Below are 57671 nucleotides of genomic sequence, written 5' to 3' on the forward strand. Positions count from 1 at the left end.
AACAAAAGGTCTTTCGGTGGCACCTACGTATATTTGTCGTGGACGACCGATAGGCTCTCCTCCTTGGCGCATTTCCTTCCATTGGGCAATCCAACCAGGGAGACGACCGATAGCAAAAAGCACGGTGAACATCTCTAAGTGCATACCCAAGGCTTTGTAGATGATACCTGAATAGAAATCTACATTGGGGTAGAGGTTGCGCGATTTGAAGTAGTCATCTTCCAAAGCTACTTTTTCGAGATGTTTGGCAATGCCAAAAATAGGGTCGTCGATGCCTAAGGCATTGAGCACATCATCGGCAGCCACTTTGATGATTTTAGCCCGTGGGTCGAAGTTTTTGTACACACGGTGACCAAAGCCCATTAGGCGGAAAGGGTCGTTTTTGTCCTTTGCTTTGTTGATGAACTTATCTACCCCACCCCCATCGGCGTGAATTTCTTCGAGCATCTCAATCACCGCTTGGTTTGCCCCGCCGTGGAGGCGACCCCAAAGGGCAGAAACCCCTGAAGATATACTGGCAAACAGACCCGCCTCTGAAGACCCTACCAAGCGCACGGTAGAAGTAGAACAGTTCTGTTCGTGGTCGCCGTGGAGGATGAGCAACTTGTTGAGAGCACTCACAATGGTAGGGTTGATTTTGTATTCCTCAGTAGGAATTTCAAAGAAGAGTCGCAAAATATTCTCGATATAACCTTTCTTGTTGTCGTAGTAATTCAGCGGTAAACCTTCACGTTTGCGGTATACCCAAGTAGCGATAATGGTTACTTTGGCAATAGCTTTGCAGACCGCTTGATAGACGTGTTTAGGGCAATGTACATTCACTGGTACAGGGTTGAAAGCGGTGAGCGCACTAGTAGCCGATGCCAATACCCCCATAGGGTGCGCCGAGCGCGGAAAACCGTCCATAATGTGACGCATATCCTCGTGTACAAGGGTATACTTGTGAATTGTTTTTTTGAAATCGTCGTACTCTTCGGCAGTGGGAAGTTCGCCAAAGATAAGAAGATAGGCTACTTCGAGGAACTCGGCTTTAGCAGCCAATTCTTCGATATTATAGCCACGATAGCGCAAAATACCTTTTTCACCGTCGAGGAAAGTAATAGCGCTTTTGCAAGAACCAGTGTTCTTGTAACCTGAATCTAAGGTTACCAATCCAGTCAGGGCTCGCAATTTTTCAATATTGATTGCTTTTTCATTTTCAGTCCCTACTACAATAGGAAATTCATACTCTTTTCCTTCAAAAATCAATTTTGCTGTGTTTTCCATATCAATTTGTTTTTAGTGTTTTTAAATGCTTCTTAAATGTTAAAAAAAGATAAAACTTTGTAGCTCTATTTTCGATTTTATCATCTTTTGCGTGGTAAAGGTAAGAAAAAACAACTGAAAGCAACCTAATGAAAATTGTATTTTAACAAAACTTTAACGTATTTTTATTGAAAATCAGCGTTTTATGTAAAGAACAGAGGTTCTAAGCAGTTAAAGTGTTAAAATTTTGAAGATATCACAAAAAAGGAAGAGTCGTATTATTGATTTGATAATTTGGGTAGGGAGAAATTGAGGATTTCGCAAAAAAGAAGGTAGATTAGCTGAATATGTGAATACTAAATTAAAAATGAAAATTCAATTGTATAAACCCTATTTTAGCCAAGCGACTTTCAAACCATTCAGCTTGTGCTTCAGGATCAAAACTCCGACGGTCGCGACGGATATTATATTTTACAAAAAAACCAGGTTCGGTAGCTACTGAAAAATTTTTACTAAAGCGAAAAAGTATACCTAGAAAAGGATTTATAGCGATATTAGTGTAATGTTGTTTTCGTTCGCCATAGTGCAGATAACGCCCCCAAAGGTCAATACCATAGTAAAATTGCCATTTGTTGTAGTTTTTTAGCAATCTATCAATCCCTATTTTTAGGGCTATTTCATAACTGCTATCTTTAGAGCTTTCTGCACGATAATCACCTCCTATACGATAAGCAACAGTTGGTGTTTTCTGGTAGCGATATTCTAACAAAAAAGCATTGCTATCACTTGGAAAAGCAGCATTTACAAATTTAGAAAGCCCTATACCTATTTGATGTTTACAAGTAGTAGGAGAGGTTGTAAGGCTATCAGTAGAAGTAAAAAGAGCATTGCTCTCTTGAGCGAGAGCAATGCTGCTAATTATTATAAATATGAAAAATAAATTCTTTTTCATCAGTTTTATTCATTAAAAAAGCGTTTAAAAATGTTTTTTACTTTTTCTTGGAAGTCAGAAACATATTCTTCTGCTTTCACTTTTGAACCATCTGAATAAATGAAGTAAATTATATCGTCATCACCTTCAACTGCATATTTCACATCAGCAATCTTTCCTCCATTTACTTTAAAGAGTTCTGCCTTAACATAAGTGTTTACTTCTTCTGTAGTGAGATCTCCAATTTTTTTACCTGCTTTATGAATAGCTTTTACATCTACCTTAGCCACCAATTGCAAATCATTTTGGATAGCTATTAAGTTAATATTATCAAATGCTTCTTCTACTGAAGTAAAACTATTATAGTTGCTTGAAGTTAGTTTTGCATTAGCTCTAAGCACTGTTGTACAACCTTTTGGTGAACTGAGAGAAAAATCAAAAAGAAATTCTTCAGCAGTACGTTTTGTAAGTTTCACAGTAGTAGTGAATGGTTCAGTGTAAATAGTAAGATCAATATGGTTAGGGAAAAGAAAATTGGTATTTTCTTCAAAAGTAACATTATTAAGTTTCATTTCAGCTACTTTTTTATTGTCTACCGTGATGATAATATGTCCTTTCACAGGAAATCTTTCACGATCACTTTCTACAGTGATAACTTTATCTTGATAGTTCTCTAGTACTGCACGACCATTGAGGTTAGTACCATTAGCAGTAGCAGGGAAAATCCAAGTGATATTACTGCTAGAACCAGTCTTACTCCACTCTTTAGTAACAACATTCCAAGTGTAAATACCTTTCAACTCTTGGAAATTAAAACCTCCATTTTTTTGAGTATCATATTGGTCATAGAATTTTTCACCTAAATATTCAGCCCAAGTATTATCTCCTGATTTTTTATTCACTTGGAACAAAAAATCAGCAAAACTGCCATCATTAGCTTTTTTAAAGCAGTCATAAACACTTTCCATAGTGTTTTTTACTATGGTTTTACCATCTTCAGGACTATAAACGGGTTCATTATTGTCCTTACTACCACACCCTACAAGGGTAGCTGTTGCCAAAAGGCTTAATAAAAATTTCTTCATATTACTGAATTACTATAATTTAACGGCGCAAAAGTATAGGTTTTAGAGAAATAAAATTGTTAAAGAATTGTTAATCTTTCAACTCCGCTAATCTTTTTATTCCCATTTCATAACCGTATTCAAAAGCGTGATCGAGCATTTTGGTATCCAGCACCCCTATATTGCTGAGGTTGTGTAACAATAGCAAATCGCATTTTTTGAATTTACGACTGTAGTTGCCGTCCATCGCGATGTTGTAGATACGCTGCATAAATTGGAAAGAGTTACTGAGGTCTTTTTCGGTAATTGATCCTAAGGGATTTATAAAGCTACCTATGATTTTATCACATTGTTTTCTAATAGGCTCAATAGGGAAATTGTCTAGCACTCCACCGTCGCAATAGAGGCTTTCACCTATTCTCACGGGTGAAAAATAGGGTGGTAAAGCGGCTGAGGCTATTAGCGGCTGTATGAGTTCACCTTTGCTAAAATACTGTAGTTTGCCGTTTAGCAAATTAGTAGCAGTAACGATTAAGGGTAGTTGGAGTTCTTCAAAAGTGTGGTATTGAAGTTCTTTTTTGAAGAATTTAGCGTATTTAGCACTATCCACCAAGCCTACTTTCCTAAAGGTAATCATCGACCATTTGAACAAAGGTGTTTCCTTAAAAAAGCGCATCATATCATCGGGTTTTACCCCACAAGCATAGAGTGCCCCAATGAGTGCGCCTCCACTAGTACCTGAAATGATTGATGGTCGCAAGCCTTTTTCTTCTAAGGCTTTGAGCAATCCGGCATGTGCCAAAGCACGTACCCCGCCTCCTGAAAATACTAAACCTAACTCCATAAGTTATCAATTATCGCTTTTACGGATTGTCCTCTTTCGGGATTGTCGGCAATTGCCGAGTAAGTGAGTCGGGGGCAATCTGCTAATTTGCTAATTATCTAATTAAAATAAACGCCAACATCGCACTTATATAAGCAATGCCCGTCATAAACAAAAACTGTAGGGCTGTCCATTTCCAGCTATTGGTTTCTTTGCGTACCACGGCAACCGTGCTAAGGCATTGCATTGCAAAAGCGTAGTAGAGCAAGAGTGAAATCCCTGTGCCAAGGGTATATACGGGGGTGCCATCGGGGTGTACTTCCGAGCGCATTTTTGCTAAAATCGTGCGTTCTCCTTCTTCTCCCTCGGTATCGAGGTCTTTTCCTAAACTATAAACCGTTGATAATGTGCTGACAAAAACCTCACGAGCCGCAAATGAAGCGACTACTCCTATGCTTATCTTCCAATCGTAACCCAGCGGACGAAATACGGGTTCTATCCCCTTGCCTATATAGCCTAAAAATGAGTATTCTAAACTTTCGGATTGGATGTAATTCGCTTTTTGTTCTTCTGTCCATTGGTGGGTTTGCGCTAATTGTTCGGCGGTAGCCTCAATGCTGTTGTACTTTTCGCCCATTCCGTGAGAGCCTAAGAACCACAACAATACCGAAATTGTCAAAATAAACTTACCCGCTCCCATTACAAAACCTTTGGTTTTCTCGTATACTGTAAGACATACATTGCGCAGTAGCGGAATTTTATAGTCGGGAATTTCGGCAATAAAAAAACTGCTATTCTTTTGCATTTTCAGCACTTTATCTAAGATAAAAGCCGAAAGTAATGCCATTGCAAAGCCTAAAAAATACATCGCAAAGAACGTCCACGCTTTGTAGCTAACCCACAGAAAATCACCTTCGGGGATCACCAAATTGATGATGATGAGATACACGGGCAAACGCGCCGAGCAGGTCATAAACGGAGTAACGAGTATAGTGATAAGGCGTTCTTTCCAGCTCTCTATATTGCGAGCAATCATCACAGCTGGCACAGCACAAGCAGCCCCCGAAATCAAGGGCACTACACTCTTGCCACTAAGCCCAAAGCGTCGCATCACATTGTCCATCAAAAAAACAACCCTACTCATATAGCCACTTTCTTCTAAGAGGGCTATCAGGGTGAAAAGTACCGCTATTTGTGGGATAAACACGGTGATACCTGCTATACCAGGGAGTACACCATCGATGAGTAAATTAGTAAGTGCGCCTGCAGGCAATTTTGCAGCGAGCCATTCGCCTAAAAAGCTAAAACCGCCTTCTATCCACTCCATTGGGTAGCTTGACCAAGTGAAAACTGCTTGGAAAATGAGCAATAGTACGGCGGCAAATATCACATAACCAAAGAATGGATGTATGAGAAAACGGTCGAGGCGGGCGCGCAGGGTTTGTGCCTTGTGCTGATCTACCGTATAAGTTTCTTTTAGCGTTTCGTTGATAAACTGATAGCGGATAATCGTCTCTTTCTGCTGTTTGCGGCGTTGTTCACTTTCCGAAGAACCAAAGGGTATAGCCTCCAAGCGCGACATATCCACACAAGGGGCAACCCATAATTCTTTGAAGTTTACAATAGCTTGTTTCAATGCTAAAAGCCCTTCACCTTTGCGAGTGCTGGTTAGGATAACTCGGGTGTGTAACAAGCGTTCTAATTGGGGGATATCTATGCTAATGCCTTTGCGCTGCATCTGGTCAGCCATATTGATAACCAGAATAGTAGGCAGCTGGAGGTCTTTCACTTGGGTGAAGAGCAGCAGGTTTTGCTTGAGGTTGCTCACCTCGCTCACCACCACCACCACATCGGGGAAGTATGTTCCTTGGCGGTTGATGAGGGTATCCACAGCCACTTGTTCGTCTTCCGAACTTGGGTTGAGACTATAAGTGCCTGGCAAGTCGATGATTTCGGCTTGCTGGTCATTAGGGAGTTTGCAATGCCCTATTTTCTTTTCTACAGTAATACCAGGGTAGTTGCCCACTTGTTGGTTTAAGCCTGTAAGCGCATTGAAAAGAGATGTTTTTCCTGTATTAGGGTTGCCCACAAGGGCGATTTTAAGATGTGCCAATGTTTAAGAATCTGCTAATTGAATTGTTTTTGCCATATCTTTTCTAATAGAAAGATATACATCGTTCATACGAATGTAAATAGGATCGCCAAAAGTCGCTTTTTGGAGTACTTCCACTTCACTGCCTACAAAACAGCCTAATTCAATGAGTTTAAGAGGAATTTTACAGCAGTCAAACTCCTGAATGATACCTTTTTCACCTTTTTCAAGGTCGGCAATGGTATGAGGGTGAGAAGGTACTTTTTTCATAGCGATTGTTATTTAGAATTGTTTTAGACGGCAAAAGTAAGAATAATTTATTAAATAGCAAGAAATAGTGAACAGAAGTTAGTCATCCTCTCTCGTTTGAGCTGCTTACAAATTAGCTAATTGTCAAATTGGAAAATTGGTAAATTCTACAAATTGTTGTTTGTTACTTGTTAGTTGTTAATTATTTTGTATTTTTGCGTCTCGAAAAAGACTAAAAGACCTTTCTCTACTCTTATGATGATTGATAAAATAAAAGAGCATATAGCTAAAATTGAGGATTTTAAAGCGAAAACGAAAGACGAACTCGAACAATTCCGCATTCAGTACCTTGGTAAAAAAGGGTTACTAAACGATTTTTTTGCAGCTTTCAAAGAAGTTCCCAATGAAGAAAAAAAGACCTTTGGGCAGGTAGTGAATGAACTTAAACAAAAGGCTGAAGCGAAAGTACAAGAGTGGCGTGACCGCCTCGAAGAGCGCAACGAGAGCAAAGGTATTTATGGTGATTTAAGCCGCCCTGCTACTCCAGCCCCTATTGGGGCTCGCCACCCTATTTCATTGGTGAAAAACGAAATTGTAAAAATCTTTGCAAACATAGGATTTGATGTTTCCGATGGTCCCGAAATGGAAGACGATTGGCATAACTTCACTGCCCTCAATCTCCCCGAATACCACCCTGCACGCGATATGCAGGATACTTTCTTTATACAAACTAACCCCGATATCCTCTTGCGTACTCACACTAGTTCAGTACAGATACGCTATATGGAAAACTACCAGCCGCCTATCCGCACTATCTCTCCAGGACGTGTGTTCCGCAATGAGGCTATTTCTGCTCGTTCTCACTGCTTGTTCCACCAAGTAGAAGGCTTGTATATAGACAAAAACGTATCGTTTGCCGACCTCAAACAAACACTTTTGTACTTCACTAAAGAAATGTTTGGCAAATCCCGTATCCGCTTACGCCCATCCTACTTCCCTTTCACTGAGCCTAGTGCCGAAGTAGATATCTATTGGGGGCTTAACAACGAGGTAGATTATCGCATTACCAAAGGTACCGGTTGGCTCGAAATTATGGGGTGTGGTATGACCGACCCTAATGTGCTTAAAAACTGCGGTATCGATAGTGAACAGTATAGTGGTTTTGCTTTTGGCATGGGGGTAGAACGCATAGCAATGTTGCTCTACCAAATCGGTGATATTCGTATGTTCTACGAAAATGATGCTCGCTTCTTAGAACAATTTAAAAGCGCTCTTTAATTAAATTAACAGAGTAACAAATGTGTTACAACTTTTCTTACCTGTTACTTATTACTTGTTACTTAAAAAATGCTTTTCCTTAAAAATATATCTTTTGCCTACGAAGGCCAACCTGAATTACTGAAAAATATCTCTTTTGAGCTTTCACAAGGCGAACATCTTTCCTTGATGGGAGAAAGTGGCTGCGGCAAGAGTACTCTCCTCAAAGTGATCTATGGACTCATAGATGTGCAAGAAGGCACCATTCATTTTCATAATGAGCGCGTTTGGGGTCCCTCGCGTCAGTTAGTGCCAGGTTTCAAAACGATGAAATACCTCGCACAAGATTTTGGTTTAGGGCCTTATCACACCGTTGCTGAGAACGTTGGTAAGTTCATTTCCAATCTTGATTTAACCTACAAAAAGGAACGTGTAATGGAACTCCTCACCCTAGTAGGTATGGAGCGATTTGCTCCCCTAAAAGCTCTAAACCTCAGTGGTGGCGAAAAACAACGTGTAGCATTGGCAATGGCATTAGCTCAAGAACCTCAATTGTTGTTGCTCGATGAGCCTTTTAGTCAGGTAGATAATTTTAGGAAAAACGATTTACAGCGCACCCTTTTTGCTTATTTAAAAGAGAAGAATATCAGTTGTATAGTAGCAACCCACGACGGTAAAGATGCCCTTTCTTATTCCGATAAAACAGCGATAATGTGCGCAGGAGAATTGTTGCATTTTGGCAACACTCTCAACATCTACGCTCAAGATACCGATGCTTATACTGCTTCTCTCTTTGGCGAAGTAACTGCCTATCAAGGTAAACTCTTCAAACCTCATCAAATAGCGCTTGCCCCTCAACCCACCGATTGGCAAGTTACTGTGCAACATAACTACTTTCAAGGCTCACATTATCTTATAGAAGCTACGACTCCCGAAACAAAAGTCTATTTCTATAACCCCATCCCTTTAACTAAAAACGCTACAGTTTATTTAGAAATTGAGAAATAGCCCGTGTGGCTCGCACCAAATTGCCAAATGTATTTTCATCACTACAATATCGTAACACCTTTAGGGCTCGACCTCCCTACAACAGCACGCTTGGTGCTTAGAGAACAATCAGGGATTGCGCGCTACCCTCTCTATGGGCAACTCCCTAATGTTTGTCTTTCTAAAATAGGCGATGGTGCCTTAGAAAGCAAATTTCAGCAACATATAGGGCGTGAGGGATTTTCGAGATTAGAGAAAATGCTCCTTTTGGCAATCTTTCCTATTTTCAATTACATTAAGATTACTCCTCGTACTGCCTTTATACTTTCCACAACCAAAGGTAATATTTCGGCACTTGCCAAAGGTGATACTACACCTTTGCTTTCGGCTACTGCCCAAAAAATAGCCGATGTAATAGGTATTACCACAACTCCTATTGTTGTTTCTAATGCTTGTGTATCAGGAGCTATGGCTCTCTCGGTAGCTGATAGTTTGCTAAAAACAGATAGTTACGACAGTGCTGTGGTATTGGCTGGCGACGAGATAAGTGAGTTTGTACTCTCGGGATTCCAGTCTTTTCAAGCAATGAGTCCTAAACCCTGTAAGCCTTACGACGCTACTCGAGATGGCATTACCTTAGGCGAGGCAGCAGCAGTTGTGTATGTAAGTAAGGAAGCGCAAGGAGCTAAGGCGCAACTATTGGGCAGCAGCTCTATCAATGATGCCAATCATATTTCAGGACCTTCACGCACAGGCGAAGGACTTTATTTGAGTGTCCAAAACGCTCTCGATGAGGCAAAGATAGATCCCAAGCAAATAGACCTTATCAATGCCCACGGTACCGGAACTCTCTATAATGACGAAATGGAAAGTATCGCCTTTATGCGTGCTAATCTCCTCTCAGCTCCTCTCAATAGTTACAAAGGCTACTTTGGTCATACATTAGGTACTTCTGGTCTGCTCGAAACCCTACTTACCATTGAATTAGCTCATTACAAAACCCTTCTAAAAAGTCTTAATTTTGAAACTCTCGGTGTTTCTCATCCTATTAATGTGTTGAGAGAAACCCAGCATAAAGAAGTGAATTACATCCTCAAAACAGCCTCAGGCTTTGGGGGTAGCAACACCGCGCTTGTAATCAAACAACTATAACCCTCTAATATATAATTACTAACATCTGAATATTATTTTTTTATGTTAAAAAAAAGTGAAGAAAAATTTGCTTATTAAGAAAATATTCGTAACTTTGAGCCCAATTTTAACACTATAAAGTAATAAAAAGATGAGAAAGATAATTTTGTTGATGAGCGTTTTTGCTGCGCATTTACTTATGGCTCAGCAACAAACCTCTCCTGATGGCAATGTGATACTCTCTTTTTCACTGAAAAATGACGGAACACCTTCGTATAAGGTGTCTTACAAAAATAAACCAGTGATAAACGAAAGTACTTTAGGCTTTACTCTTAAAAAAGCTGAGCCTTTAACCAATAACTTTAAAGTAGTAGATACTAAAAAATCTACTTTCAGAGAAACTTGGAAACCTGTATGGGGGGAAGAAAGCGAAATTCTTAACCACTACAATGAACTACTTGTTTCTTTAGAGCAAAACAACACCAAACGCAAAATGAACATTCGTTTTCGCGTGTATAATGAAGGTGTCGGTTTCCGTTATGAGTTCCCTTCTCAAAAAGAACTTACCTATTTTGTAGTAGAGGAAGAACTTTCTCAGTTTGCAATGACTGGCGACCACACCGCTTGGTGGATTCCTGGGGATTACGATACCCAAGAGTACGATTATATGGAAAGCAAACTTTCTGAAATTCGCGGATTGATGAAAGAAGCTGTTACCGAAAACGTATCGCAGTTCGCTTTTTCACCTACCGGCGTACAAACTTCTCTAATGATGAAAACCAAAGACGGCTTGTATATCAATCTTCACGAAGCTGCCTTGGTAGACTACTCGTTGATGAACCTCAATCTCGACGACAAAACTTTCGTCTTCCAATCTTGGCTCACCCCCGATGCTAAAGGTGATAAAGGTTACCTAATGGCTCCTTGCCATAGCCCTTGGCGTACGATTATGGTGAGCGACGATGCTCGTAAAATCTTAGCTTCTCGCTTGATTCTCAATCTCAACGAACCTTGTGCTATTGCCGATACTTCTTGGATTAAACCTGTGAAATACGTGGGTGTTTGGTGGGAAATGATCACTGGTAAAAGCTCTTGGAGTTATACGAACGACCTCCCTACTATCGACCTCAATACCGTAGATTACACCAAAACTAAACCCAATGGTACACACGGCGCTACCAACGAGAACGTGCGTAAATACATCGATTTTGCAGCTAAACACGGCTTCGACCAAGTGTTGGTAGAAGGTTGGAACGTGGGTTGGGAAGATTGGTTTGGTCACAAAAAAGATTATGTGTTCGATTTTGTAACTCCTTACCCCGACTTCGACCTCAAAGCGCTTAACGAGTACGCTCATTCTAAAGGTGTGAAACTGATGATGCACCACGAAACTTCTGGCTCTACGCGCAACTACGAGCGCCATATGAAAGCCGCTTACGAGTTGATGAACAAATATGGTTATAACTCAGTGAAAAGTGGATATGTAGGCGATATTCTTCCAGTAGGCGAACACCACTATAGCCAATCTACTATCAACCACTACCTCTATGCAATAAAAGAAGCAGCCAAATATAAAATAATGGTGAATGCTCACGAGGCGGTACGCCCTACAGGTCTCTGCCGTACTTACCCGAATATGATAGGCAATGAATCAGCTAGAGGTACTGAGTATGAGGCTTTTGGAGGCAACAAAGTATTCCATACCACTATCTTGCCTTTCACTCGTTTGCAAGGTGGTCCTATGGATTATACCCCTGGTATCTTCGAAACCGAAATGAAGTATGTAAATCCTAACAACAACAGTCAGATACGCACTACTTTGGCACGCCAATTAGCGTTGTATGTAACAATGTACAGTCCGTTACAAATGGCAGCCGACTTGCCTGAAAACTACGAAAAATTTATGGATGCTTTCCAATTCATCAAAGATGTACCCGTAGATTGGCAAAAAAGCGTATATCTTGAAGCTGAACCAGGACGTTACATCACCATTGCTCGTAAAGATAAACACAGCAACGATTGGTACGTAGGTTGTACCGCTCACGAAGGCGGACACACTTCAGAGCTTTTGCTCAACTTCCTCGATAAAGGCAAGAAGTATGAGGCTACCATCTATGCCGATGCGAAAGATGCCAATTGGAAAACCAATCCTAAGGCATATACAATCACCAAACAAAAAGTAAATGCTAAAACCAAATTGAAACTCACAGCAGCTCAAGGTGGTGGCTATGCTGTTAGCATTAAAGAAATTAAATAATGAATCAATAAGTCAATTGGCAAATCGACAAATTGACAAATTTCCCAATTTTATTCGTATGAAAGTAAAAATGAACAAACTACTTTATACAGTAGTATTTTTCTTGTGTGTAGCTTTCGGTTATGCACAGCAAATCACTGTAAAAGGAACAGTGAAAGATGGCACAGGTGAACCTCTAATGGGTGCTAGTGTCCTTGTTAAAGGTACTTCTCATGGTGCTGCCGCCGATTTCGATGGTAATTTTGAACTAAAAGTAGAGAAAGGAGCTACGCTTGTATTCTCATCTGTAGGTTTCAAATCTCAAGAAGTAGCAGCTAAAGCAGGAACTATGAACATCGTTCTTCAAGAAGATGTACAACAACTCGGCGACGTGGTTGTTATCGGCTATGGAGCTGTGAGAAAAAAGGACTTAACAGGCTCTGTAAACTTAGTAACCGATAAGGACTTTAACAAAGCTCCTGCTGTAAATGCCGACCAGCTTATCCAAGGTAAAATAGCTGGGGTACAAATGACCTCTGCAAGTGGAGCTCCTGGTGAAGGACAAACCATTCGCGTACGTGGTAATGGCTCTTTATCCTTGACTTCTAACCCACTAATTGTAATCGATGGTGTCCCAATGAATGATGGCGGTGTGGGCGGTTCTCGTAGTATCTTCAACTCTATCAACCCCGAAGATATCGAAAGTATGACTGTATTGAAAGACGCTTCATCTACCGCTATCTTCGGTTCTCGTGCTGCCAATGGGGTGATTATGATTACCACCAAAAAAGGAAAAGCAAACCAAGATATGAAGATTAGCTTCAACACCAGCATAGCCCTACAAGACGTAAACAAATATGTTGATGTAATGAGTGCCGATCAATACCGCCAAACTGTAAAAGGATTGAATAACCCTGCTGCCGAGGCGCTCTTGGGCAATGCTAATACCAATTGGCAAAAAGAAATCTACCAAGTAGCCCCTATGAGTAATAGTACTTTAGTGCTATCTGGCGCTTACAAATCTTTGCCTTACCGTGTATCAATAGGACATTCGTATGCCGATGGGGTGTTGCGCACCGATAATTTCAAACGTACCAATGCCAAAATTAGCTTGAACCCTACTTTCTTTGATAAATCATTGAAATTAGAATTCAATGCCAATGGTACTTATATGCAAAACCGCTTCGCCGAAAAAGGAGCTATAAGTTCAGCGGTACTTTATGACCCTACCCAGTCAGTCTTTGGAGGTCCTGCTAAATACGGAGGATATCACGCTTGGATTGATCCGGCTACAGGAAATCGTTCTAACTTAGCAGCTACCAACCCTATGGCGTTATTGAACTTTACCGACGATAGTTCTAAAGTGTTTCGCTTTATTGGTAATGTAAAAGTAGATTATACCTTGCCTTTCTTTAAAGATATTACCGCTACCGTAAATGCTGGTTTAGACTATAGCAATGGTAAAGGCGATAAAATTATAGATCCTAAAATGCCTACTGCCACTACTGGTTTTGCAGGAAGTACTAATACCTATAATAATAAAGCTACTAATAAGTTGTTTGATGCTTATGTAAACTATATGAAGGACATCAAAGATACACATAGTATTGGGCTAATGCTAGGACACTCTTATCAATCTTTTGAATTTGATGATAATAGTACACAACACGATTACTTTGTAAATCCTAGTGATAACAAACACATCCCTAATATCAACAAAAGTAAAAACGTGTTAATGTCATTCTTTGGCCGTGCTAACTATGGATACAAAGATCGTTACCTCCTTACCGCTACCCTCCGTGCCGATGCTTCTTCTAAACTAAACCCAGACGACCGTTGGGGCTACTTCCCTTCAGTTGCCTTGGCTTGGAATGTGAGCAACGAGAATTTCCTTAAAGATAACAAAACTCTTAACGAACTCAAATTGCGTTTTGGTTATGGTGAAGTAGGGAACGTAAATGGTTTGGGCGACTACCTATTCCTTACCAATTATACCCGTAGCCAAGATGGCGCTTCTTACCAATTAGGTAATAGCTTCTATCAAACCTACCGCCCTAGTGTTACCAACAAAAACCTACGTTGGGAAATTGGAAATACCCTCAATGCTGGTATTGATTTTGCCTTGTGGAATAACCTTATTACTGGTACCCTCGATGTATATCGCAAACAAACTAAAGACCTAATTGCCGAAACCACTATCGACCCTTTCACCAACTTCAAAAACCGTGTGAATGCTAACGTGGGAGATATGGAAAACAAAGGAGTTGAATTTGGTTTGACTGTTACTCCTATACGCAATACCGAAAAAAACATCCGTTGGAGCCTAAATTATAATATTGCTTACAATGATAATAAAATTACCCGTATGCCCGACGATCAACCTACTGGAGGTATAGAAGGTGGTACAGGTAACCGTGTACAATTACACCGACAAGGAGAAACACCTTATTCTTTTTATGTCTATCAACAAGTGTATGATGCACAAGGCAAACCTATCGAAAATACTTTTGTTGATAGAAATGCCAACGGCAAAATTGACGAAGGTGACCGCTACTTGTACAAATCACCTTTTGCCCCTATAACTATGGGATTTGGCACCGATTTAAACTACAAGAATTGGGATTTAAACATCACTACCCGTGCAAACATCGGTAATTATGCGTATAATAACACTCAATCTCGTTTAGATCAGCTTGGTGAAATTACAGCTAATAGTGGCTTTATTGTTAATATTAAAGCAAATCAGGCAGATGCTAATTTCCAACGCCATAACGACCAAGCGTGGTTAAGTGATTACTATATTGAAAACGCTTCATTCTTCAAGTTAGACAATATCACTTTAGGCTATACCTTCCCTCACACTGATAAAATGCACATCCGCCTCTATGGTACTGTACAAAATGTATTGACTATTACTAAATACAGTGGCTTAGACCCAGAAGTGTTTGGCGGTATTGACAACAATTTTTATCCTCGCCCTCAAACTTACTTATTGGGCTTGAATCTTAACTTTTAATGTATGCAAAGTATGAAAAAATATATTAAACATAGTATTTTAGGGCTTACAGTGGCTCTTTCCCTTAGTGCTTGTATGAAGGACTTAGACCAAGAGCCTATTGACCCCGATAGCTTCACTGAGAAAGACGTATTCAAAAACGCTACTGAAGCTAAAAGTGCCTTAGCTAAAATCTACGCCTCAATGGCAGTTACAGGACAAAAGGGGCCTTCTGGAGATGGTGACCTTGCTAATGTAGACGAAAGCTCCACTCAGTTCACCCGTGCACAGTTTTACTTGCAAGAGTCAAGTACTGATGAAGCCATTATTCGTTGGGCAGATGCAGGAGTACCCGATTTTCACAATATGAGTTGGACTCCTTCTAACGCTTTCACTAATGGTTATTACAACCGTTTGGGGCAACAAATCGCTTTTACCAATTCGTTTATTGATAATGCACAAGCGTTGGCTTCAGACCCCGAAGTAGCTTATTATATTGCCGAAGCACGATTTATCCGTGCTTACGCTTATTACAACGTAATAGACGCTTTTGGAAAAGCTCCCTTGATTACCTCATCAAAAGCTGATTTAAAACCTGTTCAAAACTCTCGTAATGAACTCTTTAACTTCGTAGAAAGCGAACTAAAAGATTTGGAAACTAAGCTAAAAGCAGCTCGTGCTAATGAATATGGTCGTGTAGATGCCGTAGCCGCACAAGCTCTACTCGCACGTTTATACCTCAATGCTAAAGTGTATATAGGGGTAGACAAATATACCGATTGTATTACTTATGCCAATAAGGTGATCGCCTCATCATATAGCTTAAACACTACCGATGCTAATAACAATGGTACTGCTTATGATGAACTATTCTTAGCTGATAACAATAGTAATGGCGCTCAAAACGAATTTATTTTCGTAGTGAATTTTGATGGATTGAACACCAAAACTCACGGAGGAACGTCTTTTATTACTCACGCAGCTACAGGAGGAAATATGAATCCTAACTTAATTGGTATTAATGGTGGATGGCAAGGTATTACAGTTACTAAAGAGTTTGTCGATAAATTTGAAGCTTCAGTACGCAATGGTAATAACGAACCTACCGCTTGGAAAGATAAACGTGCTATGTTCCATACCGATGGGCAAACCTATGAAAATACTAATATAAAAGACTTTAAAACAGCTGGTTATGCAGTAACTAAGTTTAGAAATATAACCTCTACAGGAACCGTAGGTAAAGACCCTGCTAAAGATTTTCCAGACACCGATTTACCGCTCATTCGTTTAGCCGAAGTATATCTTACTTATGCTGAAGCTGTACTACGTGGTGGCTCTGGTGGTAATAGAACTACTGCTTTAAACTATATAAACCAATTGCGTACCCGCGCTTATGGAAACGCCTCTGGCAACATAACCAATAGCGACCTTACCTTAGATTTTATCTTAGACGAACGCGCTCGCGAACTCTATTGGGAAGGATTGCGCCGTACCGACCTCATTCGTTATGATAAATTTACCACCACCAATTATCTCTGGTCTCTAAAAGGAGGTGCGGCTTCTGGGGTAGCAGTTCCTGATTTCAGAAACTTATATCCTATTCCTCAAGATGCGCTTACTGCTAATGAAAACCTTAGACAAAACACTGGATACTAAAAAAGAAATATTATGAAAAATATATTTAAAACTATATTATTATGTTCAGGGCTTACCTTGTTTGTAGCTTGCGAAAAAGATGAAGACAAAGTAACAATGAGTTCTAATGCCCAAGTAGAGCCTACTCTATCAACCAATACAATAGTGTTAGACAAAACACAATCAAACACTACTGTTCTTACCATAAGTTGGGAAGAAAAAGATTTTAATGTAGCTGTAGCTCCTACCTATACAGTCAATTTAGAATATGAAGGTAAAGTGAAACCTATCTCTGTGAAACAATCTCCTTTAACCTTCACTACTAAAGAATTGAACGACTATCTTCTTGGTTTAAATGTCCCTGCAGGTACAGCTACTAACGTAACAGTGTATGTAAAAGCTGCCCTTAGTGACCAACGTAGTATTGTTTCAAAAAAGAATACTTTGAATGTAACTCCTTTCCTTGATGAAATCAAACCAAGCGAATGGGGGGTAGTAGGTAGCGCAACTCCTAATGGTTGGGATGGACCTGATGTTTCTTTCTGGAATGGTGAAAATGGAACCCTTGTAGCTTATGCTACTTTTACTACTGGCGAAATCAAATTCCGCAAAGGTAATAAATGGGCAAATGGTGACGACTGGGGTGACAAGAATAGAGATGGAGTACTTGATAAAGAAAGTGGAAATAATATTCCTGTAACAGCAGGTACTTACAAAATCACTTGGAAATTATCCGATAATACTTATACTATTGAGCCTTATTCTTGGGGTATAGTAGGTTCTGCAGGTAATGGTTGGGATGTAACCAATACAGATATCAAACTTACCTATGAAGGTAGTACTAATTCTTGGGTAGCAAAAAATGTAGCACTCAACGCTGGAGAACTCAAAATCCGTTTCAACAATAAGTGGGCTGGTGATTTTGGCGCTGATACTACCGAAAACCCTACAACTCAATTAGAAGGAAGTGTGAAATCTGGAGGAAGTAATATTAAAATAACTACCGCTGGTAATTACAACGTTTCTTTTTCATTTGATGCAAGTAACAAAGGTTCTTACAAAATAGAAAAATTGTAACCCAAATTAAAGGCTGTTCAACAACCCTTGAACAGCCTTTATACTATCATCTAAAAAAATCTACAATCATCTTTATAATAGTAGTATATCTATAGAGTTTATAATTGGACTTAAATACTGAAAATATGAAAATCTAGATCTATTTATTAAATGTTTGCTCTCCGATCTACTACAAAAAAACAACAATAGCGAGCCTACTCTACAAAATGCATCTCCTATTGTTCTTACTAAAATAGACAATGGCAACCGCGTGATAATGTAAACTTTCTATTGGGAGGTAGAACCTCCAGGTTAATGCTGTAATACGATTACCTCTAAACTCGACGATTGGAAGGATAATAGACTATACCGGTAACTCTACACAGCGTTTCGCTAATAATAGTGAAGGTCGTGTAACAATAAAAGTCCCTGCTAATAGCTACACTATTTGGTCAGTAGAACAATAACTCTCTGAACTTTCTCAATAGTGAGACCCTTGCTGATAACTCACTATTTTAAATAACCAATTAGCTAATAATTCTAATAATCAAACAAAATGAAAAACTACTTTTTAGTCCTTACATTGGCTACAGCTTTTTCGGTCACAGCACAGCATAAAACCTTACCTGGATTCGATTATGGCAACCCTGCTGCCCCTACAGGTGATGAGTGGCAATCGCCCGAAAACCTATCTCTTAACAAAGAATATCCGCGAGCCTATTTCTTTTCGTTCAACAACGAGAAACAAGCTACACAAGTGCTGCCAGAGTATTCTCCCTATTGGCAATCCCTCAATGGGCAATGGGCTTTCCATTGGTGCAAAACCCCCGACCAGCGCCCTAAAGATTTCTATAAAACGGATTACGATACCTCAAAATGGGATGCCATCCCTGTACCATCCAATTGGAATGTCTATGGTATCCAAAAAGATGGCTCACTCAAATACGGTTTGCCTATCTATGTGAACCAACCCGTGATTTTCTATCACGAACGCAAGGTCGACGATTGGCGCAAAGGAGTAATGCGTACGCCTCCAACAGATTGGACAACCTATGAATATCGCAATGAGGTAGGATCCTACGTACGCGAGTTTGAAGTGCCTAACAATTGGGAAGGACGCGAAATCTTTATTGATTTTGATGGAGTAGACTCTTTCTTCTATCTGTGGATCAATGGCAAATACGTAGGTTTCTCTAAAAACTCTCGCAATGTTGCCTCTTTTGATATTACCCCCTACCTTCAAAAAGGCAAAAATAAAGTAGCGGTAGAAGTGTACCGCAATTCCGATGGCTCTTTCCTCGAATCTCAAGATATGTTCCGCTTACCAGGGATTTTTAGAACCGTAGCCCTCCGCGCTACCCCCAAAGTCCAAATCTTCAATTTGAATATTCTTACCGATACTGATTACAAAACGTGGGACTTACAAGTAAAATCCGAAGTGCGCAACCTCACAAACCAACCTGTAGAAGGCTATTCACTGCGTTACGCAGTCTATCCTGCCAAACAATTATACAAAGATGAAGTAACCGAAACCCCTGAACAGCAATGGACAACCAAACTGCCTAAAGCCAATGCCCAAGGTTTTGCTACCACTACTTCCTTGCAAAAAGATTGGAAAAACGTGCGTATGTGGTCTGCCGAAGCCCCTTATCGTTACGTGTTAGTTGCTCAATTATTAGATAAAAAAGGCAAAGTCGTTGAAACTGTCTCATCATACTTTGGATTCCGCAAAGTAGAAATTAAAGATAAAGTCTATTATCTCAACGGACAGGCAATCAAACTCAAAGGTGTAAATCGTCACGAAACACACCCAGCACAAGGGCACACGCTCACTCACAAGCAGATGAAAGACGAAATCTTCTTGATGAAACGTAACAATATCAACCACGTGCGCAACTCTCACTATCCCCCTGATCCTCATTGGTTCTACCTTTGTGATAAATATGGCATCTATTTAGAAAATGAAGCTAATATCGAGTCACACGAGTATTACTACGGCAAGGAATCGCTCTCTCACCCCAAAGAATGGGAAAAAGCACACGTTGCCCGCGTAACCGAAATGGTTGAAGCTACTTACAACGCGCCTTCTGTCGTAATATGGTCACTCGGTAATGAAGGAGGACCTGGTAACAACTTCAAAGCAGCTTACGACCACTTGAAAACCATTGATAAAAGTCGCCCCGTGCAGTACGAACGCAATAACGACATTGTGGATATGGGGTCTAATCAATACCCTTCAGTAGCATGGGTAGAGAAAGCTGCTACCGGTGAACTGAATATCAAATACCCTTTCCACATCTCGGAATATGCTCACTCTATGGGTAATGCTGTCGGCAATCTCGCCGATTATTGGAAAGCAATTGATAGTAGCAAATTCATCTGTGGTGGTGCTATCTGGGATTGGGTAGACCAATCAATCTATCATTATACAAAAGACGGTATTCGCTATGAAGGCTATGGAGGTGATTTCGGCGATTATCCTAACGACGGTCAGTTTGTGATGAACGGAATTATTTTCGCCGATCGCAAACCGAAACCCCAACTCGCCGAAGTGAAAAAAGTGTATCAAAATGTAGCTGTAAAACGCTTTCCTATAGAACGATTGAAAGAGGCTTACAAACCTCAGTATTGTCCTCCTGTAGATTATAAAAACCAAAGTAATTTGCAAAAAACTGCTTTTCAGTTGCGCAACAAAAACTATTTCACCTATATAGAACAAGGAAAAGGAAAATGGCAATTGTTCAAAAATGGTAAAGAAGTGCAACAAGGTAACTTTAGCATACAAAACATTGAACCTGAAGGGCATTTCTATGACCTCAGTTTGCAACAATTGGCTCAATCTCTTATTTGGGAAAGAATCATCAGAGAGGAAAATGTCTATGTTATAGAACACTCTCCGTTAGAATCTGGGGCTGAGTATTATATCAACTTTAGTTTTTATCAAAATCAACAACCTTGGTCGGCAGAAAAAGAAGAACCTATAGCCCAAGAGCAATTTTTATTACAAGCAGCAAGTAATTACCCAAGCATTGCTTCAGTAGCTCAAGGTGATAAATTGCAATATAGCAAACGCAAAAATACAATTGTTGGTAAAGACTTCTCCGTGCAATTCGATTTAGAAAAAGGCACCATTGCCAATTTGCAATATGGCAAACAAACTATTGTACAGAATAGTGATTTTCAACTTAATGCTTTTCGCGCTTTTGTAAACAACGATGTATGGGCATATCAACAATGGTTTAACAAAGGATTGCACAACTTGCAACACAAAGCCTTATCGCACAAAGTAACCAAAAACGATAATGGCAGTTATAGCTTTGCCTTCACTGTACAATCACAAGCGCCTAATGGGGCACAACTCATAGGTAAACCTAGTGCTGCCGATCATCGCATTGAGGAATTTACTAATAAACCTTTCGATAACGACAATTTCCGCTTCGTTACCAACCAAGTGTTTACCGTCTATCCCGATGGCTCTATTGAGGTACAAGCAGCTATCGCATCCAATGAACCTACTGCTGTGTTGCCACAAATAGGATATCAATTAAAACTTACTGAAGACTTTAAGCACTCTACCTATTATGGTCGAGGTCCTCAGGATAATTATTCTGATAGAAAAACGGGAGCTTTTGTGAATATACACTGCGAGGATGCCGAATATCCTCTGCCAAATTCAGGAACGTCTTTTCCAAAACCTCAAGATATGGGGCATCACCAAGATACCCGTTGGGTAGCCCTAAATACTCTTAAAAATAAAACAGGAGTATTGTTCGTGAGTAATTCTACTATGGATTTTTCAGCTTTGAGATACTCTCCTCAGCAACTCACCCTGGCAGGACATCCTTACCAATTGCCTAAACCAGATGGTACTTATTTGCAACTCAATGCTGCCACTACAGGGCTAGGGGGGAATAGCTGCGGCCCTACTCCGCTTGTGCGCGATAGAGTAATGGCAAAACCAACGCATTTTAGCTTTATTATACGCCCTTTGCAGTTAGATAAATCGCCAATTGAAGATGCCATCATAGCTCAAGCGCAAGTAACCCCTGCCACTTCAGCTCCTGATTTTGCTACAAATTTAGAAAAATCCAAAGGAGTGCCTATGAAAGTAATTTTCACTAGTAGTGAAGAAGTCGATTCAGGAGAGGCTGCTCACTTGATTGATAATGATCCTAACACAATATGGCATAGTGCCTATAGCATCACTGTAGCAAAATACCCTCATTGGGTAGACTTCGATCTGATGAAAGAAACCCTCGTAACGGGTATTAGCTACTTGCCCCGTACTGATGGATACAAAACCGGTGATATAAAGGATTTTACTGTATCGGTAAGTAATGATGGGCAACATTGGGAAGAAATACACAAAGGAACTTTCCCCTTAAAAGATGGTAGTCCGCAAAAATCTTTCTTTGCCAAACCTGTAAAAGCTCGCTATTTGCGATTCACAGCCCTAAGCGAACAATATGGGCAAGACTACGTAAGTGGTGCTGAACTACAAATCTTAGATAAAAAATAAAAGATAATAAAAAAAAAAAGCTACTCAAAATCCTTGAGTAGCTTTTTTTAGGGTTTCACTTTCTTGAACTAGCAAATAGAAATGCTATTTTTTATCAGTATAGTACTTTTGTCGGCGAACTTCATTAGATTTGTTTTCTTTGCTATAAATCTCTTCGTAATCTGGAGTGTATAAGGCGTCGGGTACTACATTGTAATCAAATACTACTTCGGTTTCGCCATTAGGAAAATTGCCATATATTTTGATAAAGTGTTTTACATAGCCTATGTTCTTTTTGCTATCGTTAATAATTTTGATGTATCCTGTTTCGCCAGCTCTAACAAGGCCAAATGATTTTTTATCAACAGCCATACAGCCACAAGAGGTTTGTATGTCGGTAATTTTAAGGAAATGTTCACCTGTATTTTTAACAGAGATGTTTATTTCAAACAATTCACCTTGTACCACAGGGTAATAATGACGAACAGGGTCGATAATTTTGATGGTAGTAGGAGGGTATAGTTCAGAAGCGTCGCGGCAGCTCACTAATAATAGGCTTGCTAATAAAAAAGTAAATAGAGATTTCATTGTAAAAAAATATTAAGGTATTAAACGAATTTCGGAGGTAGCCATCAAGTTACGTTTCTTAGAGGTGTTTCTATAGATGCGCACTTCAGTTTTATTACTATCAGATAGGTCTACATCGGTTGTAATTATTCTGTTCATGACTCCAGTTTGTATAGGAGGAACCATTGTTTTATAAAGTTTATCGTTTTTATAAATTTCTATTTTTGTAGGCATATAAAAACGTCCTTCTTCATTTTGCAGAAAGCTTAAGGCTATTTTTTTAGCTTTTTTAGTTTGGCTTTGTGAGGGGAGTAGGACTTTTAAGTCATCTATGGAGTTGATAACCCAACCGATGTGATAATCAAGAGGGAATCCTTCTAGGCCATCGGTGAGTACAGAGAGGTTTTGGTAATCCTCATCCAAGGTGCTTTTGGCGATGAGTTGTTCTCCTAATATAAGATTTTGTAAATTAGAGCGTGTAAGTAAAGCTTTCCACTGATTGATATAGCCCTTTACAGAGCCTTTTTCATCTTCTTGGTAGCGAGCCATTTCTTTGTACTTACTACTTTTGTTTAAGGCATCTATCCATTGTTGTACTTGAGGTTGAGGTAGCAAGCTATAGTCTTTGCGCTGAGCAAATCCATAGTTGTTAAAACCATTAGTATAGGCTATTTGCAGACGAGTAAAGCTGAGAGCGCTATATAATTTTTCTAAAGCTTTGTGTTCTTCACCTTGTGTTTTAGGGAGTATAGCTCCTAATTTGTCGTAAAAATTCACGAACAGTTCTACTGATAGGTAAGTTTGCAGAGCATTAGTGAAATTTCCATAAGGCAGCAAAGGTCTGTTCTTTTGTTGTTGAGCATTTTCTAGTGAAAGATAAAAGTCAGTGAGTAGTGAGCCTGATATAGGGTAATATTGTTTGAAAAATCGAGTTACTAAATCGTCTACCGATAGGGTTTCGTCTATCAGTAATGATGTCATTACAAAAGTTTGGACATCATTGAAAGAGCTATAGTCATAGCCACTTCCGTTGATAAATACACCTTTAACGCCTTTTTCTTTAAAAGATTTTAGTTGTTTTTGAAATCCTTTGAGGATAGGGTAGGGGGTGAAATAGTCGTCAAAGTCACAAGCGTAATCCCATAGGTATATTTCAGATGTTTTAGGTTTCCATTGTTGGAGAGTATTGTAGAACTCTTGGGTTGCTTTATGGTTGTTGAGTGCTATACCTTTGGGTATGTCTATGGTGCTAATGATTACCCCTGTGTTATTGGCTAATTTTTGTGCAGGAGGAGTTTTGGTAGTGAGGTAGCTGGAAGTAAAAAATGTGTGTTTAGGAAAACGTTCGGCCAGTTTATTTATCATAAAGCTCACCGAAGGAGTAGCGTTAGAGGTTGTGCTTCCTAATGCTTTATTTTTAGGGCTATCACTAACGATTGTATTATCATTGGGCATTATCACAAACTTCATAGGGATTTCAGTTCCGAAGTTGTCGATAATATAATTTTCGATTTCTTTATAGAGAGCCTCGGAGGTAAAATCTAATTGAGATTTGTTGCGTTGTCCATCTACAGTAGCAAAGATATCGTTATTAGTTTTATCTATTATTTTGGAGAGGTTATGCCCCCATAACCCCCAGTCTATTTCGATGTTATGAGAGTTATAAATTTGATTGAAATCTTCGTTTAAATTAGGTAAGAAGTGAGGTTCGCGATAAGCAAAGGCAAAGTTAGTACATTTTTTGTTTAAATTGATAATAGAAGGGTTCAAATCAGGAGCTTGTATTGATGGGTCATCCTCACTAATTTTTTTAATAAACTGATAGATGAGCCATTTTAAAGAGCGTTCGGTTTTGGCTGTGATGAGCCATTGTTTGTTTTCGTTTTTCAAGCAATAATCATAGGAAAGACTATTGTCTACTTTTACTTTTAGGTTTAAAAAATTTGTGTTACTTCCATTGAGTATTACCCTTTGGGGGTCTGTTACTCTATTTTTTAGATGGTCATAGAAGTATTTAGCCCATTTTTCGTCTATTTTTGAGGCATTAGCTTGTGTGCTAATGTTATATCCTTTAGAGAGTAGAGAAAATTGAGCATTAGGAGTACTTTCGGCATTGCTTTGGCATGTTCCTAAAAAGAGGAAATAAAGAGCCAGTATGCTAAAACGAAACATATATACCAAAGATTAAGTTATACAAATCACTATAGTCTAAACCGTTGTAGTAGTTATACCAAACGCCTGAGAGTGATAGCGCTAATTTATCGGTGAGCATATATTGCCCTGTACCTCCAAAATTGGCATTGGTAGTAGAGAATTGCCCGTAGAGTTGATAGTTGAGAATTTCATCAACGGGTGCTGATCCTACCCCTCCGAAGATAGCTAAGAAACTGCGTTTGTCTAATAAGTTGTATTGTATTTTTGCAAAGGTGTTGTAATAGAGATTGCTATTGAGTGAGACTCCAGTAAGTTTAGCGTTAAAGGTAAAATCGTCTAATACTTTGGTAGCGCCTAAATGAGCTTGTATGAGGTTGGGGTCGTCAGTAGAGCGAATTTTTTTATAGCCAGCACCTATTTCGGCTTCCCAATCGTTGCGTAAGGCTCTATGAAAAGTGAGGTTTGCCATATACTCTGGGAAGTAATGGTTTGAAATAGCGGCATTTACATCAAAGTACCATTTGTAGTTCAAAATATGAGTCCATGCTAGTTGTCCTTGGAAAGCGCGTTTATCGGCTCTACCTGATGAGGCAATTCCTATAGAGTAGGTATTTTTAGTTTGGTATCTGTTGTAGATAGCTGTAAAAATTCCTGGGAGTTTATTGTCTTTCAGTTCGTTTTGTTGATAGAAGAACTGCATTTCATTTTTGTGATTTTTGTACTTCAAATAGTTTAAGTGTCTTTTAAAGTCGTCTAACTCTACTAGTGAAGGTTGAAATTGCCGTTGGTAATAATAAGCGCTGTCATATTGTTTTTGTACTTCAAACATACGCCCACGTTCGTATTGTAGTCTTTTGTTTAGAGGATCATATTTTAGTGCTTTCAACAAGAAGTTTTGAGATTCGTTATAATTTCTATCTTTATGAGATTTTTTGGCGAGTTTTTCAGAGGCTTCGGCATAGGCTTTAGCGAGGTCTTTGTTATGTGAATATTTTTCTAGGTAAGGGGTTAGGACGTTTATTGCTTCTTGTGGTTTATCATCGCGGGTATAAGCATATGCTTCTTGTTCTACAAAGAAGAAGTCGTCAGGATAAAGTTCTTTTCCTTTTTGTGTATAGCTCAGCACTTCATTGTTATTGTTTAGTAATGATGAGGTGCCTATAAGGTATTTTAGTCCTTGGCTGCTATTTTCTTTAAGGGCTATGAGTTTTTTTTGTTGTTCATAGGCTGTCTTAGCATCTCCTTTTTCGTTTAGATGTTTGATATAAGCCAAGGCAGTTTCTTCGTAACCACTCACGAAGAGATTGTTGTTTTCGGGGGTACTTTCATCAATAAGTTTTTCATAAATATTGAGGGCTTCTTTGTATTTTTCAAGTCCTGTGAGAGCAGTTGCTTTCTTTATGAGGTTGTTTTTGTTGTTTGGGTATAGTTCTATAAGGGTATTAGCTTGTTCTAGGGCTTTGTTATATTCTTTATTTTGCAAATAAGCTCCATACAAAGCGCTAATAGCGTCTTCTCGCCAATCGAGGTTTGTTTGTGAGGCTACAAATTGCAAATCGGGGATAGCTTCTGTGTAGCGTCCTTCTTGGGCTAATTGTTGTCCTCGGTTGTATCGGTATTGAAAATAGTTGTTTTTGATGTCGGAATCGCTAGAGAATTTAGTATAGAGTTCTTCCAATATGTTATAAGCCTCTTTTTCTTGGTTAGTAAGCATCAAAAGGCTGTATTTTTTTGACAATAGATCTTTTGTGCGCCCTTTGCTTTTGATCCCTTTTTCAATATAAATAGCGGCATCAGTATAGTAGCCTTTAGTAATAGAGTTGTTGATCAGGTAATCTAAGGCTTCTAGGTTTGAAGGGTTGTTTTCGTATAATTTCCCATAGAGTACATAGGGGTCTGATTGATTTTGATAAAGAGCAGCTTGGCTAAGCAAATCGTTGTAGTTTTTTATCATTTGAGGTGATTTATTACCTTTTCTCATCTCTTGTTGAATAAATTCTACAGCTTCTACATAGCGGCTCATATCAGTTAAAATACCTATTTTGCGGTTGATAAGTTCTTGGTTTTTAGGTAAGTTTTGCAATCCTCGATTTGCATAGGTAAGGGCTTTTTCCTTATCACCTGATAGTAAGTAGGTGTTGATTAGAGTAAGATAAGCCTCTTCGTCCTTAGGATTAAGGCGCAAGTTTTCTTGTTCCATTTTTATGGCTTCGTCTATATTGCCTTTTTTCTTTTCTTGAACAGATTGTACTTGCAATGAATATATATAATCTTTCTTAAACTGTTGATCTTGAGGGTAGATTACTCTAATGCGTTTTAATAGGCGATTAGCTTCTATGTCATTGCCTTGTAGGCGGTAAATGGCTATTTTTTTGCGCCACAATTCAGCGTCATATGGGCTTGTTTCTAGCAGTTCATTAATGTAACATATAGCACTTGAATAGTGTTTTTCAACAGTTTCAATATTGGCGAGTATTTCTTTAGCGGCAACGTGTTTAGGCATTTCATCTAAGGTTTTGAGTAGATGATAACGCGACTTGTTGTAGTTCTGTTTTTGGTAATAGTATTTTCCCATAAGAAACTGGATGTCTCCGTTTTTAGGGAACTGAGCAATGTTTTCGTCTAATAATTTTTTAGCTTGTTCATATTTTGCTGTTTCAAAGTACTTTTCGATTTGCTTGAGTACTTGTTTGTCTTGTGCTGAGAGGCTTGCACAGGATAATAAAAGGAAAAGACTGCTATATATTTTTATTTTCTTCATTATTTCTATTTTTTAATTTTGAGTTGTAATAGGCTGTTGTTGTTTCTTTTTATCAATTCCTTTGCGGGTCATTTCACCCCATTCAAAGTTCTTTTTAGACAAGAAGCTAATGTAACCTCTAAGGCTAAAATAAACTATTAGCAAGTGATAAGTAAAAGGTTCTATAAGGGTAATGAGGAATAAGCGGAAATATTCTCTCAGCTGCTTATAATGTTGTTTGGTTACATAATCGAATACGATAGCCGAAGAGGAAACCATAAGTCCAAATAGGTAAATAGTTCCAAAAACCATAATAGCATTCATATGGCTTATTTTTCCCATGATAAGCAGGTAGATAAGCATTCCCCAACCTATGACTTCTATGATAGGGGCTAAAAATTCAAATAGGAACATATAAGGCATTGTAACGAGCCCTAGACGGCCATATTTGTAGTTCCAAAGGTATTTGCGGTATATCATAAAGAACTGGAATAATCCGCGTGCCCATCGAGTACGTTGTTTGTACATAACCGAATAGTTTGAAGGACCCTCAGTCCAGCAACAAGTATCGGGGATTTCTACGATGCGATAATCGTAGTTAAAATCTCTCATATACACGATCATACGAGTAACCATATCCATGTCTTCGGCAAACGAAGCAGGGTCATAACCTCCGGCATTAATAAGTATTTCTTTATCGAAGAGGCCTAATCCACCTGAAATATTAGGAACACCATTGATTACAGACCACCCCATTTTTCCTACTAGGTAGGAGCGCAAGTATTCTATTTCTTGAAAAGCAGGGAAGAAAGATTTTGGAGGGCTTACGCGCACTAGTTTTCCATCTTCCATTTCGCAACCATTAGTCATTCTCAAGGTAGCTCCTACGCCTATTACTCTTACTGATGATTTTAGGAAAGGCATAATCATTTTCAGTAGGGCATCTTTGGCAAGCACGCAGTCCACGTCGGTATTGAGCATATAGGGGTACATACAAGCGTTTACTCCAGCATTTGAAGCATCGGCTTTGGTACCACCATTCACTTTGTCAACTACTGTAAGCTTTGCATATTTTGGGTTTTTAGATTTGAAGATGCGCTTAACAGGTGATGCTTTGATGCGCTCAATGTACATAAAAGGGGTTTCTTCTAGCTCATATTCTTCTATGAGCAGTTCGAGAGTTTTGTCCTTACTGCCATCATTAACGATAACTACCTCGTACTTAGGGTAGTCTAACGATAGAAGAGAGTTTACATTGGAGATGATGGTAGTTTGCTCGTTATAAGCAGGGGCTACGATAGAAATACCAGGAGCTAAAGGTGAGTTTTTAAGCGTAGTAAGATCTAAGTCAGTATATTTCCATTTGCAGCTTCTTAAATTATAGCGTGCTAATAACACTTGTGCAGCAATGCACAAGAGAATCATTATAGAGTAGATAAGTACAGATATCTGAAAAATATTATATAGTAGTTCCATCGTTTTATGATAACATTCTTTGATTTAAAGGATTTTCAACATGTAAGAAGGCTAAGAGTTCTTGTGGCTTAGCTTGTGCTTTGAGATTTTCAAAAATAGCTTTCCCTTTATCTCCAAAGTTCAACAGAGTGTAGAGCCCTTGGATTTTGGTTTCTACATTGTGAGTGTTTACTACGGCGTTTTCTACAAAAGATAGGTTTTCTTCTAAGGCAAATTTTCCTAATGTTTTTAGGATTTCATCTTGAATAAATGAAGGTTGTACGGGGTAAATGCCTATTAAGAATTGAGCTGATTCTTTGTAATCCAATATTCCTAAAGCCTTGATGATTTGTTGTCGGAGTTTCATACCGCTGTTTTCAATCATTTTCAGCAGATAAGGAGAGGCTTCTTTTTGGTTATAGGAGCTCATTTCGTAAACTAAGAAGGATTTTAGATCTTCGTCGGCCGAGTGGTTTTGTACCCAGTGAATGAAGTTAGGAATGGTTTCCTCGGGTTTTTTACTTAATATTTCGTGAATTTCGATGTTATCCCACTCAGAGAACTGGTCGTCAAAATCATTATCAAAAAACTTAAAAGGGTTGTTTTTACTGATGTATATGTACAAACTACGCGCTTTTCTGCGCAGAATAGAGTTTTTGATAGTAGTCATAGGAATCAATACAGATTCGGCTATTACTAAGTTTAGACCTTTTATTTTTCGTAAAGCTCTTTCTTTGCGTTTCTTAGAACCTTTTAGTAACTCTTCTTCCCAAAACTTTTTGAGTTTGAGTTCATCCATCAGTAGTTCATAATTTTTTTTGTTCACTACGGGGTCTTTATCAATAATCTCCAAGATTAGGTTTGTGAGTTCCCGTTTGAAGCTGTTGTCGTAGGAACTCACTGCTAAATAGTTGTGAAGCTCACTACTGCTAAATGCTTTTTCAGTGAGAAGAATTTCTTTTATTCTATCAAAATACTCCTTATGAAGATACTCTTGTTTTTTTTGAGTCTTTACGCGTTTAGAGTACTTTCTAATTAAAAAGAAAATGTTGTAAATACATATACACAACAGAAGAAATGCTAATGTATACAATATTTTTAAGAATAGACTATTGAGTTGGAATAACTCATAGTAATATTCTAAATTCATTAAAAAATTTTCCATTAATTTGTTTTTATTTTTAAGTTGAAATGTGTAAACTTCAAGAAAAATCTTGCAAAATTACACTTTTTTCAATTAAAGACAAAAAATACTGTGTTTTTTTTTAAATAAACGCGTAAAAATATAGCTAAAACACTCTGTTTTTTTGCTCAATAAAAACGCCTTTTGGAGCAAAAAACACTATCTTTTTTATTCGGAAAGTAGAAAAACTTGTTTCTTCTCCTCCTTTTGAACTTATTCACTGACAACTAAAATTGCTAATCAAGAAATTGTCTAATTACCAAATTATTATTATCTTTGCCCCGTTTATTTCTTTTTTCCTAATATTTAAACACTAAAAACATTATGAAAAAAACACTTTTTTCGGTGCTCTCACTGATGACTTTTGGTCAGTGCTTATGGGCACAAGAAACCGAAATTATTACCAACCCTCAATCGCAATACCAAAAAGCGGTAGAACTCTACAATCGCAAATTGTATGAGCCTGCACAAAATCTCTTCCGCAAAGAGCAAACTGCCAATCCCGATAAGGCTATCCGTACCCAAAGTGAATACTACGTAGCCACTATTGCGGCACTGCTCAACCAAGATGGCGCCGATGCTTTAGTGAACAACTTTATCGTCAATCACCCCGAGTCACCTATGAGCAGCGAGGCTTATCTGCAAATGGCTAACCTCTATTTCCAGCAAGGAAATTATGCCGAGGCTCTGGAGTGGTACAACGCTATCGATGAGTTAGGAGTATCCACTGAAGAAAAAGCGCGCTTTAACTTCCAGAAAGGTTACTGTCTCTTCCATACGGGCAAACAAGCCGAGTCGAAACCCTATTTTGAGTCGGTGCAGAACAACCCTTTATATGCCGATAATGCCAAGTATTATTTGGGGTATATAGCCTATGACTCCGATGATTACGCAAAAGCCGAAAGTTACTTCCGCGAAGTCCAAGACGATGCGACTCTCAGCAAAAATGTATCCTACTTCCAAGCCAGTATGTACTTCAAACAAGCCCTTTACGACGAGGCTATAGAAGAAGGACAAAAACAACTCGCCAAAACCAAGAGTGCTCAAGAAATATCAGAACTCAACAAAATTATAGGCGAAAGTTACTTCAATCAGAAAAAATATAAAGAAGCAATCCCTTATTTGCAAAAATACAAAGGTAAAAAAGGTAAATTCTCTAATACCGATTATTACTATTTAGGCTATGCTTTCTATAAAAATAACGACTACAAGGCTGCTATCGAGCAATTTAACAAAATTGTAGGTGGAAACGACAATGTAGCGCAAAATGCTTATTATCACTTAGCCGAATGTTACCTCAAAACTGACCAAAAACAGCAGGCTCTCAACGCTTTCCGCAATGCCTCTCAAATGGATTTCGATAAGCAAATCAAAAAGGATGCACATTTGAACTACGCCCGCCTTAGTTATGAAATAGGGAACCCTTACGAAAGTGTACCTAGCGTGTTGCAAGCCTACGCACAAGCCTATCCTAACGACAACAAAGAAGAAATTCAGTCGCTTTTGGTAGATTCGTACATTTCCTCAGGTAACTACCAAGCAGCGATCAGTCTGTTAGAAAAATCCAATGACCCTAAAGATAAAGAAACCTACAAAAAAGTAGCTTTCTACCGCGGTTTGGAACTCTTCAACGAACTTCAATACACCGATGCTTTGCAGTATCTCACCAAAGCTATTGCTGGCAGCGGAAGTCTTTCAGCGCGTGCTTCTTATTGGGCAGGTGAATCGGCTTATCAGCTAAAAGATTACAAAGGAGCAGAAACTTACTTCACTCAGTTTGTGAACAATCCAGCGGCTGCCAAAACCGAAGAATACAACAAAGGCTACTACGGATTAGCATACTCACAATTCAATCAGCACAACTACGCTACGGCTATCGTCAATTTCGAGAAATATCTCAAACAGAACCCTAAAGATAATGTTTGGAAACACGATGCGATGCTTCGCTTAGCCGATTCGTATTTCGTAACCGGAAAATACTGGCCTGCAATGGAGGGCTACAACAAGCTGATAGAAGAAAAATCAGCCGACCAAGATTATGCAGCTTACCAAAAAGCAATTAGTTACGGTTTTGTAGACCGATTGCCTAGCAAAATAGAAGATTTAGAGCGTTTTGTTAAGAACTATAAAGGCTCTAACTTGCGCCCTAATGCCCTCTTTGAATTGGCAAATGCCTATGTAACAAAAGGATCTACCGAAAAAGGAGTGCAGTACTATCAGCAACTTATCAAGGAATACAAAGGCAATGTGCTTGTGCCTCGTGCAATGTTGCGTGAAGGTTTAGTGTATTACAATAAAGGGGAAGACCAAAAAGCGCTTACCCTTTTCAAAACCATTGCTAAGGACTATCCTAATACCAATGAGGCATCACAAGCAGTAGCATCGGCTAAACTTATCTATGTAGATATGGGCAAAGTGAGCGAATATGCCTCTTGGGCGAAGAGTTTAGGCTATGTAGAAGTAACCGACCTTGAATTGGAAGGTGCATCTTATGAAGCTGCTGAACGCCAATATTTGCAAAACAACAGCAAAGAAGCTATTGCTGCTTTCGAGAAATACCTCAAAGATTTCCCTAATGGACTACGCCGCACCAATGCCGAGTTCTACTTGGGGCAACTCTATTTCAATAGCGGACAAAAAGCCAAAGCGCTTACCCACTATGAGAATGTGTCTAAGGGTGGTTCTAACGAGTATGGCGAGCAGGCGCTCACTCGTGTTTGCCAAATATTGCTCGATGCAGGTAGCTACCTCAAAGCCAAACCTTACCTCGAAGAACTCGAGAAAACCGCTACCATTGCACAGAATAGAACTTATGCGCAAAGCAACCTAATGCGTGTGTGCTACAACGAGAAATTATACGACAAAGCGATAGAATATGCCAATAAAGTATTAGAAGAAAAATCTATCGATATTCGCATCAAAAACGATGCTTATATAGTGCTCGCCCGTGCTTATGCTCAAGGCGGTAACGACGATCAAGCTCGTAAATATTACCAAGAAGTACAGAAAACCGCTACCGGTAGCCTCGCTGCCGAAGCCTTGTACTACGATGCTTATTTCAAAAATAAAGAAGGTAACTACAAAGCCTCTAATGAGGTCGTACAGAAGATTGCTAAAGATTATGGCGGACATAAAGAATTTGCCGCTAAGAGCCTCATCGTGATGGCTAAGAACTTCCGCGGACTTAACGATGCTTACCAAGCCTCTTACATCTTGGAAAGCGTACTGAAAAACTTTAAAGAGTTCCCTGAAGTAGTAGCCGAAGCTAAAAAAGAGCTCGCCGCTGTAAAAGCTGAAGCCGCTAAAAGCAACTCATCAGTAAAGTAGGGGCGAATGGCAATTTGCCCCGTCCGATAACAACAATATAAAACAAACAGAAAATGAACAAAATTACCTATATAGCACTTATGCTTTTAGCTTTAGCTTCCTCTTCAGCCATAGCTCAAAGCCGTAAAGACAGCCTCACTACCAAGGTGGTAGATGTGGTAAAGTCCTATGCTCCTACCATCGCCGATGCCGATAAAAAACGCGAAGATGCCAAAATTAAAGATTCGCTTACAGTAAAAAAGAAAAAGATAAACTATACTATCTATTCTGTGCCAGTAGCCTCTACTTTTGTACCTGATAAAGGACGTGCAGCAGCTATCAAGCAGAAAATAGTGCGTGAAGATTATCAAAATTCATACATCGCAGGCGGTTTAGGAATGCTCAACACTTTCTATGCCGATGCTAACCTCAATTATCAAGTGAACGACAAAGGGCGTGCTTCTTTTTTGCTGAACCACCTCTCATCTTCCGATGATGCCGATGAGGTAATTCCTGAGATGAACTATTCAAACTCTTCAGCCGAATTGCGTTACGACTACCAAAGCCAAGATGTGCTCTGGGGAATAAATGGCGATATAGGCCGACGCTTGCACAATTGGTATGGTATCCGCAAAAATACTTTCACCAGAGCCTCTTTGCGAGGTAAGGTAGATGAGATGAACCAAATCTATTTTGATTACGGATTAGCTGCTTATTTGCAATGGTCAAACCCTTATTTCAAGGGCTTAGATTTCGCTATTCGCGGACTTTCCGACCATTTCCAAAGCAAGGAAATCAACGTGAAAGTACAACCTTCATTTGAAGTACCTCTCACCGATGAACAGAAAATCAATGCCAATGTACTCGTAGATTACTACGATGGTAGTTTTACACGTAAGTACAATCTTATCAACGATATGGATAACCGCTGGATGCTCTTTGGGGTAAATCCTTCTTACCAGTTGGTAGTAGATAACCTCAATGTAAAATTAGGAGTATCGTTAATGTATGTAGATGCCAATAAATCGGTAGATAGTAAGTTCAAAGCCTACCCCGATGTAGAAGCTTCTTACAACCTCACCGATAGCGCTATATTGCACGCAGGAGTACGCGGAGGTATGCAGCAAAACACTGTTGAGAAACTCACCAAAGCCAATCCGTATCTTGCACCTATGCAAGAAATTAAACCTACCAATGTACAAGTAGATGGCTTTGTGGGGGTAAATGGTAAGGTAGGTAGTGATTTGCAATACCGTTTGAAAGGTAGTTACCGCCAATATAAAGAAATGCCTCTCTTCACCACCAATAGCGAGCGCCCACAATTAGGAGTAGAAGCCTTGCCTTATCAGTACTATAACTCTTTCAACTTGTTGTATGATGAGGTGAGCGATTTCGAGTTCTTAGCAGGAATAGGTGGTAATTTGAAGGATATTGTTACTTTCAATTTTACAGGTCAGTATAACAACTACAAAGCTCGTACGCAGCGTGACAAAACTGCTTGGAATCTCCCTAACGTACGTGTTTCTCTCTACACTGATTTCAAAATCTTGCCCAATCTCTTCACAGGAATAGATTTGTTCTATACCGGTGCACGTGAAGACCTCGATTATCAAATAGGAAGTGCAGTGCCAGAGAAAATCAACCTCAGTGGCTACTTAGACCTCAATTTCCATATTGATTATACTTTTAATAAGAATTGGCAAGTATTCCTAAAAGCCAATAACCTTACTGCACAACGTCACCAAAATTGGGTGTATTACCCATCACAAAGCATCCAAGCCTTTGCAGGAATTAAATACATATTTAAATTAGGAGATAGATAATAAGTAACAAAAATCTCATACACTTTGCCAAAGTTTCCAGCCCACACAGCATGTAACTTTGGCAAAGTTTTTTTATTTTGATAATCAATCACTTTTAGAGTATGTTACATAGGGGCGTTTTGTAAATACATACACAATAAACTTTTTGGATTTTAATAAATTTTCTATATCTTTGTCGCGTAAGCTGATAAATTGTATTATTTTTCTCTAAATCCATAATTTAATCTCAGTTTATATAACAAAACACCGATTTATAATTATATTTGCATTATAATTCGTGTTTACAAACCCAGCTGTAGCTCTTCACTGGCTTTGTACGAGACTTAAAAGAACAGCGAAGCTGCCTATTTGTTTGACTAATAAATATTTCTTACGTCAAACTCATGTTAAATTAACAATAAACTATTGCAACACAGACAGGTCAGCCAAGCCTGCCTTGTCCTATAACTAACAATAATTCTAAAAAATATCACAATCCGTTTTATCTGCGCAATCCGTGGGAAACGTTTAAACTTTTTACATCATATTTTTGTAAATTCGTGAGTTTCATTTTACGTCGAACTCACCTTAAAATAAGTTTTATGAAGAAATTAATCTGTGCTGCTACTATCTTATTTGCTGTAGTAGCTTGTAATAATTCGTCAAAAACCGACGATAACACCCCCGTGAAATGGGAGTCGTTCAGTGGTGATAAAAACATCGAACGCAAAGTAGATTCTTTGTTGGCACTGATGACCTTAGAAGAAAAAATCGGACAACTCACTCAGTTTGCTGCCGATTGGGATGTTACAGGTCCCGTAATGTCCGATGACTTTCAGCCATATCTCGAGAAAGGTCTCGTGGGTAGTGTGTTCAACGCTGTTACCGTACCTGGGGTGCGCAAAATGCAGGATATTGCTGTCAAAAAAACTCGTTTAGGCATTCCTATTCTCTTTGGTTACGATGTGATTCACGGTTATAAAACCATTTTCCCTATGTCGCTTGCCGAAGCCTGCTCTTGGGATTTAGACCTAATGCGCCAAACCGCTGCCATTGCTGCCGAAGAAGCTGCTGCCGATGGTATCAAATGGACGTTCGCTCCTATGGTAGATATTGCTCGCGATCCGCGCTGGGGGCGTGTGATGGAAGGCGCTGGCGAAGACCCTTTCTTGGGAAGTGAAATTGCTAAAGCTCGCGTACAAGGATTTCAAGGAGGTACCGACTGGCGTTCGCTCAATAAAACCAATACTATTTTGGCGTGCGTAAAACACTTTGCTGCCTATGGTGCTGCCGAGTCAGGTCGCGACTACAACACCGCCGAGCTCTCCCAACACACTCTGTGGAATGTCTATCTCCCTCCTTATAAAGCAGCAATCGATGCAGGAGTGGGCACCGTAATGGCTTCCTTCAACGAGGTGAATGGTATCCCTGCAACTGCCAATCGCTACCTAATGACCGATATCCTCCGCAAGCAATGGGGCTTCAAAGGCTTTGTAGTAACCGATTATACTGGTATCAACGAACTCATTCCTCACGGTATTGCTGCCGACAATAAGCACGCTGCCGAATTGGCTATCAATGCAGGTATTGATATGGATATGACAGGTTCTAATTTTATCAAGCATCTCAAAAAATCAGTTGAAGAGGGCAAAGTAAAAGAAGAAGCTATCAACACCGCTGTACGCCGTATCTTGGAAATGAAATTCGTATTGGGCTTGTTTGACGACCCTTATAAGTTCCTCGATGAGAACCGCGCCAAAGCAACCCTTATGAAACCAGAGTTCTTGCAAGTGGCACGCACTGCGGTTACTAAATCAGTGGTATTGCTCAAGAACAATGCTGAGGTGTTGCCTATCACTCCCGATATGGTGAAAAAAGTAGCTCTCATAGGACCTATGGTAAAAGATTCTATCAACCAAAATGGCGAATGGCAAGGTCGTGGCGACCGTGAACTTAGCGCTTCTCTTTTCAAAGGATTGCAAGAAGTGTATAAAGATAGTAAGGTGCAGTTCAGCTATGCCAAAGGTTGTACGCTTACCGCTACAACTGCTGCCGATATTGCCAAAGCAGTAGCCACAGCACGCGCTGCCGATGTAGCAGTGGTAGCCTTAGGTGAAGATTATAACTGGTCTGGTGAATCTGCTTGCCTCACCGATATACGTTTGCGTGCGCCTCAACGCGAATTGTTACGTGCGCTCAAGCAAGCAGGAAAACCTATAGTATTATTAGTGTATAGCGGTCGTCCGCTCGATCTCAGTGAAGAGAGTGAATTAGCCGATGCTATTTTGCAAGTGTGGTTCCCTGGTACCCAGTCAGGTTATGGCATCGCCGATGTATTAGCTGGTAAGTATAACCCTTCAGGGCGTTTGGTGATGAGTTTCCCTCGCAATGTAGGTCAAGTGCCGGTCTATTACAACCAAAAAGCCACTGGTCGTCCCGTAGATCCTAATAACCCAATGGGTGATTATCGTTCTAAATATGAAGATGCACCTATCACACCGCTTTATCCATTTGGTTACGGATTGAGTTATACCACCTTTAATATTAGTAATGTACAGCTCAGCAGTGCCACCCTCAGCAAAGGAGGCAAACTCACTGTTACAGCACAAGTAGCCAATACCGGCAAGCGCGATGGTGAAATAGTCGTACAATTGTATATTCGTGATTTGGTAGGTAGTGTAACCCGTCCAGTCAAAGAGCTCAAAGGTTTCCAAAAAGTCGCACTCAAAGCCGGCGAAAGCAAGCAAGTACAGTTTGAAATTACTGAAGACCTCTTAGCCTTCTACAACGCCGATTTGAAAAAAGTAACCGAACCCGGCGCTTTCAAACTTTGGGTAGCTCAACACTCCGCCGACAACAGCAACGAAAAAGATTTCGAACTAAAATAGATTTTTTCTTTCATTATTGCTAAACTTTGCCAAAGGTTTTAATAGCTTCACAGCTACACCTTTGGCAAAGTTTTTTATCTCTATTTTTAAACCCCTTTCCAAGAACCCCGAGAACTTCTGAGTCTCTCTGAGAACTCCCACCACCCACAAATCGCCTGTGCAGCTCGCACCTCCCACCGCTCCCATAATTCCCACCCCTCCCACTATTCCCACCACTCCTACACCTCCCATAGTTCCCACCGTTCCCACCACCTTCATTAAAACCCATTTGATTTTCAACACTTTAAAAAATATTTTATCAAAAATCATAAAAAAAACTCTCAAAAATTTTGGAGGTTTCAAAATTTGTTATACTTTTGCGCTCTGTAAGACTAAAACGCCGGCATAGCTCAGTTGGCCAGAGCACGTGATTTGTAATCTCGGGGTCGTGGGTTCGAATCCCTCTGCCGGCTCAAAATAAGTACATATTTTAATAGTTTAAAATTTCTCGGGGAGATACTCAAGCGGCCAACGAGGGCAGACTGTAAATCTGCTGGTTTTACCTTCACAGGTTCGAATCCTGTTCTCCCCACTGTCATATTTTTATTTTTTTTGCGGGAGTAGCTCAGTTGGTAGAGCGTCAGCCTTCCAAGCTGAATGTCGCGAGTTCGAACCTCGTCTCCCGCTCTTTTCGTGTATGCTGATGTAGCTCAGGGGTAGAGCACTTCCTTGGTAAGGAAGAGGTCACGAGTTCAAATCTCGTCATCAGCTCATATTATCTTTTGTACACACATCAAACACTCATTTATATAACTAAGATTTAAAATTTATTTAAAAATGGCAAAAGAAACATTTGATCGTTCCAAACCCCACTTGAATATTGGTACAATTGGACACGTAGACCACGGTAAAACTACTTTGACAGCCGCTATTACTAAAGTATTAGCTGACGCTGGTCTTTCAGAAGCTCGTAGCTTCGATTCTATCGACAACGCTCCAGAAGAAAAAGAACGTGGTATTACTATCAATACCTCTCACGTAGAATATCAAACAGCTACACGTCACTACGCACACGTTGACTGTCCTGGTCACGCCGACTACGTAAAAAATATGATTACTGGTGCTGCCCAAATGGACGGCGCTATCCTCGTAGTTGCTGCTACCGATGGTCCTATGCCTCAAACTCGTGAGCACATCCTTTTGGGTCGCCAAGTAGGTATCCCTCGTATCGTTGTGTTTATGAACAAAGTTGATATGGTGGATGACCCTGAATTGTTAGAACTTGTAGAACTCGAAATGCGCGAACTTTTGAGCTCTTATCAATACGATGGTGATAACACTCCTATCGTTCAAGGTTCTGCTCTTGGTGCTCTTAACGGTGAGAAAAAATGGGTTGACACTGTACTCGCCCTTATGGACGCTGTTGATAACTATATCGAACTTCCTACTCGTGACATCGATAAACCTTTCTTGATGCCTATCGAAGACGTGTTCACTATCACTGGTCGTGGTACTGTGGCTACAGGTCGTATCGAAACAGGTGTTGCTAAAACAGGTGAAGCTGTTGAAATCATCGGTATGGGTGCTGAAAAATTAACCTCTACTATTACTGGGGTTGAAATGTTCCGCAAAATCCTCGACCGTGGTGAAGCTGGTGACAACGTAGGTTTGTTGCTCCGTGGTATCGACAAAAAAGATATCAAACGTGGTATGGTAATCTGCAAACCAGGTTCTGTAACTCCACACGCTAAATTCAAAGCTGAGGTGTATATCCTTTCTAAAGAAGAAGGTGGTCGTCACACTCCATTCCACAATAACTATCGTCCTCAATTCTACGTACGTACTACCGACGTAACCGGTACTATCCACTTGCAACCAGGTGTTGATATGGTTATGCCAGGTGATAACGTAACTATCGAAGTAGAATTGTTGCAACCTATCGCTCTTAACGTAGGTCTCCGTTTCGCTATCCGCGAAGGTGGTCGTACAGTAGGTGCTGGTCAAGTAACTGAAATTCTTGACTAATTTCTAACTTAGAATTAAGTTAATAATCATACAAAAAAGTTTTGGGTTCTAAAAAGCTCAAAACTTTTTTAAAATACGGGTGTAGTTCAAGGGTAGAATAGCGGTCTCCAAAACCGTTGATGGGGGTTCGAATCCCTCCACCCGTGCAAAAAAAAACTTTATTTAGGCTTCAACCTAAGTAAAGTTTTTTTCTTTTTATGGATTGCACATCTCGCCACAACCTTTGTTTTATTTTCTAAATGTTGTATCTTTGCCGTTATGAAAACAATAGTTGCATTTCTATATTTCTTATTTGTTTTTGCACTCAATGCTCAAACTATTTATCCTCTAAAAGAGGCTACTCATCTGCTTTTGGAAGATGATTTTATCACTCCTATAAAACAAGTAGATAGTCTTTATAAAGGTGTGGCGATCAAAATGATGCGCACTCACTCATTTGTAGATGATATTGTTTATACAAAAGAACTCATAACAGGGCGAAAATCACATTTGTACGCTGCTTCTCAATTGCGTCAGCTCTCCAAAGACGACTTTCTTTATACTTTTTTAAATCGGGAGTATCTCATTGAAAAATTTGCAGATAATATTTATGATCAAGCTATAGCTACAATTCAGATGATTACACCTACCCTTATCTTGCATAGAATCTATGCAAATGATGAGTTCTACAATGAGAGTACACAACAACGTGAAAAAGGTTGGCATCTCAAAAAACAAACTTATTACCCAATGATCTACCTTGCTTTGAGTAACGGAACTATTGTAATGCAAGATCTCAGCAATGACAATTATATCATTCCTCTCCCCGAAGGCTTCCAAATCAATTTCGGACATAAGTTCGGCTATAAATATTTAGAACGTTGTTTAGAGCCATTTAATCCTTCAGCCTATTCAGTAATACCCACACAACAAAATATTAGGTTAGACTCTCAAAACATAACCTCCCTGCTGATGCCCAATGGCAAATATCAGATAAGAGATGCAGCTGGAAATAGCGTTTTTAACGAGTTGTTTGATAGTGTGTCTATTTCAGAATATTTTGTTGCAGTACAATTGGGGAATAGCTACAAAATCTACAATTCTCAATTCAATTTGATTGATCAAGCCGATAGTTATGCAATAGATAGTGAGAAAACTGTAAAATTGCTCAAAGGCAATGAGGTAATCAGTAAAAATACCTTGGGTGAGGTAGTGCCCGATGAATATACGAGTCCGTTTAAAATAATGGGGAGTCATCATTCTTCTGAAGTTCTTACAATAAAAGAAATGCGAGCAAATCGCTATAAAATAAAGAGGATTATTACAAATTGGCATTTTTGTGTGGGAAGAAACCGCTGGAAAGAAAGTTATGAAACCACTACTAATAATCCTTATAGAATCCCAAATACAAAGAGAGAAGCCGATTATTTTGTCATTGAAAAAGACGGTAAATATGGGGTGGGATTCTTTTGTTTTGAAAATAAAGAAGCGTTTATCGTTCCTTCTACTCCTGTAGATTTTGATAAGGTAGATTTACAAGAGGATACCACCAATGCTATCAGGCTCTATAAAAACGGACAAATATATTTGTTTGATAAGTATAACAAAACCTCATTCTTGTCAGAGCCCTTTGAACAAATATTAGAACAGCGCGGCAGTTTTGTGCGTTATCAGCGGGGCAATGGCAAGCAAGGATGGTACAATCTAAAAACCACTAAATGTTTTGATAATAAATAAAAAAGTTATATCTTTGCCTTTCAAATAAGAGTCACCATAGTCTATTAAAATCGGTTTCTAAATTTTGAGCCGCTACACTTTGTCAAAGTCCAAAAACTTTTGCCAAAGTTGATAACCTTGATAATCAATCACTTTTAGAGTATGTTATGTAGGAAAGCCAGCGATAGCTGGGTATGTGCTGCAAACGCCCTCTTGCAAACCTCTCTAAAAATAAGCTATTTATTTGTAATTTAATTTATTTGACTATAAAGCAGAATTAAAAAAATAAAAATAAGAGCGTTATAAATTCTTACCTCTTATCTCTTAACTAAAAATAACAAATGAACATTCAAAAAAAAGATGTATTAGAAGCGCTTCGCAAAATTACCGCTCCTGGTGAAGGAAAAAATATGGTCGATAGCGGCGCTGTCCAAAATATAGTAGTATTTGGCGACGAAGTAGTAGTAGATGTAGTTATCAACAATCCCAGTTTGCAAGCCAAAAAACGCACCGAAGTCGAAATAATGAAAGCCATTCACGGCGAAGTTCACGAAAAAGCCAAAGTAGTGGTAAATGTGAAAGTCATCGCCCCCGAAGTGCCTGAAATCAAAGGAAAACCCATTCCTGGTATCCAAAATGTTATCGCTGTTGCCTCTGGTAAAGGTGGGGTAGGGAAGAGCACTGTAACTGCCAACTTGGCTGCCGCTCTCGCCAAAATGGGCTTCAAAGTAGGTGTCCTTGATGCCGATGTCTATGGACCCTCTATCCCCATAATGTTCGATGTAGCAGGTAACCGACCTCAATCGGTGGCTATCAATGGTAAATCGTTCATCCAGCCTATCGAAAACTACGGCGTGAAAATCCTCTCTATCGGATTCTTTACCAATGCCAATCAAGCAGTAATATGGCGTGGACCTATGGCTTCTAAAGCACTTAACCAACTCATTTTTGAATCCTACTGGGGAGAACTTGATTTCCTCCTTATCGACCTTCCTCCAGGAACGGGCGATATTCACTTGAGTATTATGCAAGCATTGCCTATTACGGGAGCAGTAGTAGTGAGCACCCCTCAAAAAATAGCTCTCGCCGATGCCCGCCGTGGAGTAGCCATGTTCGAACAAGAAAATATCAACGTGCCTGTGTTGGGGATTGTAGAAAATATGGCTTATTTTACCCCAGAGGAATTGCCTAACAACAAGTATTACATCTTTGGAAAAGAAGGTGCTAAAAACCTCGCTGCTGATTTGAACGTACCTTTCTTAGGCGAAATTCCTTTAGTACAAGGCATACGCGAAGCAGGTGACGAAGGTCGCCCCACAGTGCTACAAGACGGCACTCCTCAAGCAAACGCCTTCCGTACCTTAGCTCAAGAGGTCGTGAAAAGTGTCGTAGAACGCAACGAAACACTACCTCCCTCCGAAGCAATCCGAATCACCACTACCGCTGGTTGTAGTAGTAATTAACAATAAAAACAACAATTAATAATTAAACAGACAACAATCAGCAACAACATACCTGTTACCTATTACCTGTTACCTGTTACCTGTTATCTGTTATCTGTTACCTAATAAAAATGGAAGAACTTAGAAATGAAGTTATCAAAGCCTTAGATAAAATACGCCCCTATTTGCAAAATGATGGCGGCGATATTACTTTGGTTGATATCGAAGATGGAAAAATCGTCAAAGTGCGTTTAGAAGGCACTTGCACCAACTGCTCTGTCAATCAACTTACGCTTAGAAGCGGAGTAGAAATGACTATCAAAGAGTATGTGCCTCAAATAGAAAAAGTAATCAGTGTAGAATAATGAATTAGCGACAATGGCAGCGAATAAAGAATCAAGAAAAGAATATTGGAAACGCAAGTGGCTGAGCAAATACCGCTTGATAGTAATGGACGATAGTACCTACGAGGAAAAAACTTCCTTCCGCTTGAGCCGTCTCAATATCTTTGTATTTGGTTCTCTCTTTGCTTTTGTGCTCATCGCTCTCACTACAGTACTGATTATCTATTCCCCTCTGCGCCAGTACATTTTAGGCTATACTGCCGTCGAAAATAAACGCGAAACTCTCAGTCTGCTCTTCAAAGTAGATTCCTTAGAGCAAAAAATCCAAGATAACGACAAGTATTTGGCGTCTATCAAAAAAGTACTCGTCGGTGACCTGAAGCCTCAACGCGATAAGGACACCGCCAGTTTCAACATCTCCGATCCTAAATACGACCCTAAAGCCTATAGGGTTACCCCTAATAGACAAGATTCTATCCTTCGTCAAGAGGTAGAAGCCGATGAGCGAGGAGAGGAAGTAGAAACTACAACCCCTTAAAAAACAGAATTAATGACAAAATTAAGTGTAAATATCAATAAAATAGCTACTTTGCGCAATGCACGCGGTGGCAATATGCCCGATGTATTGCAAGTAGCCAAAGATGTTCAACGTTTTGGAGCTGAAGGTGTTACTATCCACCCTCGCCCCGATGAACGCCACATCCGCTATCAAGATGCCTTCGATTTGCTAAAAGTAGTAACTACCGAATACAATATCGAAGGAAACCCCATCCCTAAATTCATCGACTTGGTGTTGCAAGTCAAACCTACCCAAGTTACCCTTGTTCCCGATGCCGAAGATGCGATCACCTCTAATGCTGGTTGGGACACCATTAAACACAAAGATTTTTTAACTGAAGTAGTAACCGAGTTCAAACGCAATGGCATTCGTACCTCACTATTTGTAGACCCTGTCGAGGCAATGGTAACCGCCGCAGCTGCTACCGGTACTGATCGTGTAGAACTCTACACTGAAGGCTATGCCAGCCAGTACGCCCTTGGGAACAAAACTGCCGTAGAACCTTATGTAAAAGCAGCTTTAGAAGCTCAAAAAGTAGGCTTAGGACTTAATGCTGGTCACGATTTGAGCCTCGATAATCTAAAATACTTCAAAGAGCAAATACCTAACCTCTTAGAAGTCTCCATTGGTCACGCGCTTATTTGCGAGGCTCTTTATTTAGGTTTAGAGAATGTAATCCAGCTATACCTAAATAAATTGGCAGATTAGTAAATTAGCTAATTAGCAAAATTTCATAGAGCTCGCACTAAATTAAGAAACTAATACATTAACATATCAACAAAATGAAAACACATCTTACTTTAGGGGAGTTCATCATCCAAAATCAGAAGGACTTCCAACATTCAACTGGCGAACTCTCACGTTTGCTGAGTGCGATCAAATTAGCCTCTAAACTAGTAAACCGCGAAGTAAACAAAGCGGGATTAGTAGACGACATCTTGGGCGATATGGGGCAAGAAAATATCCAAGGTGAGGTACAGAAAAAGTTAGACGTTTTCGCTAACGACCTCTTTATCCGTGCCCTTACCCAGCGCGATGTAGTATGTGGTATTGCTTCCGAAGAAAATGAGTTCTTCATCCCCATTGCCTCTTCTGAGAACAGCCCTAACAGCAAGTATGTAGTACTCATCGATCCACTCGATGGTTCTAGCAACGCCGATGTGAATGTAACTGTAGGGACGATTTTTTCTATCTATAGACGTATAACTCCGGTAGGGACTCCTGTACAATTAGAAGACTTTCTCCAAGAGGGTAACAAGCAAGTCGCAGCAGGCTATGTGGTCTACGGACTTTCTACAATGCTTGTCTATACCACTGGTCACGGGGTAAATGGCTTCACCCTCGACCCCTCCATAGGTACTTACTACCTCTCTCACCCTAATATGCAGTACCCTAAAGATGGTACCATCTACTCCATCAACGAAGGGAATTACGTGCATTTTCCCCAAGGGGTGAAGGATTATCTCAAATATTGTCAAGCCTTAGAAGGTAATCGCCCTTATACTTCTCGTTATATAGGTTCCTTAGTCTCCGATTTTCACCGCAATATGCTCAAAGGCGGTATTTATATCTATCCTTCGGGAACACGTACGCCACGCGGTAAATTGCGCTTGCTCTACGAATGTAATCCTATGGCATTCCTCACTGAACAAGCAGGAGGTAAAGCCTCTGATGGCTACACGCGCATTATGGATATCCGCCCTACAGAACTCCACCAAAGAGTACCTTTCTTCTGCGGATCAGAAAATATGGTGAAAAAGGTAGAAGAATTTATGGCAAAATACCCAAATGATAAACTTGATTATTAATGAGTTATAAAAAAGATGATAAAAAACTTGCAAAATATTCACAAAATATTTTGCAAGTTTCAAAAATAGTACTACTTTTGCAGCCGTAATGATAAAACAACTGGTACCTTAGCTCAGTTGGTAGAGCAAAGGACTGAAAATCCTTGTGTCCCTGGTTCGATTCCTGGAGGTACCACGAGATCTTCTTCATAGAGGAAATTTTTCATATTTTTAAGGATTAGGAATTGCAAAAGCCTCAGCATTCGCTGAGGCTTTTGTTATTTTGTAAATAGACAAAAATCTATAGCTATACACATTGACCCCTCAAATTTGCTAATTTCTCAATTGTTTATTACCTTTGCCCCAACAGAATCAGCAACACTCGTTTTTCCTTATAACTATAGGAATTACTATACATTGTTAACTTGGTAAGTACCAAATTAACAAATCTACAAATTGACAAATTATATGAAACAAATAAACGGTTTTTCTAAACTTACCAAAGCCGAGAAAATTCAATGGCTTTGCGATACTTATTTTCCTGAGGTAGAGAATGCAGCCGCTTTCTTTGAAAAATACCACAATCCCGATGCTGAACTCCAAAAACGCCACGATGAGTTCATTGAAAATACAGTAACCAACTACTACTTGCCTTTTGCAGTAGCTCCTAACTTCCTCATCAACGGGCGTACCTATACGGTGCCTATGGCAATTGAGGAAAGCTCGGTGGTGGCAGCTGCCAGCCGTGCTGCGAAGTTCTGGCAGGGTAGGGGAGGCTTCCATACTACGGTGCTCTCTACTGAAAAAACAGGACACGTACACTTCTTTTTCTATGGTGAAAAAGCGCATTTAGAAGCCTTTTTTGCCCGCGTACAGCCTTTGATGCTCGCCAATGCCAAACCTATCACCGCCAATATGGAAAAACGTGGCGGGGGGATTACTTCCCTTACTTTGGTAGATAAAACTGAAGCGTTGGCGGATTACTATCAGCTGTCGGCTACTTTTGAAACCTTAGATGCGATGGGGGCTAACTTCATCAACTCGTGTTTGGAATCGTTTGCCGAGACCTTTAGAGAAGAGGCTGAAAAAGATGCGGTCATTCGTGGGCAATATGAAATTGTGATGTCTATACTCTCTAATTACGTGCCTAACTGCTTGGTGCGTGCCGAAGTGCATTGCCCTGTAGATGAATTGGAAATTGCCCACCTCAAAGGAATGGCAGCAGCCAAAAAATTCGTGCAAGCGCTCGCTATTGCCAACGCCGATGTATACCGCGCCACCACTCACAACAAAGGTATAATGAACGGCATCGACTCGGTGATTTTAGCCACCGGCAATGACTTTCGCGCTATCGAAGCAGGAGCGCACGCCTATGCAGCGCGTTCAGGTAATTACAAGAGTCTTTCCAACGCTTGGATAGAGGGCGACACTTTCCATTTTGCACTCGAATTGCCTTTGGCTTTGGGTACTGTGGGCGGACTTACCACGCTCCACCCTTTGGTGAAAACAGCCCTCGAAATCCTCGAAAAACCGAATGCTCGAGAGTTGATGCAAATTGTAGCTTGTGTAGGTTTAGCACAGAATTTTTCGGCAGTGAGTTCACTCATCAGTTTGGGTATCCAAAAAGGACATATGAAAATGCACCTCAACAATATTTTTAATCAATTAGGTGCTACCGACGAAGAAAAACAACAGCTCACTGCTTATTTCAAAGATAAAACAGTGAGCCATAGTGAGGTAGCCGAAGCTTTAACTATATGTAGAAAATCTATCTAATCATAAAAAAATCTAATTTGCTAAATTAACTAGATCTTCTACACTAATATTGAAGATTTCAGCATATTGCTGCAGCGTTTTGGGCGATAGTTTTTTGAATACTGAAGGTTTAGCGTGACGCTTGATAACCCATTGCCAGCAATGCATAGCATCAGCAAGAACTGCCCAATCCATACGGTTAAGGAGCATATAGTACACTATAGGACTCTTGCGTCCTGCTATAACATTGGCTTTTGCCTCATCTATCTGCTCTTGCAACCTGCCTAAAGAGGCTTCTAAAGCGACATTTTTCACTTCCCAGCCCGAACTGAGGCGGGTAGTGTAATTGCCTTCTTCATCAGTTACGTAGCATAGTTCCTTTAGGTCACGCAAAGCTCCTTCTTCTTGGGGCACTTCGGTTTCTTTCATTCTGTTAGATTTTTAATCACTAAATTTAATTCGGCAGTAGCCAAAAGAACATTATCAGCAAAGGCGTTACAACGCATGGCACAAAGATAATACTCATCGCTGTCGAAGCGAGAAAGCAATTCAGCTTCCGTACTTATGGTTTGTTGTACCTTAGGCAAGGAGAAGATTTCTAACTTCTTAATCGCACTGATATAGCCTATCACATAGTTCGATGAGTCTTCTATACCAAAGAGAAATTGTCCTACAATTGCCGAGCAGGTTTGCGCCATATTTTCGATAAGTCCTACTTCTACAAACACTTCTTCATCTACAAAAATACAATTATCAGTTATAGTAAATTTAGTAACTACGTGCGTATTACTGATATCAGTAATAGTATCAACCATTTGCATTGGCGGGTGGTGAGGAAGATATTTGTGGATAGAGATGTTCATATTAGGTGTTAGGGGCTAGGTGTCAGGGGTTAGGGGGGTTAGGAATTGGGTGCGAGTACGGTTTTCATTTCGCCTTGTGCAATGAGGGTATCACCTATAAAGGTTTGCATTGTTACGAGGGTAACGTCCATAAACTCTTGGAGAATGGTAATGTAAGTTTTGAGGACATCGCCTACTTTGGGCAGGGATTGTATTTCTATGTTTTTAATGGCTCCTATATACCCCATAGGAGCAGGTTTTCCGTTGAGATAGTAGTAATAGCCTTTGTGCAAGGCGATGCTTTGGGCAATATGCTCTATAAGTCCGCTTTCTAAGAATATCCCTTGCTGTACAAAGAGGTTATTAGGGGCAACGGTGAGTCCTGCCACACCCTCGGTGGGCGTATATTCCCAAAGAGCATCTACCATTACAATAGGATTGCGCTGGGGTATAAGGGTGAGAATTTCGTTTTTATCTGTAATTGGTAAAACCATAATTAAACGACCTTTAAAAAAGCATAAGAATAGGAGAATCTACCACTCTCAGGCACTGATAGCAAAACAGTATCACCCGTTTTGAGCTTGCCTGAGTGCATCAAGGCTTCTAACATCAAATAAGCGGAAGCAGAGCCTACATTGCCTACTTCGGGGAGATTGATAAACCAACGTTCTAACGGAAGGTCGATACCTACTGTTTTGAGGGCTTCATACAAGCGTTCTTTGAAATAACAAGACGAGATATGAGGCAAGAAATAGGTAATATCATCTGCTGATAGTTGGTGTTTATCTAAGGTAGCACGCATACTTTCAGCGCCTTTTAGCAAAATATTCTCATTGAGTAGCTTCACATCTTGCTTGATAGCAAAGATAGATTCACTAAGCCACGCTTCGGCAGGGTATTCGCTCCAAGCTTTGAGGCTGCCATCGGGGAGCTTGTCGCCACCGGCATACATACACGCTTCGAGCTCGTGAGCATACGAATAAGCATCCATCCACTCTATTTGCAAAGCACCTTCACGTGGTTTGTTTTCTAACAGAAAAGCCCCTGCCCCATCGGAGAGCATAAAGCGCAAGAAATCTTTTTTAAAAGCGATAGCAGGGTGCGCTTCCAATTCGGCTAAGAGTTGTACTTCGTTTTCGTATTTATCGGCACGCAACCAAGCCGATACACGTTCAGAGCCTGTGCATACTGCATTCACACTATTGCCCGCCTTTACTGATAAGTACCCAAATTTGAGGGCATTCATTCCTGAGTTACACACCCCTGAAGAGGCATTCAGTTCTACTGAGTGTCCGCCCAAGAGTCCGTGTACCATAGAGGTGTGCGAGGGCAAGAGCACATCGGGGGTAGAGGTACCACAAGAGAGCACCTCGATAGTATCCCAAGGCACTTCGCCGTCCAATAGGTTTTGTATTGCCAAAGCCGTAAGCTGGGCATTGTTATGAGTAGGGTTACCTTGCTCGTCAAGAGCATAGTAACGTGTGAGAATACCATTGTTGCGGAGCACGAGGCGTCGTGCTTTAGAGGCATTTTGGTTTATGAGACCTAAGAAAGTCTCCATTTGCTCGTTGCCAATGGGATTGTTAGGTAAATATTTACTTGCTTTTGTTATATAAACGTTCATATTATTCAGGTAATAGGTAAGAAGTAACAGGTAAGAGACTGTTGTTCAAACTCTATATTTTTTTATATCCTTTAATTATCAATTGTAAACTTTTTCTTGTCGCTCTCTACTTTCCAAAAGAATAATGGATAGGTGAGCCAATACAGCAACCATACGATGGGCATCAGTACCCAGATAGCGATATACAAATAGATATGGAAGCATTTCAGCAGGAATTTACGCTTCTTACTGCCGTAAATCATCTTTGCCCAGATGCCAAAAAGGCGGTTGCCTTTCTTCTCTGCCGAAAGGAGAAAACGCTTGTAATGCACGCCTCCGTGGGCTACTATTGCTTGTTGTAATCCTATGTAATCACCAGTTTGCAGGTGAGGGGCAATGAACATACCATATACACTCGCGCCTTGTATGTCTTTATCGGCGACACCTGCTTTGGGGAACACACCGAGATAACGTTTGTTCTTATCGCCTGAAAAGAGCCACTGTACAATGGTAATCACACTGATATGGTTATGATGACGGTCGGTAAGGGCAATATTGCCCACTAAATGCGCCCCACAATCGGTTAAGAGTTTTTTTACTTTCTGGTGCGCCATTACCCACATATTGCGTGTGCCTGAAATGGTAATGACAGGTTTACCACTGAGGAGTTTTTTAGCTTCGGGGTGTTGCAAAAAAGAACTCAATGGAATAGAGGGCGAGAGATACCACACTTGGTAGCCCAAAATCACTAAATCATAATCGGTATGGGGGAGGTTAAAAGGTTGTAGAGGTTGGGGAATTTGCAAGTAGGACTCGGGGAAGGCGTCAAAGAATGTATCGTCTGTCCACGGGAAAGGAAAAGGAGTGGCAGTATCAATAGGCAAAAAGTCGATAGTTACCTCCGTGAGTGGGGATAGTACACTATCGATAATCTCTTTGAGTTGCCCCGATTGGGTGTAATATACTACTAATACGCGTTTCATTGTTCATCCCAAAAGTTGAAATAGTTAAACCATTGTAGCGGGTATTTTTTGAGCATTTTTTCTATATTTTCAGTGTAAGCATTGAGCAAGGCTTGGGCATCGCGACTTTTCACTTCAGCTACTCGGGCATACAAGTGGTAATGCAGTTGGCTTTCTTTCATCACATAAACAAAAAGCACTGGCACTTTCAAGCGGGAAGCTATAAGGAAAGGGCCTGCGGGGAAGGTAGCTTCAGCATCTAGCAGGGTTCCTTTGAGCGATCGTACACCTTCAAAATATCGGTCGCCTGTGAAGCAAACGATCTTATTATCGGCGATAGCATCATTGATTTTGAAGATATGCGACATATCTTCTTTTACATAGATAAACTGATTTGAGGGCTTGTTTTTAGAAATTGACTCCAAATACTCTTTGATTACGGAGTGTTCCATATCGGTGGTTACTGTACTGATTTGCAAATTGAGGTCTATCTTTCTAAAAAAAGGTTCTGCTATTTCAAAGTTACCTATATGCGCTGAAATAAGTACGCCACTTTGTCGCTGATCGAGGAGTTTATGCAAGTTTTCGATGCCATCGAACTCGTAGGTAAATTTATCTTCGAGTCCTGCTAAAATAGCGATTTTATCAATAATAGTTTGTCCAAAAGTAAAATAGTTGAGGTATAGGCAAGCAATAGTTTTGAAGGGGTTATATCGCAAGCGATGGCGGAAATAGTAATACATATAGCCATTGGAGCTCCATTCAAACAAAAAATAGTAAAATGCTACAAATACCAATAGTGTATAAGCAGCATAAATACCTAGGTGCTTCATCAGCCATACAAAGATACTGTAACCGAGCACAGTACCTTTGGATTTTCCTTGCCATTTGGTTTTGCCTTCGTCGTTAGTGTGCATTCACTTTATTTTCTAAGGTAGTGTAAAAGTCGTTGAAGGTTACAATAGGTTTGAAATCGGCTTCTACCAATTTCACACCGAATTCTTGTTCAATCATCACCACCAAATCTACGTAGTCGAGGCTATCTAATCCTAAAGATTCGCGAAAGTTAGCCTCGGGAGCAATCACGCTGCCATCTACTTCAAATTCATCTACAAAAATACGGGTAGTAAGGTCTATTATTTCCTGTCTGTTCATTATTTATGATCTATTTTTATTTTATTAGGTACTATTTTAAGGGGGCAAAGATAGCAAATTAATTACGAATGACAAGTAGGACGGGTTTTAGAGTTATTCATTTTTTATTTTTTCCCAAGTATCTTTTAATCCTACGGTTTTGTTGAACACCAATTTTTCTGGGGTAGTATCGGGGTCTACACTGAAATAGCCTAAACGTTGGAACTGTACTGTTTCACCTGCTTGAGCAGTTTTGAGACTTGGCTCTACGTAAGCAGTTACCACCTTTAGAGAATCGGGGTTGATGTAGTTTAAGAAACTATCTTCTTGGCGATCGGGTTCAGGAACAGTAAATAGACGGTCGTAGAGGCGCGCTTCGGCTTCTACAGCGTGAGCTACTGATACCCAATGCAATGTACCTTTTACCTTGCGCATACTCGCCTCGGTACCACTACCGCTGCGGCTCTCGGGGTCGTAAGTACAATGGATTTCGGTAATATTCCCTTGAGCATCTTTTACGACACTTTCAGCTTTGATGATATAAGCATTTTTAAGGCGTACTTCCCCTCCTAATTTCAATCGGAAATACTTTTTATCGGCTTCTTCACGGAAGTCGTCGCGCTCGATATAGATTTCACGACCGAAAGGCACTTTGCGGAAAGTCATAGGAGTTACCTCAGGGTTATTTTCGGCGTCAAGCCATTCTTCTTGTCCCTCGGGATAATTGGTAATCACCACTTTCACGGGGTCGAGGACTGCCATTACGCGGTTTGCTTTTTTATTGAGGTCTTCGCGCACACAGAATTCTAAAAGAGATACATCGATGAGGTTTTCGCGTTTGGCAATACCAATGGTATCAGCGAATTTGCGAATGGCTTCGGGGGTATACCCACGGCGGCGCAAACCAGAGATAGTAGGCATACGAGGGTCGTCCCAGCCAGCCACATAATTTTCGGTTACTAATTGCAAGAGTTTTCGTTTGCTCACAATGGTATGACTGAGATTTCGGCGGGCAAACTCACGTTGTTTAGGACGGGTACGAGTATTGTCGTATACTTGATCTAAAAACCAATCGTATAACTCTCTGTGAGGTAAGAATTCTAATGTACAAAGGGAGTGAGATATTTGTTCGAGGTAGTCGCTTTCGCCGTGAGCCCAGTCGTACATAGGGTAGATATGCCATTTGTCGCCTGTGCGGTGGTGTGAAGCGTTCATAATACGGTAGATGATAGGGTCGCGCATTAGCATATTAGGCGATGCCATATCTATTTTGGCGCGGAGTACATAGGTACCATTTTCGAACTCACCGTTTTTCATACGTTCAAAAAGGGCGAGGTTTTCCTCAGGAGAGGTATTGCGATAGGGGCTCTCGGTTCCTGCTGTAGTAGGGGTGCCTTTTTGAGCTGCAATTTCTTCGGAGGTTTGTTTATCTACGTACGCTTTTCCTTGTTTGATGAGCATTACTGCCCAGTCGTAAAGTTCTTGGAAATAGTCGGAAGCATAGCATTCTTTATCCCATTTGAATCCGAGCCACTCTACATCGCGGCGAATCGCATCCACATATTCTTGTTCCTCTTTAGAAGGGTTGGTGTCGTCAAAACGGAGGTTTACAGGGGCGTTGTAGCGCAAGCCTAAACCAAAGTTGAGGCAAATAGAGCTAGCGTGACCAAGGTGTAAGTAACCATTCGGTTCTGGGGGGAAGCGAAAGCGCAAAGCGTTGGCGGGAAAACCTGCAGTGAGGTCTTCCTCAATGATATTTTCTATAAAATTATTAGAGCGTTGTTCTTTTAATTCTTCTGACATTTTTTAGTGTTTAGTTTTTAGTGGGGAGGAAGTATTCTTTACAAAGTGCAAAGGTATGAATAATTAGCAAATTAACAAATTAGGGATAGGAGTTTTGTTAGAAGAGAAAATAGAGGCTAGGTTTTAGATATGTCAATTGTTTAAAAACAAAACTTTAAAACCTCTTTTTCAACTGAAAAAGGGGGGGTAATCAATTAGCTAATTTTCTTAATCAGAGCTACTAAACGAGCAACATGTCTTTTGGCTTTTTGCTGTACTGCCAAAAAAGCTTTTTCTGGCATTATTACAGGAATATACTTTTTTAAAAAACTCTATTTTGGTAAAGAGAGTAGTTTGTCTATGAATGTAAAGGAAGTCAGAGATAGGATAACCCTTTTATCTTTTTGAAAGGCTTCTTCAGGAGCTTCTGTAGAGAAAGATGTCCTCCAACTCATAGTCCGTTCCATAAGCAAAACCAAAGGCAAATACAGCATCTACCCATTTTTTAATAGGGCAGGGAGTGAATGCCAATTCACAGGCAATTGCCATACAATTACATCAGCCTCAACAAGTTTAGTTTGAGCTACATCAAACTGATAATTAGGGTAAAGAGTTTGCAGCTCGGTTACCTCAACTTTAGGAAGAAGGCGTTTTACCTCTTCTAAAATTGTCTTACTAGCGTTAGACACTTTCATAGTAGGGAGTCAGTTGATAATTAAAGCTTTCATATAATTATGATTTAAAATCTTTTAGTCTTAATTAATTGGCAAATAGATAAATTAGTCCTACCTTTGCATTTTAATAATTAAAAAGTAATATTATGAAAAAAATATTTATCATTTTATGTGTTTTGAGCGCTACAATAGGATGCTCTCGAAAAGAAGAAGACCCTTCAACAAAAGCAAACGATGACTATTTAAAAAGAGGAGGGTGGCGTATGGTTTGGAACGACGAGTTTGACCGCGATGACATCTTCTCTACCGGTATATGGTCTAAAATATGGACTTGCAATACTTCCGATTGGTGCAATACAATGAGTAAAGACCCTAGTTTGTACGAAATTAAAAGAGGCAACCTTATTCTTTTAGGAAAACCTAGTCCAGACTCTACTAAAGAAAACCCCAAATATATCACAGGAGGAGTTTTTACCGATGGTAAAAAGTATTTTCAAAATGGACGCTTAGAAATCCGTTGCAAGCTCGAAGGCACTCAAGGCGCTTGGCCTGCTCTATGGATGATCCCCGATGATTCTATTACTTGGCCTGAAGGTGGTGAAATAGACATCGTAGAACGACTCAACTACGATCCTTTTGTATACCATACTTTACACTCACCTTATACCCAAGCAGGTAAAACAGACCCTTCTAAAAAAGATAATCCACCGAGCCATACTAAAGCTGCCATCAACCCCGATGACTACAATATTTATGCGGTAGAACTCGATATTGATGAGGTACGTTTCTATGTAAATGGCAAACAAACTTTTAGTTATGCCCGCGTTCCAGGAAAAGAAGATCAAGGACAGTTCCCTTTTAATCGACCCTATATGTTGCTTATCGATATGCAATTAGGTGGTAGATGGGTAGGCGAAGTAAAACCTTTTACCAAACCCGTGAGAATGTACGTAGACTGGGTGCGTTTTTATCAGAAATAAAGAAAGTAACTAAAGTGTCTAAAAAGGATTTTTTAAACCTATACACATTAATAATTAAAAAGTAATATTATGAAAAGGATATTTATCATTTTATGCATTTGGAGCATCATTGTAGGTTGCTCTCAAGAACAAAAAGAAGATGACACCTCTTCTAAAGAAAAAGAGGGCTGGAAATTAGTTTGGGAAGACGATTTCAACCGCGACGATATTTTCTCCACCGGTATATGGTCGAAAATATGGGGATGCCCTACTTCTGATGCCGACTGGTGCAAAACGATGAATCACGACCCCAGTCTGTTTGAGATAAAGGATGGCAACCTTATCCTCTTGGGCAAGCCCAGAACTGACCCTACCAAGCACAAAACGCCTTACATTACGGGAGGGGTAACTACCCAAGGAAAGAAATATTTTCAAAATGGACGTTTAGAAATTCGTTGCAAGCTCGAAGCTCATCAAGGTGCTTGGCCTGCTCTCTGGATGGTACCCGATGCTACTTGGCCTACAGGGGGTGAAATAGACATCGTAGAACGACTCAACTACGAGCCTTTTGTACACCATACAGTACACTCCACTTACACCCAAGCGGGCAAAAAAGACAAATCTAAGCGTACTCCCCCAAGCACCGCTACTGCCCCTATCAACCCCGATGATTACAATATTTATGCGGTAGAACTCGACACCGATGAGGTGCGTTTTTATGTAAATGGCACACAAACTTTTAGTTATGCCCGCGTACCTGGAAAAGAAGATCAAGGGCAATTCCCTTTCAACCGCCCCTATATGTTGCGCATCGATATGCAATTAGGTGGTAGTTGGGTAGGTGAAGTAAAACCTTTCACCAAACCCGTAAGAATGTACGTAGACTGGGTACGATTTTATCAGAGAACTAACAAATAAAGTTTGGAGGGCAAATACCGCGCCCTCCCTCCTATTGTAGAAGGCGATATGGTTCAATCAGTTAATTTTCCTGAACTCTATGTATCGACTGAAGATATTTTTAGATTGTAACTAATTGACTCATTTTGGTAAGCGTTTCCTCTATCATCGCCATACGCTTCTTTACTTTCTCTACCGAAGCATCTAACGTGTACCCCTCATCAAGGAGTTCTTTGATGAGGAGTATTTTTTTATACTCTCACCCCCGAAAAACAAGCCGCTTTTGAGACTATGGTAAAGGAAATCTACCCGTTGCAACACATTGGCACGCCTGAAGATATAGCCAAAGCTTGTGTATTCTTAGCCAGCGATAATGCTTCGTGGATTACAGGCACTGTACTCGCCGTTGATGGCGGGCTCACTACAAATTAAAGTTTGCTAACTCCTTAATTTGCTAATTTGCTAATTATTACTATCTTTGCCCTAATATTAGTAAATCAACAAATTAAAATAACGTATGAAAAAGATGAGTTTTATAGCTCTTTTGGTGCTATCACTCGCTGCCAATGTAGTATTGGTACGCAAATTATTTGTAGGAAATACCCAAGTAATTGAAGGCGACTCACGTATAAGTATAGTGGTAAGTCAGCCGAATCGTGATTTTGTGATGAGCGAAATGCGCAATTTCGTAGAAACCTTACATCAAATCAATATGGGAATTGAGCAAAACGATTCCTCACTGATAGTGGAAGCAGCACGCAGTTCAGGAGGTTCGGTAGCTCATCACGCTCCTGCAGGACTCATAGCTTCTATCCCTATGGGATTCAAAACTATAGGCTTCGACACGCACGCTAAATTCGATAGCATTGCCAATAGCGCCGAAAAGAACTTCGACCCTAAAGTTACACAACAACAAGTAACTGCCCTACTCAGCAACT

The 57671-nt window shown here is 40.0% G+C and carries 44 protein-coding genes, 6 tRNA genes and 2 pseudogenes (2 of these 52 cut by a window edge); 30 read left to right on the top strand and 22 right to left on the bottom strand.

The window, feature by feature from the left end; all coding sequences use genetic code 11:
- The 6 genes from Q0162_RS10690 to Q0162_RS10715 form a co-directional block, all read right to left on the bottom strand.
- Window positions 1–1266, bottom strand: partial view of a citrate synthase gene (locus tag Q0162_RS10690; protein ID WP_002678615.1) — the 5' portion only. 18 nt of this gene lie to the left of the window's left edge; the window shows 1266 of its 1284 coding nt (coding positions 1–1266); the start codon lies at window positions 1264–1266; its stop codon lies off the left edge, out of view.
- Window positions 1267–1606: 340 nt separating this feature from the next.
- Window positions 1607–2197 carry a hypothetical protein gene (locus Q0162_RS10695; RefSeq protein ID WP_002678535.1) on the bottom strand — a complete coding sequence of 197 codons (591 nt, stop codon included), beginning with the start codon at window positions 2195–2197 and terminating at the stop codon, window positions 1607–1609.
- A 5-nt stretch (window positions 2198–2202) separates the two neighbouring features.
- The gene (locus Q0162_RS10700) at window positions 2203–3261 is read right to left on the bottom strand and encodes a hypothetical protein (RefSeq protein WP_297891478.1); all 1059 of its coding nucleotides are present in this window, start codon (window positions 3259–3261) and stop codon (window positions 2203–2205) included.
- A 70-nt stretch (window positions 3262–3331) separates the two neighbouring features.
- On the bottom strand, window positions 3332–4084 hold the full coding sequence (locus tag Q0162_RS10705; protein WP_297891479.1) for a patatin-like phospholipase family protein: 753 nt from the start codon (window positions 4082–4084) through the stop codon (window positions 3332–3334).
- A gap of 94 nt (window positions 4085–4178) precedes the next feature.
- On the bottom strand, window positions 4179–6176 hold the full coding sequence (gene feoB, locus Q0162_RS10710; RefSeq protein ID WP_297891482.1) for a ferrous iron transport protein B: 1998 nt from the start codon (window positions 6174–6176) through the stop codon (window positions 4179–4181).
- Window positions 6177–6179: 3 nt separating this feature from the next.
- Entirely contained in the window at window positions 6180–6425 is a 246-nt protein-coding gene (locus Q0162_RS10715; RefSeq protein ID WP_297891485.1) for a FeoA family protein, read from the bottom strand.
- Window positions 6426–6659: 234 nt separating this feature from the next.
- Between Q0162_RS10715 and pheS the strand changes: the two genes are divergently transcribed.
- The 9 genes from pheS (at window position 6660) to Q0162_RS10760 (ending at window position 22220) form a co-directional block, all read left to right on the top strand.
- Window positions 6660–7682 carry a phenylalanine--tRNA ligase subunit alpha gene (pheS, locus tag Q0162_RS10720; RefSeq protein WP_297891488.1) on the top strand — a complete coding sequence of 341 codons (1023 nt, stop codon included), beginning with the start codon at window positions 6660–6662 and terminating at the stop codon, window positions 7680–7682.
- A 69-nt stretch (window positions 7683–7751) separates the two neighbouring features.
- A complete protein-coding gene (locus tag Q0162_RS10725) occupies window positions 7752–8669 on the top strand; it encodes an ABC transporter ATP-binding protein (RefSeq protein WP_297891491.1) in 918 nt (305 codons plus the stop codon).
- Window positions 8670–8696: 27 nt separating this feature from the next.
- Window positions 8697–9800, top strand: coding sequence for a beta-ketoacyl synthase N-terminal-like domain-containing protein (locus Q0162_RS10730; protein ID WP_297891493.1), 1104 nt, complete (start codon window positions 8697–8699; stop codon window positions 9798–9800).
- A gap of 130 nt (window positions 9801–9930) precedes the next feature.
- The gene (locus Q0162_RS10735) at window positions 9931–12036 is read left to right on the top strand and encodes a glycoside hydrolase family 97 protein (protein WP_297891495.1); all 2106 of its coding nucleotides are present in this window, start codon (window positions 9931–9933) and stop codon (window positions 12034–12036) included.
- A 58-nt stretch (window positions 12037–12094) separates the two neighbouring features.
- Window positions 12095–15031, top strand: a complete 2937-nt coding sequence (locus tag Q0162_RS10740) for a TonB-dependent receptor (RefSeq protein WP_297891498.1) — start codon at window positions 12095–12097, stop codon at window positions 15029–15031.
- A gap of 12 nt (window positions 15032–15043) precedes the next feature.
- Entirely contained in the window at window positions 15044–16666 is a 1623-nt protein-coding gene (locus tag Q0162_RS10745; RefSeq protein WP_297891501.1) for a RagB/SusD family nutrient uptake outer membrane protein, read from the top strand.
- A 12-nt stretch (window positions 16667–16678) separates the two neighbouring features.
- Window positions 16679–17722 (top strand): SusE domain-containing protein, encoded by a 1044-nt coding sequence (locus tag Q0162_RS10750; RefSeq protein ID WP_297891504.1) that lies wholly within the window; start codon window positions 16679–16681, stop codon window positions 17720–17722.
- Window positions 17723–18060: 338 nt separating this feature from the next.
- The gene (locus tag Q0162_RS10755; protein ID WP_297891619.1) at window positions 18061–18168 is read left to right on the top strand and encodes an alpha-amylase domain-containing protein; all 108 of its coding nucleotides are present in this window, start codon (window positions 18061–18063) and stop codon (window positions 18166–18168) included.
- An 89-nt stretch (window positions 18169–18257) separates the two neighbouring features.
- Window positions 18258–22220, top strand: a complete 3963-nt coding sequence (locus Q0162_RS10760) for a glycoside hydrolase family 2 TIM barrel-domain containing protein (RefSeq protein WP_297891506.1) — start codon at window positions 18258–18260, stop codon at window positions 22218–22220.
- Window positions 22221–22304: 84 nt separating this feature from the next.
- Here the strand turns inward: Q0162_RS10760 and Q0162_RS10765 are convergent, their stop codons facing one another.
- The 5 genes from Q0162_RS10765 to Q0162_RS10785 are packed head-to-tail and all read right to left on the bottom strand — an operon-like array spanning window position 22305 to window position 30280.
- Complete coding sequence (locus Q0162_RS10765; protein WP_297891507.1) at window positions 22305–22787, bottom strand: DUF1573 domain-containing protein; 483 nt, start codon at window positions 22785–22787, stop codon at window positions 22305–22307.
- 12 nt (window positions 22788–22799) lie between these two features.
- Entirely contained in the window at window positions 22800–24938 is a 2139-nt protein-coding gene (locus tag Q0162_RS10770; protein WP_297891509.1) for a DUF4838 domain-containing protein, read from the bottom strand.
- On the bottom strand, window positions 24925–27681 hold the full coding sequence (locus tag Q0162_RS10775; protein ID WP_297891511.1) for a hypothetical protein: 2757 nt from the start codon (window positions 27679–27681) through the stop codon (window positions 24925–24927). The genes Q0162_RS10770 and Q0162_RS10775 overlap by 14 nt, the downstream gene beginning before the upstream one ends.
- 12 nt (window positions 27682–27693) lie before the next feature.
- Entirely contained in the window at window positions 27694–29136 is a 1443-nt protein-coding gene (locus Q0162_RS10780) for a glycosyltransferase family 2 protein (protein WP_297891513.1), read from the bottom strand.
- 4 nt (window positions 29137–29140) lie between these two features.
- Window positions 29141–30280 (bottom strand): HEAT repeat domain-containing protein, encoded by a 1140-nt coding sequence (locus Q0162_RS10785; protein WP_297891516.1) that lies wholly within the window; start codon window positions 30278–30280, stop codon window positions 29141–29143.
- Between the two features lie 342 nt (window positions 30281–30622).
- On the opposite strand from Q0162_RS10785, the gene Q0162_RS10790 reads away from it, so the two are divergent.
- From Q0162_RS10790 to bglX, 3 genes are all read left to right on the top strand, one after another.
- On the top strand, window positions 30623–33625 hold the full coding sequence (locus Q0162_RS10790) for a tetratricopeptide repeat protein (RefSeq protein WP_297891518.1): 3003 nt from the start codon (window positions 30623–30625) through the stop codon (window positions 33623–33625).
- A gap of 53 nt (window positions 33626–33678) precedes the next feature.
- Window positions 33679–35427: a TonB-dependent receptor gene (locus tag Q0162_RS10795; RefSeq protein WP_297891520.1), complete on the top strand. Its 1749-nt coding sequence runs from the start codon at window positions 33679–33681 to the stop codon at window positions 35425–35427.
- 581 nt (window positions 35428–36008) lie between these two features.
- Complete coding sequence (gene bglX, locus Q0162_RS10800; protein WP_096088151.1) at window positions 36009–38294, top strand: beta-glucosidase BglX; 2286 nt, start codon at window positions 36009–36011, stop codon at window positions 38292–38294.
- On the opposite strand, the gene Q0162_RS10805 is transcribed toward bglX, so the two are convergent.
- Window positions 38286–38576, bottom strand: a complete 291-nt coding sequence (locus tag Q0162_RS10805) for a hypothetical protein (protein ID WP_123862226.1) — start codon at window positions 38574–38576, stop codon at window positions 38286–38288. The two genes, bglX and Q0162_RS10805, sit on opposite strands and share 9 nt — an antisense overlap.
- Window positions 38577–38672: 96 nt before the next feature.
- On the opposite strand from Q0162_RS10805, the gene Q0162_RS10810 reads away from it, so the two are divergent.
- From Q0162_RS10810 to Q0162_RS10875, 14 genes are all read left to right on the top strand, one after another.
- Window positions 38673–38746 (top strand) — tRNA-Thr (locus tag Q0162_RS10810).
- 37 nt (window positions 38747–38783) lie between these two features.
- Window positions 38784–38865, top strand: a tRNA-Tyr gene (locus Q0162_RS10815).
- Between the two features lie 22 nt (window positions 38866–38887).
- A tRNA-Gly gene (locus tag Q0162_RS10820) sits at window positions 38888–38960 on the top strand.
- Between the two features lie 12 nt (window positions 38961–38972).
- Window positions 38973–39044, top strand: a tRNA-Thr gene (locus Q0162_RS10825).
- Window positions 39045–39110: 66 nt separating this feature from the next.
- On the top strand, window positions 39111–40298 hold the full coding sequence (gene tuf / locus Q0162_RS10830; RefSeq protein ID WP_002677857.1) for an elongation factor Tu: 1188 nt from the start codon (window positions 39111–39113) through the stop codon (window positions 40296–40298).
- A 75-nt stretch (window positions 40299–40373) separates the two neighbouring features.
- Window positions 40374–40444 (top strand) — tRNA-Trp (locus Q0162_RS10835).
- Window positions 40445–40556: 112 nt separating this feature from the next.
- Entirely contained in the window at window positions 40557–42014 is a 1458-nt protein-coding gene (locus Q0162_RS10840; RefSeq protein ID WP_297891528.1) for a hypothetical protein, read from the top strand.
- A 320-nt stretch (window positions 42015–42334) separates the two neighbouring features.
- Window positions 42335–43456, top strand: a complete 1122-nt coding sequence (locus Q0162_RS10845) for an Mrp/NBP35 family ATP-binding protein (RefSeq protein ID WP_096088148.1) — start codon at window positions 42335–42337, stop codon at window positions 43454–43456.
- Between the two features lie 104 nt (window positions 43457–43560).
- Window positions 43561–43800: a NifU family protein gene (locus Q0162_RS10850; RefSeq protein WP_172458402.1), complete on the top strand. Its 240-nt coding sequence runs from the start codon at window positions 43561–43563 to the stop codon at window positions 43798–43800.
- 13 nt (window positions 43801–43813) lie between these two features.
- Window positions 43814–44317: a hypothetical protein gene (locus Q0162_RS10855; protein WP_002677694.1), complete on the top strand. Its 504-nt coding sequence runs from the start codon at window positions 43814–43816 to the stop codon at window positions 44315–44317.
- Between the two features lie 12 nt (window positions 44318–44329).
- The gene (locus Q0162_RS10860) at window positions 44330–45046 is read left to right on the top strand and encodes a pyridoxine 5'-phosphate synthase (protein ID WP_002677911.1); all 717 of its coding nucleotides are present in this window, start codon (window positions 44330–44332) and stop codon (window positions 45044–45046) included.
- A gap of 74 nt (window positions 45047–45120) precedes the next feature.
- Window positions 45121–46146 (top strand): class 1 fructose-bisphosphatase, encoded by a 1026-nt coding sequence (fbp, locus tag Q0162_RS10865; protein ID WP_096088147.1) that lies wholly within the window; start codon window positions 45121–45123, stop codon window positions 46144–46146.
- A gap of 102 nt (window positions 46147–46248) precedes the next feature.
- Window positions 46249–46321 (top strand) — tRNA-Phe (locus Q0162_RS10870).
- A 272-nt stretch (window positions 46322–46593) separates the two neighbouring features.
- Window positions 46594–47901 (top strand): hydroxymethylglutaryl-CoA reductase, degradative, encoded by a 1308-nt coding sequence (locus Q0162_RS10875; RefSeq protein ID WP_297891535.1) that lies wholly within the window; start codon window positions 46594–46596, stop codon window positions 47899–47901.
- A gap of 12 nt (window positions 47902–47913) precedes the next feature.
- Here Q0162_RS10875 and Q0162_RS10880 read toward each other — a convergent pair whose 3' ends face one another.
- The 9 genes from Q0162_RS10880 to Q0162_RS10920 form a co-directional block, all read right to left on the bottom strand.
- Window positions 47914–48309, bottom strand: a complete 396-nt coding sequence (locus Q0162_RS10880) for a hypothetical protein (RefSeq protein ID WP_297891537.1) — start codon at window positions 48307–48309, stop codon at window positions 47914–47916.
- Complete coding sequence (locus Q0162_RS10885; RefSeq protein ID WP_297891539.1) at window positions 48306–48743, bottom strand: acyl carrier protein; 438 nt, start codon at window positions 48741–48743, stop codon at window positions 48306–48308. The genes Q0162_RS10880 and Q0162_RS10885 overlap by 4 nt, the downstream gene beginning before the upstream one ends.
- Window positions 48744–48781: 38 nt before the next feature.
- The gene (locus Q0162_RS10890) at window positions 48782–49216 is read right to left on the bottom strand and encodes a hypothetical protein (RefSeq protein WP_297891541.1); all 435 of its coding nucleotides are present in this window, start codon (window positions 49214–49216) and stop codon (window positions 48782–48784) included.
- Window positions 49217–49218: 2 nt separating this feature from the next.
- A complete protein-coding gene (locus Q0162_RS10895; protein WP_297891544.1) occupies window positions 49219–50346 on the bottom strand; it encodes a beta-ketoacyl-ACP synthase III in 1128 nt (375 codons plus the stop codon).
- Window positions 50347–50417: 71 nt separating this feature from the next.
- Complete coding sequence (locus Q0162_RS10900; RefSeq protein ID WP_297891547.1) at window positions 50418–51308, bottom strand: dialkylrecorsinol condensing enzyme DarA; 891 nt, start codon at window positions 51306–51308, stop codon at window positions 50418–50420.
- Entirely contained in the window at window positions 51305–52204 is a 900-nt protein-coding gene (locus Q0162_RS10905; protein WP_297891550.1) for a lipid A biosynthesis acyltransferase, read from the bottom strand. Before Q0162_RS10905 ends, Q0162_RS10900 begins: the two co-directional genes overlap by 4 nt.
- Window positions 52194–52442 carry a phosphopantetheine-binding protein gene (locus Q0162_RS10910; RefSeq protein WP_009414404.1) on the bottom strand — a complete coding sequence of 83 codons (249 nt, stop codon included), beginning with the start codon at window positions 52440–52442 and terminating at the stop codon, window positions 52194–52196. The genes Q0162_RS10905 and Q0162_RS10910 overlap by 11 nt, the downstream gene beginning before the upstream one ends.
- A gap of 93 nt (window positions 52443–52535) precedes the next feature.
- Window positions 52536–54224 (bottom strand): glutamine--tRNA ligase/YqeY domain fusion protein, encoded by a 1689-nt coding sequence (locus tag Q0162_RS10915; RefSeq protein ID WP_297891554.1) that lies wholly within the window; start codon window positions 54222–54224, stop codon window positions 52536–52538.
- Window positions 54225–54697: 473 nt separating this feature from the next.
- Window positions 54698–54898: an NAD(P)H-dependent oxidoreductase gene (locus Q0162_RS10920; protein ID WP_297891555.1), complete on the bottom strand. Its 201-nt coding sequence runs from the start codon at window positions 54896–54898 to the stop codon at window positions 54698–54700.
- Window positions 54899–55023: 125 nt separating this feature from the next.
- Between Q0162_RS10920 and Q0162_RS10925 the strand changes: the two genes are divergently transcribed.
- A complete protein-coding gene (locus Q0162_RS10925) occupies window positions 55024–55857 on the top strand; it encodes a glycoside hydrolase family 16 protein (protein ID WP_297891556.1) in 834 nt (277 codons plus the stop codon).
- A 69-nt stretch (window positions 55858–55926) separates the two neighbouring features.
- Window positions 55927–56754, top strand: coding sequence for a glycoside hydrolase family 16 protein (locus Q0162_RS10930; protein WP_297891559.1), 828 nt, complete (start codon window positions 55927–55929; stop codon window positions 56752–56754).
- Between the two features lie 100 nt (window positions 56755–56854).
- Here the strand turns inward: Q0162_RS10930 and Q0162_RS10935 are convergent.
- Window positions 56855–56986: pseudogene (locus Q0162_RS10935) on the bottom strand (MerR family transcriptional regulator); the annotation flags it as partial.
- Window positions 56987–56991: 5 nt separating this feature from the next.
- Between Q0162_RS10935 and Q0162_RS10940 the strand changes: the two are divergent.
- Window positions 56992–57165 (top strand): annotated as a pseudogene (locus Q0162_RS10940) (SDR family oxidoreductase); the annotation flags it as partial.
- An 85-nt stretch (window positions 57166–57250) separates the two neighbouring features.
- A protein-coding gene (locus tag Q0162_RS10945) for a hypothetical protein (protein ID WP_297891562.1) crosses the window boundary here: on the top strand, window positions 57251–57671 show its 5' portion. Its footprint extends 47 nt past the window's final position; only the first 421 of its 468 coding nucleotides appear in the window; it begins with the start codon at window positions 57251–57253; its stop codon lies beyond the right edge, outside the window.

The sequence above is a fragment of the uncultured Capnocytophaga sp. genome (assembly GCF_937936315.1).
Lineage (GTDB): Bacteria > Bacteroidota > Bacteroidia > Flavobacteriales > Flavobacteriaceae > Capnocytophaga.

Coding starts and splice junctions, on each gene's coding strand:
- Q0162_RS10875 (WP_297891535.1), top strand. CDS start 46,594: ATGAAACAAATAAACGGTTTTTCTAAACTTACCAAAGCCGAGAAAATT.
- Q0162_RS10740 (WP_297891498.1), top strand. CDS start 12,095: ATGAAAGTAAAAATGAACAAACTACTTTATACAGTAGTATTTTTCTTG.
- Q0162_RS10795 (WP_297891520.1), top strand. CDS start 33,679: ATGAACAAAATTACCTATATAGCACTTATGCTTTTAGCTTTAGCTTCC.
- Q0162_RS10855 (WP_002677694.1), top strand. CDS start 43,814: ATGGCAGCGAATAAAGAATCAAGAAAAGAATATTGGAAACGCAAGTGG.
- Q0162_RS10845 (WP_096088148.1), top strand. CDS start 42,335: ATGAACATTCAAAAAAAAGATGTATTAGAAGCGCTTCGCAAAATTACC.
- Q0162_RS10780 (WP_297891513.1), bottom strand. CDS start 29,136: ATGGAACTACTATATAATATTTTTCAGATATCTGTACTTATCTACTCT.
- pheS (WP_297891488.1), top strand. CDS start 6,660: ATGATGATTGATAAAATAAAAGAGCATATAGCTAAAATTGAGGATTTT.
- Q0162_RS10860 (WP_002677911.1), top strand. CDS start 44,330: ATGACAAAATTAAGTGTAAATATCAATAAAATAGCTACTTTGCGCAAT.
- Q0162_RS10770 (WP_297891509.1), bottom strand. CDS start 24,938: ATGTTTCGTTTTAGCATACTGGCTCTTTATTTCCTCTTTTTAGGAACA.
- Q0162_RS10745 (WP_297891501.1), top strand. CDS start 15,044: ATGAAAAAATATATTAAACATAGTATTTTAGGGCTTACAGTGGCTCTT.
- Q0162_RS10915 (WP_297891554.1), bottom strand. CDS start 54,224: ATGTCAGAAGAATTAAAAGAACAACGCTCTAATAATTTTATAGAAAAT.
- Q0162_RS10750 (WP_297891504.1), top strand. CDS start 16,679: ATGAAAAATATATTTAAAACTATATTATTATGTTCAGGGCTTACCTTG.
- Q0162_RS10775 (WP_297891511.1), bottom strand. CDS start 27,681: ATGAAGAAAATAAAAATATATAGCAGTCTTTTCCTTTTATTATCCTGT.
- Q0162_RS10725 (WP_297891491.1), top strand. CDS start 7,752: ATGCTTTTCCTTAAAAATATATCTTTTGCCTACGAAGGCCAACCTGAA.
- Q0162_RS10765 (WP_297891507.1), bottom strand. CDS start 22,787: ATGAAATCTCTATTTACTTTTTTATTAGCAAGCCTATTATTAGTGAGC.
- Q0162_RS10695 (WP_002678535.1), bottom strand. CDS start 2,197: ATGAAAAAGAATTTATTTTTCATATTTATAATAATTAGCAGCATTGCT.
- Q0162_RS10920 (WP_297891555.1), bottom strand. CDS start 54,898: ATGAAAGTGTCTAACGCTAGTAAGACAATTTTAGAAGAGGTAAAACGC.
- Q0162_RS10910 (WP_009414404.1), bottom strand. CDS start 52,442: ATGAACAGACAGGAAATAATAGACCTTACTACCCGTATTTTTGTAGAT.
- Q0162_RS10840 (WP_297891528.1), top strand. CDS start 40,557: ATGAAAACAATAGTTGCATTTCTATATTTCTTATTTGTTTTTGCACTC.
- Q0162_RS10760 (WP_297891506.1), top strand. CDS start 18,258: ATGAAAAACTACTTTTTAGTCCTTACATTGGCTACAGCTTTTTCGGTC.
- Q0162_RS10730 (WP_297891493.1), top strand. CDS start 8,697: ATGTATTTTCATCACTACAATATCGTAACACCTTTAGGGCTCGACCTC.
- tuf (WP_002677857.1), top strand. CDS start 39,111: ATGGCAAAAGAAACATTTGATCGTTCCAAACCCCACTTGAATATTGGT.
- Q0162_RS10700 (WP_297891478.1), bottom strand. CDS start 3,261: ATGAAGAAATTTTTATTAAGCCTTTTGGCAACAGCTACCCTTGTAGGG.
- Q0162_RS10890 (WP_297891541.1), bottom strand. CDS start 49,216: ATGGTTTTACCAATTACAGATAAAAACGAAATTCTCACCCTTATACCC.
- Q0162_RS10790 (WP_297891518.1), top strand. CDS start 30,623: ATGAAAAAAACACTTTTTTCGGTGCTCTCACTGATGACTTTTGGTCAG.
- Q0162_RS10705 (WP_297891479.1), bottom strand. CDS start 4,084: ATGGAGTTAGGTTTAGTATTTTCAGGAGGCGGGGTACGTGCTTTGGCA.
- bglX (WP_096088151.1), top strand. CDS start 36,009: ATGAAGAAATTAATCTGTGCTGCTACTATCTTATTTGCTGTAGTAGCT.
- Q0162_RS10715 (WP_297891485.1), bottom strand. CDS start 6,425: ATGAAAAAAGTACCTTCTCACCCTCATACCATTGCCGACCTTGAAAAA.
- Q0162_RS10925 (WP_297891556.1), top strand. CDS start 55,024: ATGAAAAAAATATTTATCATTTTATGTGTTTTGAGCGCTACAATAGGA.
- Q0162_RS10785 (WP_297891516.1), bottom strand. CDS start 30,280: ATGGAAAATTTTTTAATGAATTTAGAATATTACTATGAGTTATTCCAA.
- Q0162_RS10880 (WP_297891537.1), bottom strand. CDS start 48,309: ATGAAAGAAACCGAAGTGCCCCAAGAAGAAGGAGCTTTGCGTGACCTA.
- Q0162_RS10885 (WP_297891539.1), bottom strand. CDS start 48,743: ATGAACATCTCTATCCACAAATATCTTCCTCACCACCCGCCAATGCAA.
- Q0162_RS10905 (WP_297891550.1), bottom strand. CDS start 52,204: ATGCACACTAACGACGAAGGCAAAACCAAATGGCAAGGAAAATCCAAA.
- Q0162_RS10735 (WP_297891495.1), top strand. CDS start 9,931: ATGAGAAAGATAATTTTGTTGATGAGCGTTTTTGCTGCGCATTTACTT.
- Q0162_RS10900 (WP_297891547.1), bottom strand. CDS start 51,308: ATGAAACGCGTATTAGTAGTATATTACACCCAATCGGGGCAACTCAAA.
- fbp (WP_096088147.1), top strand. CDS start 45,121: ATGAAAACACATCTTACTTTAGGGGAGTTCATCATCCAAAATCAGAAG.
- Q0162_RS10895 (WP_297891544.1), bottom strand. CDS start 50,346: ATGAACGTTTATATAACAAAAGCAAGTAAATATTTACCTAACAATCCC.
- Q0162_RS10930 (WP_297891559.1), top strand. CDS start 55,927: ATGAAAAGGATATTTATCATTTTATGCATTTGGAGCATCATTGTAGGT.